Origin of the sequence: Crenothrix polyspora, assembly GCF_900163755.1 — a bacterium.
GTDB lineage: Bacteria > Pseudomonadota > Gammaproteobacteria > Methylococcales > Methylomonadaceae > Crenothrix > Crenothrix polyspora.
Genome location: NZ_FUKI01000156.1, coordinates 1 through 57671 on the forward strand (window position 1 = coordinate 1; position 57671 = coordinate 57671).

General features: G+C 43.2%; 46 protein-coding genes (1 of these 46 running past the window's edge). 24 read left to right on the forward strand and 22 right to left on the reverse strand.

The features are described from left to right. Nucleotides 1–756 precede the first annotated feature (756 nt). Nucleotides 757–3144, reverse strand: coding sequence for a Lon protease family protein (locus CRENPOLYSF2_RS15600; protein WP_087144876.1), 2388 nt, complete (start codon nt 3142–3144; stop codon nt 757–759). 268 nt (nt 3145–3412) lie between these two features. Here CRENPOLYSF2_RS15600 and CRENPOLYSF2_RS15605 point away from each other — a divergent pair, with 268 nt between their 5' ends. The 9 genes from CRENPOLYSF2_RS15605 (at nt 3413) to CRENPOLYSF2_RS18895 (ending at nt 17343) form a co-directional block, all read left to right on the forward strand. Then, nucleotides 3413–4807 (forward strand): L,D-transpeptidase family protein, encoded by a 1395-nt coding sequence (locus tag CRENPOLYSF2_RS15605; RefSeq protein ID WP_245808024.1) that lies wholly within the window; start codon nt 3413–3415, stop codon nt 4805–4807. Between the two features lie 74 nt (nt 4808–4881). Continuing rightward, nucleotides 4882–7122, forward strand: coding sequence for a primosomal protein N' (locus tag CRENPOLYSF2_RS15610; RefSeq protein WP_087144877.1), 2241 nt, complete (start codon nt 4882–4884; stop codon nt 7120–7122). 98 nt (nt 7123–7220) lie between these two features. Further along, nucleotides 7221–8981 (forward strand): arginine--tRNA ligase, encoded by a 1761-nt coding sequence (gene argS / locus CRENPOLYSF2_RS15615; protein WP_087144878.1) that lies wholly within the window; start codon nt 7221–7223, stop codon nt 8979–8981. Between the two features lie 5 nt (nt 8982–8986). Then, complete coding sequence (locus CRENPOLYSF2_RS15620) at nt 8987–9628, forward strand: SPOR domain-containing protein (RefSeq protein ID WP_087144879.1); 642 nt, start codon at nt 8987–8989, stop codon at nt 9626–9628. A gap of 520 nt (nt 9629–10148) precedes the next feature. After that, the gene (locus CRENPOLYSF2_RS15625) at nt 10149–10370 is read left to right on the forward strand and encodes an SdrD B-like domain-containing protein (RefSeq protein ID WP_087144880.1); all 222 of its coding nucleotides are present in this window, start codon (nt 10149–10151) and stop codon (nt 10368–10370) included. 410 nt (nt 10371–10780) lie between these two features. After that, a complete protein-coding gene (gene glnK, locus CRENPOLYSF2_RS15630; RefSeq protein WP_087144881.1) occupies nt 10781–11119 on the forward strand; it encodes a P-II family nitrogen regulator in 339 nt (112 codons plus the stop codon). A 27-nt stretch (nt 11120–11146) separates the two neighbouring features. Then, complete coding sequence (locus CRENPOLYSF2_RS15635; RefSeq protein WP_087144882.1) at nt 11147–12436, forward strand: ammonium transporter; 1290 nt, start codon at nt 11147–11149, stop codon at nt 12434–12436. 92 nt (nt 12437–12528) lie between these two features. Continuing rightward, on the forward strand, nt 12529–16443 hold the full coding sequence (locus CRENPOLYSF2_RS15640) for a DUF748 domain-containing protein (protein ID WP_176371141.1): 3915 nt from the start codon (nt 12529–12531) through the stop codon (nt 16441–16443). 237 nt (nt 16444–16680) lie between these two features. Continuing rightward, complete coding sequence (locus CRENPOLYSF2_RS18895) at nt 16681–17343, forward strand: hypothetical protein (protein WP_176371142.1); 663 nt, start codon at nt 16681–16683, stop codon at nt 17341–17343. A gap of 42 nt (nt 17344–17385) precedes the next feature. On the opposite strand, the gene CRENPOLYSF2_RS15650 is transcribed toward CRENPOLYSF2_RS18895, so the two are convergent. Further along, nucleotides 17386–18723: a sigma-54-dependent transcriptional regulator gene (locus CRENPOLYSF2_RS15650; protein ID WP_087144884.1), complete on the reverse strand. Its 1338-nt coding sequence runs from the start codon at nt 18721–18723 to the stop codon at nt 17386–17388. Next, entirely contained in the window at nt 18720–20348 is a 1629-nt protein-coding gene (locus tag CRENPOLYSF2_RS15655) for a sensor histidine kinase (protein ID WP_087144885.1), read from the reverse strand. The genes CRENPOLYSF2_RS15650 and CRENPOLYSF2_RS15655 overlap by 4 nt, the downstream gene beginning before the upstream one ends. A 114-nt stretch (nt 20349–20462) precedes the next feature. Between CRENPOLYSF2_RS15655 and sucC the strand changes: the two genes are divergently transcribed. The 3 genes from sucC (at nt 20463) to CRENPOLYSF2_RS15670 (ending at nt 23498) form a co-directional block, all read left to right on the forward strand. Beyond that, nucleotides 20463–21629, forward strand: a complete 1167-nt coding sequence (gene sucC, locus CRENPOLYSF2_RS15660; protein ID WP_087144886.1) for an ADP-forming succinate--CoA ligase subunit beta — start codon at nt 20463–20465, stop codon at nt 21627–21629. Continuing rightward, nucleotides 21626–22492 carry a succinate--CoA ligase subunit alpha gene (sucD, locus tag CRENPOLYSF2_RS15665; RefSeq protein WP_087144887.1) on the forward strand — a complete coding sequence of 289 codons (867 nt, stop codon included), beginning with the start codon at nt 21626–21628 and terminating at the stop codon, nt 22490–22492. The genes sucC and sucD overlap by 4 nt, the downstream gene beginning before the upstream one ends. A gap of 223 nt (nt 22493–22715) precedes the next feature. Continuing rightward, nucleotides 22716–23498, forward strand: coding sequence for an enoyl-ACP reductase FabI (locus tag CRENPOLYSF2_RS15670; RefSeq protein WP_087144888.1), 783 nt, complete (start codon nt 22716–22718; stop codon nt 23496–23498). Between the two features lie 338 nt (nt 23499–23836). On the opposite strand, the gene CRENPOLYSF2_RS15675 is transcribed toward CRENPOLYSF2_RS15670, so the two are convergent. The 7 genes from CRENPOLYSF2_RS15675 to CRENPOLYSF2_RS15705 all read right to left on the reverse strand — a co-directional run bounded on the left by CRENPOLYSF2_RS15675 (nt 23837) and on the right by CRENPOLYSF2_RS15705 (nt 32065). After that, nucleotides 23837–25552, reverse strand: a complete 1716-nt coding sequence (locus tag CRENPOLYSF2_RS15675) for a BatD family protein (RefSeq protein ID WP_087144889.1) — start codon at nt 25550–25552, stop codon at nt 23837–23839. Between the two features lie 11 nt (nt 25553–25563). Beyond that, entirely contained in the window at nt 25564–26466 is a 903-nt protein-coding gene (locus tag CRENPOLYSF2_RS15680; RefSeq protein ID WP_087144890.1) for a carbohydrate kinase family protein, read from the reverse strand. A 238-nt stretch (nt 26467–26704) separates the two neighbouring features. Next, entirely contained in the window at nt 26705–28609 is a 1905-nt protein-coding gene (locus CRENPOLYSF2_RS15685; RefSeq protein WP_087144891.1) for a VWA domain-containing protein, read from the reverse strand. Then, nucleotides 28606–29583, reverse strand: coding sequence for a vWA domain-containing protein (locus CRENPOLYSF2_RS15690; protein WP_087144892.1), 978 nt, complete (start codon nt 29581–29583; stop codon nt 28606–28608). The genes CRENPOLYSF2_RS15685 and CRENPOLYSF2_RS15690 overlap by 4 nt, the downstream gene beginning before the upstream one ends. Next, nucleotides 29580–30068, reverse strand: coding sequence for a DUF4381 domain-containing protein (locus CRENPOLYSF2_RS15695; RefSeq protein ID WP_087144893.1), 489 nt, complete (start codon nt 30066–30068; stop codon nt 29580–29582). The genes CRENPOLYSF2_RS15690 and CRENPOLYSF2_RS15695 overlap by 4 nt, the downstream gene beginning before the upstream one ends. 36 nt (nt 30069–30104) lie before the next feature. After that, nucleotides 30105–31073 (reverse strand): DUF58 domain-containing protein, encoded by a 969-nt coding sequence (locus CRENPOLYSF2_RS15700; RefSeq protein ID WP_087144894.1) that lies wholly within the window; start codon nt 31071–31073, stop codon nt 30105–30107. Continuing rightward, the gene (locus CRENPOLYSF2_RS15705; RefSeq protein ID WP_087144895.1) at nt 31073–32065 is read right to left on the reverse strand and encodes an AAA family ATPase; all 993 of its coding nucleotides are present in this window, start codon (nt 32063–32065) and stop codon (nt 31073–31075) included. Before CRENPOLYSF2_RS15705 ends, CRENPOLYSF2_RS15700 begins: the two co-directional genes overlap by 1 nt. 877 nt (nt 32066–32942) lie before the next feature. Between CRENPOLYSF2_RS15705 and CRENPOLYSF2_RS15710 the strand changes: the two genes are divergently transcribed. Both CRENPOLYSF2_RS15710 and CRENPOLYSF2_RS15715 read left to right on the forward strand, forming a co-directional pair. Continuing rightward, a complete protein-coding gene (locus CRENPOLYSF2_RS15710; protein ID WP_087144896.1) occupies nt 32943–33530 on the forward strand; it encodes a DUF4124 domain-containing protein in 588 nt (195 codons plus the stop codon). 4 nt (nt 33531–33534) lie between these two features. Further along, entirely contained in the window at nt 33535–34365 is an 831-nt protein-coding gene (locus tag CRENPOLYSF2_RS15715) for an SDR family NAD(P)-dependent oxidoreductase (protein WP_087144897.1), read from the forward strand. Between the two features lie 59 nt (nt 34366–34424). On the opposite strand, the gene CRENPOLYSF2_RS15720 is transcribed toward CRENPOLYSF2_RS15715, so the two are convergent. The 6 genes from CRENPOLYSF2_RS15720 to nudE all read right to left on the reverse strand — a co-directional run bounded on the left by CRENPOLYSF2_RS15720 (nt 34425) and on the right by nudE (nt 41223). Beyond that, entirely contained in the window at nt 34425–35678 is a 1254-nt protein-coding gene (locus CRENPOLYSF2_RS15720) for a DUF262 domain-containing protein (RefSeq protein WP_087144898.1), read from the reverse strand. Nucleotides 35679–35705: 27 nt separating this feature from the next. Continuing rightward, nucleotides 35706–36224 carry a DUF262 domain-containing protein gene (locus CRENPOLYSF2_RS15725; protein ID WP_087144899.1) on the reverse strand — a complete coding sequence of 173 codons (519 nt, stop codon included), beginning with the start codon at nt 36222–36224 and terminating at the stop codon, nt 35706–35708. Between the two features lie 184 nt (nt 36225–36408). Next, nucleotides 36409–37434, reverse strand: a complete 1026-nt coding sequence (locus CRENPOLYSF2_RS15730; RefSeq protein ID WP_087144900.1) for an agmatine deiminase family protein — start codon at nt 37432–37434, stop codon at nt 36409–36411. Nucleotides 37435–37632: 198 nt separating this feature from the next. After that, nucleotides 37633–39306 (reverse strand): DNA repair protein RecN, encoded by a 1674-nt coding sequence (recN, locus tag CRENPOLYSF2_RS15735; RefSeq protein WP_087144901.1) that lies wholly within the window; start codon nt 39304–39306, stop codon nt 37633–37635. Nucleotides 39307–39310: 4 nt separating this feature from the next. Next, nucleotides 39311–40195: an NAD(+) kinase gene (locus CRENPOLYSF2_RS15740; RefSeq protein WP_087144934.1), complete on the reverse strand. Its 885-nt coding sequence runs from the start codon at nt 40193–40195 to the stop codon at nt 39311–39313. A gap of 473 nt (nt 40196–40668) precedes the next feature. Then, a complete protein-coding gene (gene nudE, locus CRENPOLYSF2_RS15745) occupies nt 40669–41223 on the reverse strand; it encodes an ADP compounds hydrolase NudE (protein WP_087144902.1) in 555 nt (184 codons plus the stop codon). Between the two features lie 45 nt (nt 41224–41268). Here nudE and yrfG point away from each other — a divergent pair, with 45 nt between their 5' ends. Further along, the gene (gene yrfG / locus CRENPOLYSF2_RS15750) at nt 41269–41925 is read left to right on the forward strand and encodes a GMP/IMP nucleotidase (protein ID WP_087144903.1); all 657 of its coding nucleotides are present in this window, start codon (nt 41269–41271) and stop codon (nt 41923–41925) included. Here yrfG and CRENPOLYSF2_RS15755 read toward each other — a convergent pair. Continuing rightward, entirely contained in the window at nt 41900–43258 is a 1359-nt protein-coding gene (locus tag CRENPOLYSF2_RS15755) for a DEAD/DEAH box helicase (RefSeq protein ID WP_087144904.1), read from the reverse strand. The two genes, yrfG and CRENPOLYSF2_RS15755, sit on opposite strands and share 26 nt — an antisense overlap. A 92-nt stretch (nt 43259–43350) precedes the next feature. On the opposite strand from CRENPOLYSF2_RS15755, the gene trxA reads away from it, so the two are divergent. From trxA to CRENPOLYSF2_RS15780, 5 genes are all read left to right on the forward strand, one after another. Further along, entirely contained in the window at nt 43351–43683 is a 333-nt protein-coding gene (trxA, locus tag CRENPOLYSF2_RS15760; protein WP_087144905.1) for a thioredoxin TrxA, read from the forward strand. Between the two features lie 193 nt (nt 43684–43876). Continuing rightward, nucleotides 43877–45133, forward strand: coding sequence for a transcription termination factor Rho (rho, locus tag CRENPOLYSF2_RS15765; RefSeq protein ID WP_087144906.1), 1257 nt, complete (start codon nt 43877–43879; stop codon nt 45131–45133). Between the two features lie 127 nt (nt 45134–45260). Next, the gene (locus CRENPOLYSF2_RS15770) at nt 45261–45701 is read left to right on the forward strand and encodes a hypothetical protein (protein WP_087144907.1); all 441 of its coding nucleotides are present in this window, start codon (nt 45261–45263) and stop codon (nt 45699–45701) included. Nucleotides 45702–45797: 96 nt separating this feature from the next. Continuing rightward, nucleotides 45798–46217 (forward strand): hypothetical protein, encoded by a 420-nt coding sequence (locus CRENPOLYSF2_RS15775; RefSeq protein WP_087144908.1) that lies wholly within the window; start codon nt 45798–45800, stop codon nt 46215–46217. Nucleotides 46218–46309: 92 nt separating this feature from the next. Then, nucleotides 46310–47137: an undecaprenyl-diphosphate phosphatase gene (locus CRENPOLYSF2_RS15780; protein WP_087144909.1), complete on the forward strand. Its 828-nt coding sequence runs from the start codon at nt 46310–46312 to the stop codon at nt 47135–47137. Between the two features lie 172 nt (nt 47138–47309). On the opposite strand, the gene CRENPOLYSF2_RS15785 is transcribed toward CRENPOLYSF2_RS15780, so the two are convergent. Next, complete coding sequence (locus CRENPOLYSF2_RS15785) at nt 47310–48173, reverse strand: OmpA family protein (protein WP_087144910.1); 864 nt, start codon at nt 48171–48173, stop codon at nt 47310–47312. Between the two features lie 82 nt (nt 48174–48255). Then, nucleotides 48256–49743, reverse strand: a complete 1488-nt coding sequence (locus tag CRENPOLYSF2_RS15790; protein ID WP_087144911.1) for a mechanosensitive ion channel — start codon at nt 49741–49743, stop codon at nt 48256–48258. Between the two features lie 1138 nt (nt 49744–50881). Here CRENPOLYSF2_RS15790 and CRENPOLYSF2_RS15795 point away from each other — a divergent pair. Beyond that, nucleotides 50882–51868: a hypothetical protein gene (locus CRENPOLYSF2_RS15795; RefSeq protein ID WP_087144912.1), complete on the forward strand. Its 987-nt coding sequence runs from the start codon at nt 50882–50884 to the stop codon at nt 51866–51868. 233 nt (nt 51869–52101) lie between these two features. Next, complete coding sequence (locus CRENPOLYSF2_RS15800) at nt 52102–52569, forward strand: hypothetical protein (protein WP_087144913.1); 468 nt, start codon at nt 52102–52104, stop codon at nt 52567–52569. 264 nt (nt 52570–52833) lie between these two features. On the opposite strand, the gene CRENPOLYSF2_RS19055 is transcribed toward CRENPOLYSF2_RS15800, so the two are convergent. From CRENPOLYSF2_RS19055 to CRENPOLYSF2_RS15815, 3 genes are all read right to left on the reverse strand, one after another. After that, a complete protein-coding gene (locus CRENPOLYSF2_RS19055; protein ID WP_217884130.1) occupies nt 52834–53046 on the reverse strand; it encodes a HepT-like ribonuclease domain-containing protein in 213 nt (70 codons plus the stop codon). Between the two features lie 148 nt (nt 53047–53194). Next, on the reverse strand, nt 53195–53485 hold the full coding sequence (locus CRENPOLYSF2_RS15810) for a nucleotidyltransferase family protein (protein WP_087144914.1): 291 nt from the start codon (nt 53483–53485) through the stop codon (nt 53195–53197). Nucleotides 53486–53914: 429 nt separating this feature from the next. Next, on the reverse strand, nt 53915–56029 hold the full coding sequence (locus CRENPOLYSF2_RS15815; protein ID WP_087144915.1) for a RelA/SpoT family protein: 2115 nt from the start codon (nt 56027–56029) through the stop codon (nt 53915–53917). A 126-nt stretch (nt 56030–56155) separates the two neighbouring features. Between CRENPOLYSF2_RS15815 and CRENPOLYSF2_RS15820 the strand changes: the two genes are divergently transcribed. Both CRENPOLYSF2_RS15820 and CRENPOLYSF2_RS15825 read left to right on the forward strand, forming a co-directional pair. After that, nucleotides 56156–57229, forward strand: coding sequence for a Wzz/FepE/Etk N-terminal domain-containing protein (locus tag CRENPOLYSF2_RS15820; protein WP_087144916.1), 1074 nt, complete (start codon nt 56156–56158; stop codon nt 57227–57229). 427 nt (nt 57230–57656) lie between these two features. Further along, on the forward strand, nt 57657–57671 hold the start of the coding sequence (locus CRENPOLYSF2_RS15825) for a ComEA family DNA-binding protein (RefSeq protein WP_087144917.1). 234 nt of this gene lie beyond the right edge of the window; 15 of the gene's 249 nt are visible here — the first part of the coding sequence; its start codon is at nt 57657–57659; the stop codon falls past the right edge of the window.

A 57671-nucleotide genomic window follows, 5' to 3' on the forward strand; every position in this document is an offset into this window, starting at 1 on the left:
TTACGTGAAACTTGTTTATGGGGGCTGTTATTCGACATTTAAAGAGTGACTGAGTACTAGTTTGGCAAAAAACTGCGCCTAAAATACCAACTAATAGCGTAGAAAACCAATTTCTGGATAGCTTTAGAAAAGCATTCATGATTGATTCTCATACAACATTCGATTGAATCCTGTCAGTAGTTAGGTCAGTTACTGTGAGTATTGCTAAAAACGATTATTTAAGATGATATAAAATTTTAATACACGATAAGAAAAAACTTACTCAGGTGTTTTTAAAAACAAAATTTTATGCCTGATGCTAGGCCGAGCAAAGCGTAGCCCCGCATCAGGGCTTCGATACACCTGTGAATATTGAACTTTTTATGTTATTCCAATCTGAATTCATCCTATTGATAATAAGTATAAACTCATTAACTTAATGACCAGTGAGGCTTAGGATGGGGGTCTCGCACCTCAACCCTTCTTTATTCAAAGAGAGGAGTGAATATTTTGCTTATAAAGTTAATAGCCCACGATATGACGACTATTGAGGTTTTTATTGGATAGCGGATGCTGCCAGTGTACGCTAATAATTACACGCAAAGAAGTATAGATAAAATAACTTAGATAAATCGTGGTGTTACGGGTTATTAAATTCCATTAAATTAATGGTAGTAAAGAAAAAATGGCGGCCAGATTACATGCAATGCGTGTAAATTTTGGTGTAGGTGCGGATTTATCCGCACCTGGCAAGCAAATTTTTCCCTACATCTGTTGTTAGCCGCCTTCTTCTTTATCGTCATCCGAAACTAATTCCGAAATTTCTTTTAAACGAGCAATGGCTTTAAAGTTAATGCTGTTTTCAGTATAAAAGCCATTATTATCCAGTTCTCCCGCCAAATAGCCGGTTAATAATTCCAAGGTTTCATTGACACGGGTAACCGCATAAACAGCAAATAAGCCTTGGGCAACCGCGTCAATCACTTCCTGTTTTAACATGAGGTTACGTTTATTAGCGGCCGGAATAATTACCGCATGATGCCCAGTAAGCCCTCTCGCCTGGCACAAACGGAAAAAACCTTCTATTTTTTCATTAACGCCGCCAATAGCCTGCACTTCACCGTACTGATTAACCGAGCCTGTTACTGCAAAGCCCTGATCAATAGGCGTACGGGTAAGTGCTGAAATAAGACAGCACAACTCAGCTAATGAGGCGCTATCACCATCAATAAAGCCGTAAGATTGCTCTACGGCAATGCTGGCAGAGATGGCAAGCGGAAATTGCTGTGCATAACAATGGCCTAAGTATCCGGTCAAAATCATTACGCCTTTAGAATGAATAGCCTGACCTAACTCCGCTTCGCGTTCAATATCAACGATACCTCTGGAGCCTGGGTAAACCGTGGTGGTAATACGTGCCGGTGCGCCAAAACTGCTACCACCAATTTCCAGTACGGTTAAGCCATTAATTTTGCCTATTGCCTCGCCATCTGTATCAATTAGAATCGTGCCATCCAGCATGTCTTCGAGTATCGTTTGTGGCAATCGGCCATTACGGTATTCTCTGGCCGCCAGGGCTTGTTCAATATGGCTTCTGTCTATCTCGCTGGCTTTGTCTTTGTTACAAAATACATTGGCTTCGCCAATAATTTGCAAGGTGTCGTTGATACGCGCTGAAAAATGATGTTGATCTTCGGTTAATCGGCAACTGTGCTCAATCAAGCTTTCAATCGCACGGCGGGTTAAGGTTTTGCCGTTAGCATCGTGCGCCTGTTTTATCATGAGGGTGATAAAGCGGTGCATCGATTCATCGTTACGCGGTATGGCATAATCAAAATCAACCAAAATACGGAACATCTCGTTAAATTCGCTGTCCATTTCCTCTAACAGATAATACATGTCCGGCGAGCCTACCAGAATGATTTTTACGTTCAGTGGAATCACTTCTGGTTTGAGGGTCACTGTATTAATACCCAGCTCAGAATACGGGGTATCAATCTCAATGCGCCCCGACTGCAGGGCGCGTTTAAGCCCTTCCCAAACGAACGGATAGGTCAGTAATTTTTCAGCATCCAGAATTAAATAGCCTCCGTTGGCTTTGTGCAAGGAGCCTGCGCAAATTTTACGGTAGCTGGTGAGCAACGAGCCTTGATCATTGACGTATTCAATGCGACCAAATAGATTTTGGTACGTTGGATGTGGTTCGTGGATAATCGGTGCGCCAGTTTCTTGCTTGTTATCAATTAAAATATTGGGCGCATATTGTTCGTTAAGCAGTAGTTTTTTTGATCGAATATCGCTGGCATCTAAGGCTTTGCCGGGCATTAAGTAATCGGCTATCGTGGTTTCTAAATCTTTTTTCAGTTCTGATAAATAGCTAATGACATCTTCAACAGCTTCATATTTATCATGTAACTCTGCTAGCAGTGGCTCTACGGCCAAGCTGATCGTATCATTATCCAGTTGTTTGAGTTTTTCTACCATGCCGCGTCGCCATTGTGGCAGCTCCAGCAATACTTCGCTTAAATAATCTTCCAGCTCTTCAACCTGTTTATGAAACAGCTCGCGTTCGGTTTGTGGTAATTGGGTAAATTGCGCTTCGTCTAAGGTTTTTTTGTTTTTAATGGGTGCAAACGTAATGTTCTCGCTTTCTCGAAACAACGCGATATGAATGGCGTGTGCTTTTTTTTCAACCTTATCAATGGCACCGTTATAATCTTGACTGAACTGGCGCTCTAAGGCATTTTTCTTTTGCTGATAGGCGGGGCTTTCAAATGCCGCAGGGAAAGTGGCCAATAAATCATCTATTAGTTTTTCTATATCTTTGCTAAATTGCTGGCCATGTTCAGCGGGTAATTCAATCGCTAATGGCTCTCTGGCATTAGAAAAGTTATCCACATAGGCATAAGTGGGTGGCGATGGTAACGTTGGTGCGATAACATCCAAATGATCGGTGACCATTGTCAAACGGCCTAAACCTGGATCCCCCATCACAAAAATATTGTAACCAGGGCTGGTCATGGCAATGCCAAACTCAAGCGCCGCCTGTGCTCTGGGTTGTCCTAAAATATTGCTGTGCCGCAGCAGGGCATCAGGGAATTCAAAACTACTTAAATCGATGTGTAGTTTCAGCGCTTCAAGCGGAAGTTTTAAGGTGTTGGACATGTAGACCGTGTGATGTGAAATAACAAACTATCGGTAATTCTATCATTTAAAATTGAATATCTGCTGGGTAGTTAAGTGATTTTTAATAATGAACTTACCAAAAGGATTGTCCACAAAAAACACGAAAGGCGCGAAATATAAAACCATTTTCCGTGTTTTTCGTGCCTTTCGCGGACACACGCGTATATTCTTTCGTGGAATATCCTTATACCGTGTTATGCCGCGTAACCCGAAGAAATTAGCGGTTTTAATGCTGGCTTAATCTTTTATGCGTTCAATATGCGTAAAATTAAGCCATGTAATCCATCCCCCTATTTTTAGTCATACCAAAACCAAGATGCTACAGTGTAATCAACGTCATTTACCCATTTTATTATTGATTTCAGCAGGGCTGCTCAGTGGCTGCCAGACATTCAATGGCCTTTTTCCTGCGCAACAACGTGCCGTAAATACAAACTTACCGATAGAAACGCCGGTTGTCGCTCAACACGAATACCCCTTATCCCCCAAACAGGCTATGGTGGGTAATTTAGCTACCGTTAACAGCCGCGAAGGCGATGCTTTATCCGATATTGCCCGCCATTTTGGCTTAGGCTATACCGACATCAGCATTGCCAACCCCAGCATTGCGCCGTGGACACCCAAAGCTGGCAGTCAGGTAGTGTTGCCCGTACAATTTATTTTGCCGGAAGCCCAGCACAAAGGCATCGTGCTTAACTTGGCTACTATGCGTTTGTTTTATTATCCCAAAAAACAAAACAGTGTCACTACCTATCCGGTGAGCATTGGCCGCGAAGGCTGGGGTACGCCAATGGGTTTAACGCGTGTTGCTGTTAAAACCGCCAATCCAGAATGGCATGTCCCTGACTCTATTTACCGTGAGCATGCACAAAAAGGTGATATTTTGCCGCATGTGGTGCGCTCTGGCCCCAATAATCCCCTTGGTTATTATGCGATGCGCTTGGCACTGCCACGCTATTTAATTCACGGTACTAACAAGCCTTATGGTATTGGTATGCAAGTGAGTCATGGCTGCATTCAAATGTACCCTGAAGATATTGAGGTGTTGTTTGAGGATGTTGCCGTGGGTACACAAGTTCATATCGTGCATCAACCGTATCTGGCAGCCTGGCATGACAACAGTTTGTACATGGAAGCCCACGATCCGGTCGCGCAAGCGGCGGGCAATAAAAACAGGAAGCAGAAGGAATTTTTAGGCACGCTAAAAAAGATGGCTAAACAGCATCACGCCAAAGTTGATTGGGATAAGGTTAAGCAAGCATTAAAGCGTGCCGACGGTATTCCGACACCGGTTTTAGTGGGTAGCCCCGATATAAATACGTTAACACGCAGCGCCACCGCTGTGAACCACCCAGGCACTTTGTATGGGCAACCTGTTGTTGCACCGTTAAAAGCCAATGATTGGTCTATTCTGGTGGATACTTTTAAAGACGAAACCGCCGCCCAGCGTATGGTGGCTATGCTCAATCATCAAGGCCCCAGTATTCCTGCCCGCAAAATACAAAAAGGCGCTGACTATGAAGTGATTGCCGGGCCTTTTAGCGATAAAAAACAAGCCAACGCTTTTGCCAAGCGTATTCGCTATGAATTTGAAATTGACGTTAAGCCGATAGCGCCGGTGTTAATGTCTAGCAATCCTTAATCACACCGCCATTAAGTTAAGAGGGTAACGTCTTACTTAATGGTCGCCTGGCAAGTAATCGACACCCTCTTATCATGACGCAAGCTTGCAACACGCGCTACAACATTCTACGGGTGGCTGTACCGATTCGCCTACACTGTCTGTTTGATTATTTTGCCCCAGAAAACAGTTTTCACACTGATTTTAAGCCAGGAATGCGCGTCTTAGTGCCTTTTGGTCGCGGTCAAAAAGTGGCGTTTCTTATCGAATGCGTTAGCCACAGCAACATTGATAGCCACAAACTCAAGCCAATTATAGCGATTTTAGACGCGCAGCCTTTGCTGTCAGCACACGATGTTCGTTTATTGCAGTGGGTCAGTCGTTACTACCACCATCCTTTAGGTGATGTCTACACTACTGCGCTGCCAGCTTTATTACGACAAGGCAAAGTGGCTGCACTGCCCGTTGAAGAATGTTATGCGTTAACGGCGCTTGGCATGGCCACAGACAGTGAGCAATTAAAACGCGCCCCCAAGCAAAAAGCACTGCTGGAAAAGTTCCAAAAGCATGCTTGTTATTTATCTGCCGCAGCGCTTTCCAACGGGGATGAAAAGTGGCGTAGCGCATTAAAGCCCTTGCTGGAGAAATCTTTGCTGGAAGTTGCCATACCTAGCATTGAGGCGTTACCCGCTGACGCTTTAATGCGTAACGAAGCGTTAATCAGCAACCCTCAGCAACACGCTGCGATTGACAAAGTCTGCGATAGCTTAGGGCAGTTTGGGGTATTTTTACTGGAAGGTGTTACCGGCAGTGGTAAAACCGAAGTGTATTTGCAAATTATTCACACGGTGTTGCAACAGCAGCAACAGGTGTTGGTATTAGTGCCAGAGATCACTCTTACTCCACAGCTGGAAGCCCGTTTTCGACAGCGTTTTTCTGTCGATATTGCTGTGACGCATTCTAAATTAACCGACAAGCAGCGTAATATCGCGTGGTTAAAAATGCAGCAAGGCATGTGTTCTATCATGCTCGGCACTCGTTCGGCGTTGTTTACGCCGCTTAAAAATCCTGGTCTGATTATCCTGGACGAAGAGCATGATGCCTCGTTTAAGCAGCAGGAAGGCTGTCGATTTTCCGCGCGTGATGTCGCTGTGGTGCGCGGCAAAATGCTAGGTATACCTGTGCTATTAGGCTCGGCAACACCGTCGTTAGAAAGTTTTCATAATGTTAATCAAGGCCGCTACCAGTTATTACACCTGCCTTTGCGTGCCGGTAATGCCACGCCGCCAACTTTTCAGTTATTGGATATCCGCAACAAAAAAATGCAAGAAGGCTTGAGTGCCATGCTGATTGCTGAAATCAAAGACACGCTGGCCAAAAATGAACAAGTGTTATTGTTTTTAAATCGGCGTGGCTTTGCGCCAACGTTGATATGTCACGGTTGCGGCTGGGTGATGCGTTGCTCGCAATGCGATGCCAATATGGTTATCCATGCCCATGAGCGGCGATTGCGTTGTCATCATTGTGCTTATGAACATCAGCTACTTGAAAGCTGTCCCGCCTGTATAACTGGTCAGTTAATGCCTTTGGGTTTGGGCACAGAGCGTGTGGAAAACGTTTTAACCAGTTTGTTTGCCGATAAAGTCATTGTGCGCCTTGACCGTGATTCCACCAAGCATAAAGGCAGTTTGGAACGCTATTTGGCACAAATTAATGACGGCCATGCCGATATTATTCTGGGCACACAAATGCTTGCCAAAGGGCATCACTTTAGCCAAGTAACCTTGGTGGTCATGCTGGATGTCGATAGCGGTTTGTTCAGCATCGATTTTCATGCTGCCGAACGTTTGGCACAATTGATTGTACAGGTGTCGGGGCGTGCCGGCCGTGAGCAAAAACCTGGCAAAGTTATTTTGCAAACCCGCCAGCCCGAACACCCGTTGTTGCTGACCTTGATTAAGCGCGGTTACAAAGCTTTTGCCACTATTGCACTTAGCGAACGCCAAGAAGCTTTGTTGCCGCCATTCAGTTATCACATCTTGTTACGTGTACAGGCGAATAATGAGGATCTGGCCAAGCAGTTTTTGCACACGGTACTTAATTTAGCCCATAACAGCCAGCATTCAACCTGTGAGCTGCACACCGATATTTTAGGTCCCGTGCCCGCACCGATGGCAAGGCGTGCCGGACTTTACCGCTACCAATTACTGTTTCAGAACCAAAAAAGACAAGTATTACATCAATTTATTGATCGATTACTGCCAGAAATCTACAAAATTAATCGCAGTTTTAGTGTGTCTTGGTCGCTGGATGTTGATCCCGTTGACTTGTTTTAAACACCCATCGCGCTAATTAGCCATGCCCATAGATATACACCCTATTATATTGGATAATGTGCGACTATCTTTATATATGAGCCACCTACCGTAAATCAATGATGCAAAAAATAGAGGCACTTGTTCACCACGCTTTTGAGTCGCTTAAAAGCAGCGACCTTATCGATCACACGATTACGCCACATATTGTGGTGGAGCGCACCCGTGATAACAGTCATGGCGACTTTACCACCAACGTTGCCATGATGCTGGCCAAGCAGGCAAAAACCAATCCGAGAACCTTAGCTGAACACATTATTGCCGCACTGCCCCAAGATGCCAGCGTTATCAAGGTGGAGATTGCAGGGCCTGGCTTTATCAACTTTTTTGTTGATCGTAATGCCCAGTACGACATTATCAAGCGCATACTCAATGAGGGGGCACAATTTGGTTTAAGCAAGCTTGGTGCCGGTAAAAAAGTGCAGGTCGAATTTGTTTCTGCTAACCCGACAGGGCCTTTGCATGTGGGGCACGGGCGCGGTGCCGCTTACGGTTCTGTAGTCGCTGATTTATTGGCCGCTGTGGGTTTTGATGTGCATCGTGAATATTATGTTAACGATGCCGGACGGCAAATGGATATTTTGGCTACCAGCATTTGGCTACGCTATCTTGAAGTCTGCGGCGAAATATTACCTTTTCCCAGCAATGGCTATCGTGGCGATTATGTGCGCGATATTGCCGCCACGATCCATCAAAGCGCCAGTAATGATTACCGTAGACCCGCTGAGCTGGTATTGGAAAATACACCGCTGGATGAACCGGATGGCGGCGATAAAGAAGTTTATATTGATGCGTTGATTAACAGAACTAAAACCTTGTTGGGCAAAGTTTTGTACCGTGATTTTTTTCAAATCGGCTTAAATACTATTTTGGATGATATACGGGACGATTTACAAGAGTTTGGCGTGGATTATCAGCAATGGTTTTCAGAGCGGCATTTAATGGAAGATGGTTCTGTTGATACGGCGCTAAATCGTTTACGCAGTGGTGGCCATCTTTATGAAAAAGATGGCGCAATTTGGTTTGCATCTGGTGTACTAGGTGATGAAAAAGACCGTGTCGTGGTACGTGAAAATGGCCAATGCACTTATTTTGCTTCGGATATCGCCTATCACATGAATAAGTTGGATCGTGGTTTTGACCGCATTATTAATATTTGGGGTGCGGATCACCACGGTTACATACCGCGTGTGCGTGCCGCGATGACCGCCTTGGGAGCGGATGAGTCAAAATTAAAAGTATTGCTAGTGCAGTTTGCCACACTTTACCGTGGTGATGAAAAAGTGCAGATGTCGACACGTTCTGGTGATTTTGTCACTCTGCGGCAGTTACGCAATGAAGTCGGCAAAGATGCCGCGCGGTTTTTTTATGTGATGCGCCGCTCAGAACAGCACATGGACTTTGATTTAGACTTGGCAACGTCAAAATCTAACGAAAATCCGGTGTTTTATGTGCAATATGCCTATGCGCGAGTGTGTAGCGTGTTACGTCAACTGGATGAAAAAGGCTGGGCAAGAAACTTGCTTTTGGGCATGGATCATCTACACTCATTAACAGAAGAGCATGAAACTAATCTTATCGGCATTTTAGCGCGCTATCCTGAAGTGCTACAACGCGCTGCGCTGCACTATGAACCCCACCAATTAATACAGTATCTGCGTGAGCTAGCAACCGCTTTTCACACTTATTATAATGCCCACCAATTTCTTGTCGATGATGCACAGATTCGTGATGCGCGTTTGAATTTGATTTGCGCGGTCAAGCAAGTATTGTCTAATGGCTTAGGGTTAATTAATATCACCGCACCTGAATCAATGTAAATGTAATGGCCAGAGACTACAAACACCGCGCACAAAACAACAATAAACCGACTGCCAGTCAGTATCGGCAGCGGCCTAAATCCGGCTCTAAAATTGGGCCGCTAAAATGGATGTTGGTTACTGCGTTGGTAATTGCGTTTGCGGTGTTTTTAGTGTATTTACGCAGCATAGGCGATAAGCACCCCGCAGCGTCTTTGGCCACTAAAACAATGACTACTGCCATTAAACCAGAAGCGGTTAAAAAACAAGAAGAGGATGCCAAAGAAACAGCCGAGCTTGAGGCTAAAAAGCAACCACCGCAGCCACAGTTTGATTTTTACACTATTTTGCCGAAAAAAGAAGTGATGATCGCTGATCACGAAATTAAAACCCGCGCCCGTGAAGAGCGAGTCGGCAAAGTAAAAGAAGCACATTACGTGATTCAAGCAGGTTCTTTTAAAGTGCTGAAAGAAGCCGATTTATTACGCACCAAGTTGGCTTCTATGGGCATAGAATCAAAAGTTAATAAAGCCAAAGTCGGCGATGTTAATTGGTATCGCGTTAAAATTGGGCCTTATGCGCGTCTGGTCAGTGTTAATACTGTAATGGCGCGGTTAAAGCAAAATGATATGAAGCCCGTGGTAACTGAAGTAGAGAGCTCGGATTAAAGCGATTGACAGAATTAAACACACCGTATGCCTGATTTGATAGGTACACAAAAATAAGCCTTAGATCTACGAGGTTTTAAAAACCTTGTAGATCTTTGAGTAGCCGACAAAATAAAGCTGACTGAACATAATGGTCACTATTTTCAGTATTCCCATTCAGTCGCGTAAAGTGGACTGCATGCTCCTCTCAATCCGACATTAACATCCAAATCTGTTAGATTAACAGTAAGCGGTTAACTAAATTTACTCGTATTCTGTGTTTTTGGCATATTAACCGTATGATCAACTCCTCGCCGTGGTTTTTAATGTAATGACAATGATGCTCTAGACAGTAGGTATAAATACCTATTGCTTGAAAAAAATCAGCCACTTATACTGAAGGCGTAAGTTACGCATACGATAATATTATTTATGTAATCAATATATTACATAAAATAAATAGCATGTATTCATTTGTATAAAGCAAATTTGGATAGGTAACTTGTCGGTGGATTCTTTCTTGATTTTAAGGAGTGTGACTATGGCTAGTTCAAATAATACAGCGACACTGAGCAATACGGCGTGGAATGATGTTAATCACGATGGCTTCCAGGATACGAATAAGGCTGGTTTGGCGAGTTCGACTGTTAATTTGTACGATATACAATCCGGGGTATTTATAAGCAGTGTACCAACGGGCAGTGATGGTAATTATTCCTGTGATGTTGCTCCGGGTACTTATCAGTTATTAATGGTCGTATAGCTTACCGTTCGCTCATTTTTAAGGCAATTTTAAAAATTGGCCACATAACCGTTAAAAAACGGCTCTCCTTTATTTCTGATTAAAAATAGCTGTTTAGGTTGGGCTGCATGCTTCTTGCAACTCAACATAGCATCCAAACCTGTTGGGTTAACGCTAAAGCTGTTAACTCAACTCCTGCGTATTCTGTGTTTTTGGCATATTATCCGTATGATCCCTTTCAGCTGTGATTTTTAACCTGGCAAACAGGCATCATTCTAAGGCTTAGCACGGTGCGCGAATAGGCAAAAAATCGTCAATTTAATAGCGCATGCCACATTATCGCAGTATAAGCACGAATTTCCTGTTGATTAATACAGTGTATTATTGCAAACTTGCCAACAGGCATTTGTTCACACACTGGGAGATAAATTATGAAGATAATCACGGCAATCATCAAACCATTCAAACTGGATGATGTGCGCGAGGCGTTATCTGAGATTGGCATTGCAGGCATAACCGCAACCGAAGTAAAAGGATTTGGTCGGCAAAAAGGCCACACTGAGCTGTACCGAGGCGCGGAATATGTGGTCGACTTTTTACCCAAAGTTAAGCTAGAAATTGCGCTTGCTGATGACATGCTAGATAAGGCCATTGAAGCCATTGTTAATGCCGCTAGCACAGGTAAAATTGGCGATGGTAAAATCTTTGTAACAAACTTGGAACAAATTGTTCGCATCAGAACCGGTGAAACAGGCGAAGATGCTATTTAGCATTACCACACAATAACTATAATAATTATGTCTAAACGAAATCTTAAGCTGTTTTTCAGCTTGCTACTACTACCACAATTTGTATTTGCCGCTGAATTAAATCAAGCCAATACTGCGTGGATATTAACCTCAACAACACTTGTGTTGTTCATGACTATTCCTGGCTTATCGCTGTTTTATGCCGGCTTGGTACGCAGTAAAAACGTGTTGTCGGTGCTGATGCAATGCTTTGCCATTACTTGTTTGGTATCTATTCTTTGGCTGGCTGGTGGCTATAGCTTTATTTTTGCTAACGGCGGCGATTTACAAAAGTTTATTGGCGGTGCGTCAAAAGTATTTTTGCCAGGGATTACCACGGGCGCATTAACCGGTGATATTCCTGAAAGTGTATTCTTTATGTTTCAGATGACCTTTGCGATTATTACACCCGCGTTAATCGTTGGTGCATTTGCTGAGCGCATGAAATTTTCTGCCATGCTATGGTTTAGTGCGTTGTGGCTAATAATTGTGTATTTGCCGGTGTGCCATTGGGTATGGGGCGGCGGCTGGTTGGCTGATTTAGGCGTAATGGATTTTGCGGGTGGTATTGTTATCCATGTTAATGCCGGTGTTGCGGCTTTAGTGTCGGCGTTGGTTATTGGTAAACGAAAAGGCTTCCCCACTACCGCTATGCCGCCACATAATATGACGATGGTAGTTACCGGTGCGGGTATGCTGTGGGTGGGCTGGTTTGGTTTTAATGCCGGCAGTGCGTTAACATCGGACGGACGTGCGGGTATGGCAATGTTGGCTACGCATATTGGCGCTGCTTCTGGTGCATTAACTTGGATGTTTATTGAATGGTTACGTTACGGTAAGCCCAGCGTATTAGGTATAGTGACTGGCATGGTGGCAGGATTAGGCACAATTACACCGGCATCGGGTTTTGTAGGCCCCGTGGGTGCATTAATTATTGGCGTTACTGCGGGTATCGTGTGTTTTTACGCGACACAGTTTGTTAAACGCAAATTGATCATTGATGATTCGCTAGACGTATTTCCGGTACACGGTGTGGGCGGTATTACAGGCTCATTATTGACTGGTGTATTTGCGGTAGGCAGTTTGGGGGGCATCGGTTTGGCCGACGGCGTGAGCATGGCACACCAAGTGGGCGTGCAAGCCTTGGCTGTTGTTGTTACTATCGTGTGGAGCGCTGTGTTTAGTTATATTATTTTAAAGGCCTTGGATAGATGTATTGGCTTGCGTGTTACGGTGGATGAGGAAGTGCAAGGCCTTGATACGGTATTGCATGAAGAAACCGGCTATCTCGATTTATAATACGAATTACACAGGGACAGTGGGCAAGAAGGCGGCTTTCCTACGGGGGAGCTGCCTTTTTTATTTAAATGACGAAGGTGAGGCGAGACAGTATGAAAATACCAAGCATAGCATCTAAAATCATCAAGATTTTCACGGTTATTATCGCGATAATTGCGCTGTATGGATTATTGGGTTTTGTCGTACTGCCTAACATTCTCATTGCCAAACTGCCGGATATTATTTACCAGCAAACTGGCCGAAAAGCGGCTATTACTAATATTGCTTTTAATCCTTTTAATTTGCGCTGCCGTCTGCAAGATTTCAAAATGCAGGAAAAAAATGGCTCAGCGTTTATGAGTTTTAAGAGTTTTACCACCAAAATTAACGCCTGGCAGTCCATCACGTTAAAATATTTGGCTATTGAGGAGGTCACATTAACTCAGCCGTTTGTCCATGTCGCCAGGTTAAAAAACGACGATTTTAATTTTGCTAACATGTCCAAAGGCAAGCCGGACAAAAAAAAATCTGACGGTAAAATATTTCCGATTAATATCAGCAAAATCGCCATTGTTGATGGCAAGCTATTTTGGGAAGATTATCATCTGGATAAATCTGTTCAAGAAAAGATGACTCCCATCAATCTGAGCATTGATAATTTCACCACTAACGCGGATAAGCAATCTAAGCTTGGTATCACGCTGGCATTAATGTCGGGTGGCAAACTGGACTGGAAAGGCAAGATCGGCGTTAACCCCATTACCTCGCACGGGCATATCAGCCTAGATAACATCAAGCTGCCAACCTTATTGGCGCTGGCTGCTCCGAACAAACCGGCGTTTGATTTGCACGGTACTGAACGCTTTAGCGCGGATTATACGCTGGATTACAGTAAAGACGGCCTGAAGTTATCGTTGAGTAAAGCCAAACTTGCGTTAATTGACGTGGCATTTACTAAGCAACAACCCAGCCCAATCGCGATAGCGATTCCAAGCTTCACTTTGGCGGCGGACATTGTTGTTGACCAAGCGAAAAATCGTTTCAAGCTCACGGCTGATAAATTTAAAGTTGCCATTCAGGATTTTCAGTTTGAGCAAAAAACCAAGCAGCCGGTATTGTTAAAAACACTGGATATTACCCACGAGGCCAATATTGCGCTCAGTTTTGTCGATAAAACACTACAGTTTACAAGCAGTAAAGACAAGCTTGAGGTGCGCGAGCTATATTTTGAGCAGCAGGGCATAGCAGGTAGCGTCATTAAAATACCGCTGCTTGTTCATAAAGCGGATATTAAACTCAATAAAACCGATAAGGCTTTGCAGATCAGCACCGATAAGACCCGCTTGGATGTGCGTGATTTTAGTTTTAAACAAAAAGGTGATAACAGTAAGTTTATTGAGATTCCGAGTCTTAGCCATCAAGCTGATATGCAATTTAATCAAACCGGCCAAGATTTGCAGATTAGCGCCAATAAAACCACGCTAGATATTAGTAATCTTGATTTTAAAGACAATGGCGACAATAAAATGCTGCTGACAATACCCAGTTTGCGTCATGAAACCGATATTAAAGTCAGCCAGAATGATAAAGGTTTACAGGTAAATGCTAATAAAACAAAATTAGATATAAAAAATATTGATTTTAAACGCAGTGGTAACAACAAAATGCTGGTAAAAATACCGCGTTTTAGTCACGAAACTGATATGCAATTTAATCTTGCTGACAAAATTTGGCAAATAACCACTCATAACACCAAGTTATCCAGCGGCAATATTCAGCTATCTGGTATGGATTTAGCGCCGATAATGCTTAAAATTCCAGAGCTGGCCTTGGAAACCGCTTATAAAACCGATAATAAAGATAATACGCTCAGTTTTGTCGCCAGTAAAGGTAAGTTTGACTTGCAGAAGTTGCAGTTAGACGACACTGAGCATAACACCACATTGGCTAAAGTTGATGCATTTGGTTTTAATGGCTTAGACGTTAATCTTAAAAATAAAGAGTTGCTATTAGCATCGGTCAGCGCCAAAAATGCTGACTTTAAAGCCTGGCTTAATGCCGATAAAACTATTAACTACCAGGCCTTGTTTTCAGCCCCCAAACCATCAACATCACACCACCTAACAAAGCCTGTTGTCACACGTAACAAAGCCGCAGACAGTGCTTGGAAAGTTAAAGTCAGCAAGCTGGCGTTAACTAATTTTGGCCTGGATTTTGAAGACAGAACTCTGGCAAAGCCTATTGCCATGACAGCCAGGCCTATTGATTTACAAATGAAAAATTTTACCACCAAAACCGGCGCAGCGCTGCCTGTACAATTAAGTGTGGGTATCAATAAATCGGGTTTATTAAAGATTGCCGGTACTACCACGTTAGATCCGTTTGCTACCCAGCTGGCAGTTACTGTCAATAATCTTGCTTTGGAAAAATACCAGCCTTATCTTGATAAGTTTGCCCGCTTAGATATTATTCAGGGCAATTTGAATATTGATGGCAAGCTTGCGGTGGCTAAAAAAACCAAGGACATGGATGTTAAGTTTAAAGGCAATACCAGTGTCGTCGATTTGGTGACGCGTGACCAGATACTTAATAAAGATTTTGTTAAATGGGATAAGGTCAGCGTTAATGATATTGATGCCGATGTGTTGGCTAATCGCTATACTGCGGCCGCGTTAATTATGAACAAGCCTTATGCCAGGGTAACGATTAGAAAAGACAAAACCATTAATGTTAATGACATTATGGTGCCCAAGGATAAAGCCTTACCAGCCAGTAACAGTAAAGTATCTTCCGCAAAAGCTACAACCACCGCCAGCAAAAAAACCTATTTTAAATTGAACACAGTAAAAATCATTGATGGCGCATCTGATTTCTCAGATCTTTCTTTACTTATACCGTTTTTCGCCCCCATTAAAGAGCTAAATGGCGGAGCTAATGATATTTCATCGGAACAAAACTCGAAAATTACCGTTGTGCTGGTAGGTAATACCTTTGAATTGTCGCCGGTAAAAATCAAAGGTTCGGTCAGCCCGTATTTGGGTAATTTCGATATCGATATGAATTTTGACGGTATGCCGATGCCACTGGTATCACCGTATATGGTGCAATTTGCCGGTTACAAAGTGGAGAAAGGCAAGCTATCGCTGGGGCTAAAATACGCGATTGAAAAAAAGCAACTTACGGCTTCCAATAGCATCTTGATCGATCAGCTGGAATTGGGTGAAAAAGTTGAGAATCCCGATGCAGTGTCTTTGCCACTGGAGCTGGCTGTTACTTTATTAAAAGATTCTGACGGTAAAATAAAAATTGATGTGCCGCTAACCGGTAGCTTGGAAGATCCACAATTCAGCATTGGTAGTATTATCGGCGATGCTTTGTTTAATGTGTTGACTAAAATTATCACTTCGCCTTTTAAATTTATCGCAGGGCTTGCAAACAGTGACGCAGATTTAAGTGTGATTAATTTTACCGCAGGTGCGAGCGTATTAAGCGCTGAACAAATCCAAAAATTAGATGACATCGCTAAAGCCTTGAAAGATCGTCCTGCTTTAAATATTGAAGTTAAAGGTGCAGCTTTCCAGGAACAAGACTGGCCGGTGCTACGTGATGAGGCCTTGCATGAACAGCTACAGCGGCTTAAAGCCGGTGAGATCAACAAAGACAACGATAAAAAAGTTCGTTCGGAATATGTGTATTTGTCCGCCGATGATTATAATCGTTTACTGGTCGATGTGTTTATTATGCAATACCCAAAGCTGGCCAAAAAATCACTTTTTGGTAAACCAATTCTGATTGGTAATGAAGAAGGCGATTTTTATGCGTTTGCTAAAAAGAAAATGTCAGAAACTTTAGTTCCCGATCTTAAGCGCTTAAACGATCTGGCCACTGATCGTGCCGGAGCTATCGCTAAACATTTAGTGCAAAAAGCCGGTATACCCAATGAGCGCATTTTTATTTTGGATACCGTGGTCGATCCTGAGCGTACTGGAAAAGACATTACCAGTCAGTTATCGTTAAAAACCAATTAGTCATTTTATCGAAGCTGATTATGAATTGCTAAGATAGTGGGTGGTCGGTTTAAGCAAGAACTGGCATCATTATTAAGAGATTAGTAAATCCCTGATGTCTTTGGTTATTTAAAGCTTACCTCCATCGTTAGCTTCTGGTATATTCAAGCCGCAGCAATTAGCCTGCGGACTAACTAACGCCAGCTTATTGCAAAGCAAATGAATAATAAAAATTAATTTACGAGGTGGAGAGCCGTTATGATTGAAGGGTTATTTGTAATAACTACTGTATTTGTTTCTTACGTGGTCTATCAGATTGTTAACGAACCAAAAGCGACTAATATTTCCGAAGAACCGCAGTCTGTTAACGAAGAAACTGCTTCGGTAACAGAGCAATCAGCTGTAGCAGTTGAGCCAGCTGTAGAAGCTGAACCGGAAGCCGTTGCTGTTGTAGAAGCGACTGCTGAAGAAGCGCCTGTGGAAGCCGTTGCTGAAGAAACTCCCGTTGCTGAAGAAGCGCCTGTGGAAGCCGTTGTTGAAGAAACTCCTGCTGCTGAAGAAGCGCCTGTGGAAGCCGTTGTTGAAGAAACTCCTGTTGCTGAAGAAGCGCCTGTGGAAGCCGTTGTTGAAGAAACTCCTGTTGCTGAAGAAGCGCCAACTGCTGAAGCATCTGTGGCTGAATCAGTAGAGTCAATCGAGCAAAATACGCCTAAAGTTGCGGGTATAAAAAATCCAAAAACCGGCGAAGTGGTTATTGTGTATAACAATTATCGTTTTGCTAAACGCTGGATAAAAGAAGCGTTAGTGAGTGAAGGTTTGTTGAAAAAAATCTATAAAAATAATGAGCTAAATGCTGATGTTGAAATAAAAATAAAAGCAGCAATAGCCACGCTTGAAACTCTGGATCAATATCGCGTTTAAGATAACTGCCTAACCAGCAGAGCTTTCTGCTGGTTAATCAGGTTAATCATCGTCTAGGCCTAGTTTTTTCAAGCGGTATCGAAACGATCGAAATGACAGTCCTAATTGCTTGGCAGCGGCGGTTTTATTCCATCTATTTTCTTCCAAAGCTTGCATAATGGCATTTTTTTCAATCTCTTCCAGATAATCCTCAATAGAGCCAAGCGATGGATCATATTGCGATGAATCCACTGAGTTTTTAATGCCAATCGGCAAATTTAAATCATCCACCTCAATATACTTGCCATCATAAAGCGCTAAAGCTCTTTCTAAAATGTTTTCTAATTCTCTGACATTACCAGGAAAACTGTAGTTTTCTAATGCGGTTAATGCCGCTTTCGAGACAGAAGCCGTATTATCACCGGTTAATTTAGCCAAAATATGGGTTGTTAACACCGGAATATCAGTCACTCTTTCACGCAGTGCGGGTACATGCAGATCAATGACATTAATACGGTAGTATAAATCTTGTCTGAAAGTCCCTGTTTGCACCATATCAGCTAAGTTTTTGTGGGTTGCACTCAGTAAACGCACATCGACAGGAATTTCTAACTGGTCACCTACGGGGCGTACTTTCTTCTCTTGAATGGCGCGTAATAATTTCACTTGCAGAGACTGTGGTAAATCTGCAATTTCATCCAGAAATAAAGTACCGCCTTCGGCTGCTTGGAACAAGCCTTTTTTATCACTGACCGCACCGGTAAAACTGCCTTTTTTATGGCCAAAAAATTCGCTCTCCATCAGCTCCAAGGGGATAGCCCCGCAATTGATGGCCACAAAGGGCTGGTCGCTACGTGGACTTTGCTGATGAATTAATCGTGCTACCAATTCTTTACCAGAACCGGATTCACCACGAATATAAACCGGCGCTTGGCTACGGGCAAGCTTATCTATCTTGGCACGAATTTCCCGCATCGCCGGCGATTCCCCTAACAGTAAATGCCGGGTGCGCCGATCTTTACCCAGTGATTGTTCAGAAATTTTTAGCGCACCGCTGATAATTTGCCGCAATGCGGGCAAATCCACCGGTTTAGAAATAAAATCAAACGCACCTTTTTTCATAGCTAAAATAGCCATATCAATGCTACCGTGCGCGGTAATCACCGCAACAGGTATTGGTTTTTGCATGATTTGTATGTAATCAACAATTTCAAGCCCACTGCCATCCGGCAAACGCATATCTGTTAAACATAAATCTATTGATTTATTCATCAACAGATCTTTGGCTTTACTGACGTTTTCAGCACAATAGGTTTCAATAGACATCCGGTTTAAGGTGATTTCTAATAACTCACGAATATCCGGTTCATCATCAATAATTAAAACGCGGGGTTTACTCATATTGCAATCCTTATATCATTGGCATCCATTAAAAATAATCTAAAGCAACTGTGGTGATCGCTGGTCAAATAATAGCGCAAGGTGGCCTGATTGAGCTCAGCCAATTCCTTGGAAATATACAAGCCTAAGCCAGTGCCGCTAGACGAGGTGGTAAAAAAAGGTTCAAATAATCGTGCAATATGCGCATCACTTACACCTGGGCCTTGGTCGATAATTTCTAAACACGGTGCTTGCTGGTAAATATAAACCCGTAAGGTCACTACACCGTTTTCTGGCGTGCCGTATTTAAGCGCATTACGGCATAAATTATCCATAATTTGCTTTAAGTGCCCAGGATCCATATAGATAGTCAAGGGCTCTTTGGCCAGTACCAGCTGAAAAGAGCGCATGTCAGCATTATGCTCTTCAATAAAATGTGCCAAATAGTCTTGCAGCCAGGTTTGCAAATTAATCGCGTCGCGCCTAGTAGGGCCTCTGCGTGAAAGTTGCAGTATGTCTTCAATAATGCTGTTGACGCGACCAGAGTGAGTTTGAATAATTTCTAATAAACGCAGATCGGGTTTGGTTAAGTCGGGATTTTCAGACAACAGTTGTCCGGCATGGCTGATAGCGCCTAAGGGGTTACGAATTTCATGGGCAATGCTGGCGGTTAGTTGGCCTAATGACGCTAATTTGCTTTGTTGAACGCGTTGATTGTAAAGTGCCATGTCTTCAAAAGTGACCAAATAATAAATACCACCGGCTGTTGGTAATACGGTAAAGCGCACATGCAGCTCTAATTGACTGGGCAGTTTGAGCAGAATAAAATCCTGCTTGGTATCACGTAACCAGTTTTCAAAAGCCTGTGCCAATACATCGGATATATCGTGTAATTTTTTAGGTTTTATCAGCGTATGGCTTAGCTTTAGTGCTGCGTTATTGGCCATCTCAATGGATTTTTCTTGATTGACAATGACAATGCCCGATTGCAAGTTTTCAATAATATAGCGATTGAGTTCTTCCAAATTAACAATGATTTTTTGCTGCCGGTTGGCAATTTTTAGCATATGCTCGCTGCGATTGGCCAACACAAACGATAATAAGGCAATCGCAAAAAAAGATGCCCCCAACATACCTGCGCTGGTATAAGCCGTATTAAAAAAACTGTGTGTGACAGACGCGTAAACTTGTTCAGCCAAAACCGCAAGGCTAGCCATAGAGGCAAACACTAAAGCACAGCGGCCGCCCACCAGTAAGCCACCGGCAGCAATTGATACGGCTAATAAAATGCCTACACCACTACTAAGACCACCGCACGCGTGCATGACTAAGGTTAAAATACCAATGTCACTAAAAATAACCCATTGCGCTTGTGCGCTATAGCCTATAGGTCGCCAGAAAATAAAAATAATCGATAAAACACTAACGGCAAAATAGCTGTGCATACTGTAGGCATACACGTTTGCATCATAAGATCCTAGAAAAGAAGGCCCTGAATGCGTATAAAACAAGGCAATCAGTGCCGCCGCCAGCATGAGGCGATAGCCTGAATAAACCTTCAACAATGTCCATGCTTGATCCGCAGGAATGCCGTAACCCGTAGAGAAGGGGCAAGGGAAAATAATGTCGGTGTTATTATGATGCATGATTTTTTAAGATAGCGTTTTTCGGCGACTTGGTTAGAATAGTCAGAACCCTGCTGTTAAGCATAGCAGCGATACAAAAACCCGCCGATTTTTAACGACCTATCAGGAGTGTCAATGAATATTCATGAATACCAGGCTAAACAGCTGTTTTTAAATTATGGGATACCGATTCCTGATGGCAAACTGGCTGTTAACGCTGAAAACGTCACGCACATAGCGCAAGCGCTTGGCGGCGACAGTTGGGTGGTAAAGGCGCAGATTCATGCCGGTGGGCGTGGCAAAGCAGGCGGGGTAAAATTGGCTAAAACCCTGGCTGAAGTCGTAAGCGTTACTAACGATATGCTGGGGATTACGCTGGCCACTCATCAAACCGATGCCGCTGGTTTACCGGTCAATTCAGTGTTGATAGAGCAAACTTATCCTATTGAGCGTGAGCTGTATTTAAGCTTATTGATTGACCGCAGCACCCAGCGCATGAGCTTTATCGCTTCGGCAACCGGCGGCATGGACATTGAAGCGGTAGCGGAACACTCACCTGAAAAAATTATCTCTGTGTCACTTCATCCGGCAGCGGGCCTGCAAGATTATCAATGCCGAAAGCTGGCTTACGCACTGGCCTTAAGCGGTGGCCAAATTAAAACCCTGGCTAATATTATGCGCGGCATGGTGCGGTTATTTTTAGATAAAGATGCTAGCCAAATTGAAATCAATCCGTTGATAGTGACAGGCAGCGGTGAGCTCTTAGCACTGGATGCCAAGATCAATTTTGATGACAATGCGCTCAGTGCCCATCCGGATATTGCAGCGCTGAAAGATCCTACACAAGAAGATGACCGAGAAAATCAGGCACAGCAATTTGGCTCGGTGTACATCACGCTGGAAGGTAATATTGGCTGCATGGTTAACGGTGCGGGTTTGGCGATGGCGACTATGGATATTATTAAATTAAAAGGCGGCCAACCGGCCAACTTTCTGGATGTGGGTGGTGGCACCGACCCCGAAAAAGTCGCCAAAGCTTTTAAACTGATTTTATCTGACAGCCATGTTAAAGCCATATTGATCAATATTTTTGGCGGTATCGTTAAGTGCGACACGATCGCCGAAGGCATTTTGGCGGCTGTTAAAGAAACTGCCATTAATCTGCCCATTGTGGTCAGGTTGGAAGGTACTAACGCACAATTGGGCCGTGATTTGTTAAACAACTCAGGACTTAACTTAACCGCAGCCAATGATCTTGATCATGCTGCCGAACAAATCGTCATGCTGGCGGGGGCGCAATGAGTATTTTAATCAACAAGGACACCAAAGTACTTTGCCAGGGCTTTACTGGCAAACAAGGCACGTTCCATTCGCAACAAGCCCTGGATTACGGCACGCAATTGGTCGGCGGTATTACCCCTGAACGCGGCGGCAGTACACATTTGGGTCTACCGGTATTTAACACCGTACAAGACGCTGTCAACATTACTCAGGCGACTGCCAGCGTTATTTATGTACCGCCGTTTTATGCCGCCGATGCCATTTTGGAAGCGATGGATGCGGGCATTAAACTCATTGTTTGCATTACCGAAGGCATCCCCATATTACACATGTTGAAAGTAAAAGCCGCGCTGCAAGAGACTGATGCAATCTTAATCGGCCCCAACTGCCCTGGTATTATTACCCCAGGTGAATGTAAAATCGGCATTATGCCGGCCAATATTCATTTACCTGGCTCGATAGGTATTGTGTCTCGATCTGGTACGTTGACTTATGAAGCAGTACACCAAACTACACAGCAAAACCTCGGCCAAAGCACTTGTGTCGGTATCGGCGGTGATCCGCTGCACGGCATGAATTTTGTGGATGTGCTGCGTCGTTTTCAGGAGGATGAACAAACCCGTGGCATCGTTATGGTGGGCGAAATCGGCGGCTGTGAGGAAGAGGAAGCCGCTGACTATATCAATGCCCATGTTACCAAGCCGGTGGTGGCGTATATTGCCGGACAAACTGCGCCGCCAGGTAAGCGTATGGGTCATGCGGGCGCTATTGTCAGTGGCGGCAAAGGTACGGCCAAATCCAAAATGGCGGCGTTAAAAGCGGCGGGGATTGAAGTGGTTAACTCGCCCACCGAGATTGGGTTAGCGATGAAAGCGTGTTTTTGATATTTTCCGTAGAATAAAGCTTAATCCACAAAAGGCACAAAAATATAAAACTCTTTTTGTATTTTTTGTGGCTTTCGTGGACAGTTAGCAGTAACCAAGCGCGGTATAAAAAGCCACAAAATACTGGACATCACTCAGCACGTCGTAGATACTTGCGAACACGATACACCTCGTGTCCACTACAAATTAAAACAACAACTAAAACAATCACTAGGAGATATTAATGGGTTTTATGCAAGGCAAAAAAGTGTTAATTGTCGGTTTGGCCAGTAACCGTTCCATTGCCTGGGGAATCGCGCAAGCCATGCACCGCGAAGGTGCTGAATTGGCATTTACCTTCCAAAATGAAAAGCTGCAAAGTCGTGTGGTCGATATGGCCGAGCAATGCAATTCTAATATTACTCTGGAATGCGATGTCAGCATTGATGTGCATATCGACAACGTCTTTGCCAAACTTGGCGAACATTGGGATGGCTTGGATTGTATCGTGCATTCGGTGGCATTTGCCCCGCGTGATGCGCTCAATGGTGATTATGTTGATGTCACCACCCGCGAAAACTTTAACATCGCTCACGATGTCAGCTCGTACAGCTTTACCGCATTAGCTAAAGCTGGCCGCGCCATGATGCAAGGCCGCAACGGTTCGCTATTGACTTTAACTTATTTAGGCGCAGAACGGGCGATTCCTAATTACAATGTTATGGGCGTTGCCAAAGCCAGCTTGGAAGCCAACGTGCGCTATATGGCTGTCGCATTAGGTGCTGAAGGTACGCGTGTTAATGCCATCTCCGCAGGGCCGATCAGAACGCTGGCCGCTTCCGGCATTAATGATTTTAAAGCCATGCTCAACAAAGCCGCCGATACCTCACCGTTAAAAAGAAACATAACCATCGAAGAGGTTGGCAATGCCGCGGCGTTTATGTGTTCTGATTTAGCGTCGGGTATTACTGGCGAAATTACTTATGTTGACTGCGGTTATAATATTGCGGGATTAGCTTCCTCATAAGATTAGTTAGCCACTAGTCAGGATAAAGGAGGTGTATCGTTCGTAGTGAACCTGTTGAACCATGAGCGGCACACCGTGTCCATTCCTCGACAAGCTCTGGACAAGGAGAAGGCTGGAATGAGGGGGAAATAAACGTGTTGATTTTATTCTCCTAACCCCAGCCCTTTTCAGCAGGAGAGGGAGTATATAGCTTTGGCAATGCATTGTTTTTATCTTCTGCAAATCTGCTTCTACTTTACTTACAATTTGGGAGCGGACGGTTTTAAAATCAAATAACAGTAATTTACTAAATTTTTTTGCCTTGCGTGCTTGCCGTGACCTGTGCAATCAATCGTCAGTTATAAGCGGTACAAGGGCTCCAGACTACTATCTTTATTGGTGATGGCTGTTCTGGCCTTGTTTTCAATAAAGTATTGAAACAGTTTTTTACCATCCCATTGTTCCGCATCCTTACCGTAAATAATCTGATTTAAATGCAATATTTCGTCGCGCAAGCGTGCTTCACAAAATGTGGCCACAGCACCCAAACTGGTGACACCAAATTGCTTATTACCCCAATCCATTAACACTGCTTTAGTTTTTTCAACATCATTATTCGCACAAGATTTTTTCAAACGCTTAATAACCTCCTTAATAGTAATATCCGCTTCAGTATCAATCACCACCACCGCCTTCTTTTTCGCAGAGCGCTTAGCGAAAAAATAAATGACGGTAATCAACCAGCCCGCTGCAAAAAACACACAGGCAGCCCATAACCAATTAAAAGAATTCTTAACGGCTATGGGATTTACTACCGAGGTTATTTCAGGTTTTGCAGCCACATTACTGGGTTTTGGCGTGGCTGCCGAAGGCGCGGCAATCGGTGCTACTGTTGCCGCTGCACCAAACGCGGTTAATGCAACTTCTGGCAGCTTAGCAATTTCTACTTTTTGGCTTTGCGTGTTAAACCACGGTATTTCTATAGCAGGCAAGGTATAGTTACCGGCTTGTGACGGAATAAAAGCTATTTTTTCTTGTCTTAATGCCAGTAAACCGTCTGATTTTTTTTGCTCTTGCAATACCGGCTGGTCAGGATAAACTTTAAATTGCTCATTGCTCTTGGCGGTATTTAATTCAGGTAATTGGCCGACCGTGGCGCTTTTGGCCTGCAAAGTCAGTGTTCTAGTTAATGGCTCACCAACTTTGGCTTGCTGTGTATCACCAGACCATTCTTGCTTTAGTTCCATTTGTTCGGCAGAAACCCAATGCGTGCCAGGGAAGCTACTGGGCGCAGGGGCAATATTTAAAACAATTTTTTTCGAGACAATACGCTTGGTTTTAGTAGCCTGTGGGTTAAAAAAATCGTTGATGCTCGGCGTATTGTTACTGATCACATCAGCCGTTAGTTCTAAAGGATTAATGGTCAATTGGCCACTTTTTTGCGGGAAGATAGCGTATTTACGCTCAGTAACACGATAATTAATACCGTTGTGCAACGCGTTATAATCCGTATCTTCACCGAGTTTTTCAATCACCGCATCGCTTAATTCCGGCTCAGTTAATTTAGCCTGCGCCATTTCAACATTTCTGTATAACCGCAAGGTATAAATAATCTGCGATTGCACATAGCTGCTTTCGGGAGTTGCTTTAACATCTAAAAACAATTCACTGTCGCTGCTGATGTCTTTTTTACCTGCGGCCTTACCAACCAATACCGATATAGCTTGACTAGTGTCATCACCAAATTTTATAGCCGGAATAATCAAACTACCGGCTCGCTTGGCCATCACATTCAGTGTCCATTGCACGGTTTTGCTTAAATTGCCATTAGAGAATACTGTGTTGCTGCTTTGGCTTTGATTGAGTACGCTAAAGTCTTGGTCTAACACGCTAAAATCCGGTGCTCCATCGGGTGATTCTGTGGCGGTAAAAACAATTTGAAAAGACTCACCAAGATTAACAGGCGTGTGATCAACTGAGACATCAATTGGCACAGCCATAGCCCACTGCGGTGTAGTCAGTATTAATAACACAACGGCAAATCGCATCGATTTTATTAATTTTATAGCGTTCATAGTGTTTATTTTCAATCTTCAACCATATGTGCATGTTGCCAGGCATACGTGTATGCCTGATAGAAACTTAAATTTCGAGCAGTTGCGCCACGTATTCCTACAATTGCCGAAGCAAACGCCTGTGCGCGGTGCAAAATAACCGGCAGCGACCAATTATGCTGCATACCCAATAACGCAACCGCAGAAAAAGCATCGCCTGCGCCAACCGTATCAACAACAGCCACTTGTTCAGGCGGTGTAATTTCAAAAAATTCATCGTCTTGATTAATTGCAACAGCGCCCTGCGCACCACGGGTTACTATCAAAATAGCCACGTTATATTTACGCCGGAAGTGTCGCATAGCCTGTTTTAACGGCAGCTGAACAGATTGTAATTGCATTAACTCCTGTTCGTTAAGTTTAGCCCAATCCGCTCGGTTAAGTAATGTCGCAAGCAACTCCGCTTGCCACCAGGGTGATCTCAAATTAACATCAACAAATATTTTACCTGTATGTTGTCTCAATAATTTATTCAGTGCGGCCGCTGATACCGGTTGTCGCAGCGCTAACGAACCATGATAAAACACATCATTCGGACACAGTTGTGTATTAAGTTGGTCTATGTTAATAAAATCATACGCTTGATTGGCTAAAATATTGTACTGTGGCTCATTGTCAACGACAGTAATTTGTACACTTCCCGTTGGATGACGGGAATCGACTTGCAGATTCTCAATGCTCATGCCCCAGTGCTGCATGGCCTGTTGTATATCTCGTCCTTCAACATCGTTACCAATGCGACTGATAAAGTCAGGGCTCTGACCAAACGCCTGTAAATGCCAAGCCACATTAAACGGCGCACCACCTAATAGCCTTAAGCCATCAGGGAATTGATCAAACAGCACTTCACCAAATACTCTAACGCGCTTATTCATTATGTTGCTTATTCTAGTTGAGTCTACCCGTTAAAAAAAACTGTTAAAACCAAATGTAAGGTGGATTGAGATTTTTTCAAGCTAGGTTAATCACGTCATTGACACTTAGTCACTCTTTACGTGTCGAGTACATTTTTGTCCAGTGCGTGACCTACGAAGTTTTAAAAATTTCGTAGGTCTACCTTGGCTTTAAGGTGATATTATTCTTAAAAACTATCTAGACTGAGTACATCAAAATCTACCACGCATAAGCACCGTCATTAGCGGGGTGTTCACGCTGACCGTATTGGTACTTAAATTTACGTTTTAACAAACCAGCAGGGTCGTCAGGAATACGCTTTAACCACTGCTCGTTAGCTTGCTGTTTTTCATCATAAGGTTTTTCCTCCGCAGGCACCTGCATTTTTTTATCATCTGGCGATTTTTCAGCATCGGCTTTTTGCTGCTCTTTTAGACGCATCGCTTCCATTTTAGCGGCTTGCTCCTGCTCTTGCGCTTTGGCTTTATCATCGCCAGCCGATGATTGAGCTTTTTGCTGATCAGCCGCATTTTTTTGTGCCTGTTCTTGCGTTTGCTCCGGTTTTTGTTCTGGCTTTTGTTCCGATTCTTTGGATTCGCCAGGCTTATTAGGATCTTTTCCGCTCTCGGTGTTTTCTTCGGGCTTACTCGGCGCTTGCTGACTCTGGTCGCCCTGATCGCCGGACTGCTGATCTTGCGGCTTACTTTTTTGTTGATCTTGCTGTTGTTGATCTTGCTGTTTTTGTTGCTCTTGTTTTTGCTGTTTTTGTTTTTCCAGTTCCTTGGCGACCAATTCTTTATTGTATTTGGCATCAGCGTTATTTGGATCAAGCTTAAGCGCTTTTTGGTACGCTTTTAGCGCATCCTCTAACTTACCGTCTTGGGCGAGTACATTGCCTTTATTATAAAAATCATCAGCACTTTTGCTGCCTTTCAGTATCGCCAAGGCTTTATCATACTGTCCTGCTTTATACTGCGCCGCCACTTTCCAATTCTTATTTTCAAAACTATTGGCAGCCTTAGCAAAGTCTCCAGACTGATATGCTTTTGCACCTTGCTGATCTTTAGTTTGCCATAAATCCTGCCATGCCAACGCATAACTGGTTTTAGGGAAAGGCAGTATCAGTAAAAGCGCAAAACACAACACCCCTTTTCTAAAACTCAATGCGGCCAGCGGTAAAACCAACAATAACAACCACGGGCCTCGGTCATGCCAAATATCAATCGCCTGATTACTGGCATTACCGGCTTGTTGTTTAGATGCTTCCATCGCTGATAATAAGCTTTGAATATCCTCATCGCTAGCACTTAACGTTTGATAGTTACCATGCCCTGTACTGGCCAGTTTTTCTAAGGCAGATTGGTCTAGTTTAGGCACGATAATAGCGCCTTGCCGATCTTTTAAAAAGCCACCGCCTGCCAACGCGATAGGCGCACCCTCTGCCGTACCAACGCCTAACACGGATAATTTATAATTATCCAAAGCATTAACCGCCGCTAGGCTGTTATCCACCTCAACGCCGTCAGTTACTAGTAATATATGACCTTTTTGCAAGCCTGATTGCTTGAAAAGTTCGGTGGCTTTTTCCAGTGCAGCACTGGTATTGCTGCCTTCACTGGGCATAATCTCAGTATTTAACGCCGATAACTGGCTTATTATGGTTTCAGTATCGTTGGTTAGCGGCGTTACGGTAAAGGCATCGCCTGCGTAAACCAACAAAGCCGTCTGGCCATCTTTACGTTGCTTTAAAATATCAGCAATTTTAAACCGTGCCATCGTCAAACGGCTGGGCTTGACATCACCTGCATCCATAGATCGCGATAAATCCAATACAATAATCAGTGCCGCATCATTTCTAAAAGCGGGCGAGGGTAAGCGATCCCAGGTAGGGCCTGCCAATGCCAAAATCACTAAAAAGGCGGCAACGATACCTGCCAGTAATGGCCAGCGACTTTGATGAATGGCTTCTTTTTGCAACAAATACGGCAACAACGCTGCATCGCATACCGAAGACCAATTGCCTTGATTGAGCTTATTACGGATCATTAACACCGCCACCAGCGCATAAGGAATTAATATCAGCAAACAATAAGGCCTTAAAAAATGAAATTCCGCCAATATCATAATCTCACTCGCGTTAAACACACACAGGCCGCCAATACCAGCGCCACAGACAGCGGCCAAAAATACAGCTCACTGCGTGGCCTAAAATACTGCTTGTCTTTTTCAACTGGCTCCAACTTATCCAGTAGCATATAGATATTGTTTAATTCGTCGGTATTTCTGGCACGAAAATACTGACCGCCTGTGCTTTCAGCAATTTTTACCAAAGTCTTTTCATCCAGATCAACCGAAGGGTTAATTTTACGCGAGCCAAAAAAACTCCGTACCACCAGCTCGTCTGCCCCGACACCGATGGTATAAATTTTTAAATGATTCTGCGCGGCCAATTCAGCCGCTTTAATAGGTGACACTTCGCCAGCGGTATTAGCGCCATCGGTTAGCAGCAATAATACACGGCTGTCGGCAGGTTGATTTTTTAGACGCTTAACCGCCAAACCAATCGCATCCCCAATAGCCGTTTTATCGCCAGCAAGACCTAACGCAGATTCGTTAAGCAAGGTAACGACGGTTTTTCGGTCAAAGGTTAGTGGGACTTGCAAATACGGCTGCGAGCCAAACAAAATCAAACCTAATCTGTCCCCGACACGCCGGTTAATAAATTCACGGGCAACTGCTTTAATGGCGGTGAGACGATCAACAAATTTTTTGTTGAGCATAAAGTCTTCCATCTCCATACTCGGCGATAAATCCACCGCCAGCATCAGATCACGGCCACTTATCGCCTGTTCTACTGGCTCACCTAACCATTGCGGCCGCGTACAAGCCAGTACCAACAAACACCAGGCCACCATAATAACAACAAGCGGCCATTTTTTACTGGGCACAACCGTGCGTGCATCATCGGCAGAAAAATCATCTAAGAAAGGCACTTTTAGCGCAGCACTTTCCATGGGCACTATAGCGGGCATTATCCAGCGGATAATCAAAGGTAACGGTAAAGTCGCTAATAACCAAGGCCATTCAAAATGAATCATCTTTTTTGTCTTGCACAAGTTTTAAGCCAATTACGACATACATCGAGTAATTGTGTAATTTCAGGATCGGTAGGCGGTGTCTTGCGATACGGCGCATCCACCAGCAAACGCCCAACACCGATACTAAAAGGCGCGTCTTTTAAGCCATTATCTAAAAACTCTAACCAGGCACGGCCTGTTAAGCCAGCCACTTCAGCACGCGGCGCAACGCTAATGGCAACGCGTCGAATTAACACCGACAATTCACACAATTTTTGCATACTGCCCATATCGGCATCTTTTTCAATACTGTCTAAATGCTTTCTAGCAATTTTTAAAGCTTTTTTAACCGCGTTTTTACGTGTAACGCGTTTAAAAGCACGGTAGGCGAATACCAGTAACACCGGTATCAATAGCGCGAGCAACCACCAGCCAAGCGCAAGTGGCCACCAACTTATTGCTTCCGGCAAATGTATGTCTCTTAGAGGTAATGGCGTCGTTGACATTGAGTGAGTGCTGAGTATGTAACCGGTTAAATTCGGTTATCTTAATTGTTGTATTGGATTTTGCACGGTACTGCATTGAATTAATACCAGCCCCATTTTTTTTGCCAAAACTTCAAGTCGTTGTAAACGTTGTACAAAATTCTGTTGATATTGCGTTAAGCGCTGAGAGTCACTGGTATCAATCACTACGTCACGTTTATCGTCAGTAAATCGATAGCGGCCTTTGGTCGGCAAAGTACTTTCCAGTGGGTCGTAAACAAAAATCAACACCACGTCACAATGACGACGCAATTTAGCAAGATGCGCTTCGGCTTTATCATCTACGCCTCTAAAATCACTGATAATATACACCAAGCTGCCCGGTCTAACATGCTGTGTTAAGCGCGCCAAAACCTGTTCAAGTGTCATCACTAAATCCGCTGCGATCTGGGGCTTTTCGGAGACTTTTGGAGTTTTTGACCGTTGCTGTTGTTGCATTTCCGGTTTGGTCACCAGCGTATTCAAAAATCGCAATACCGCATGCTTGCCATTATGCGGCTTTAACTCTTGGCACACATCCAAAGAAAATATCTGCCCACCGATACGATCACCGTGATGCTCTGCTGTCCATGCCAATAATGCCGCCAGTTTAGCAGCCAATACCGATTTAAACACACCACGGGTGGCAAAATGCATGGTCGGTCGGTTATCAACAGAAATAAACACTGGGCGCTCCCGTTCCTCACGAAAAATCTTGGTGTAGGTTTGATCCATTCGCGCGGTTACCCGCCAATCAATGCGTCGAATATCATCGCCTGGTTGGTACGGACGCACTTCGTCAAACTCCATGCCTCGACCTTTAAAGTGCGACACATAACCACCGGCTTGCTGGGCACGAATACCTTTGTAATGCTGTTTTAACCCTGCTGCTGGCCGTGCCAAATCAATCAGTGTTTTTAGTGATACTGAAATCAGCTCACTGGCATCAAGGCTTTGCGTGGGTGCAACTTGCTTACTAAATAACATTAAGGTACAGCAATTCTGGAGATTAGCTCTTTAATAACATGGTCGGTGGTGATACCTTCGGCTTCGGCTTCATACGATAAAATCAAGCGATGCCGCAGCACATCGTAAGCCATCTCCTGAATATCTTCAGGGCCGACAAATTCCCACTGCCCTAACCAAGCCTTAGCCCTAGCACAGCGATCTAAGGCAATACTGGCTCTGGGGCTAGCCCCATACTGTAACCAGCGTGCTAAATCGGCACCATACGCACCTGGATTTCGTGTTGCTAAGATAATTTGTAATAAATAGTCTTCCAAATTATCGGAGAGGTAAATATCTAAGACTTCTTTGCGTGCCTCAAACAAAGTTTCTTGGCTGAGTGGCTCAAATTGATTGTCTTTTTTAGACGTTTCATATCGTGCTTCTGTTCTGGCCAAATGCAAAATACTTTTTTCATGCTCAGGCTTGGGGTAATCTACTTTAATATGCAATAGAAAACGATCCAATTGCGCTTCGGGTAACGGATACGTACCTTCTTGCTCAATGGGATTTTGCGTGGCCATAACCATGAACAATTTTGGCAAGATATACGTCGCCTTACCCACAGTAATTTGCCGCTCAGCCATAGCTTCCAGCAGTGCTGACTGGACTTTGGCAGGTGAACGGTTAATTTCATCCGCCAAAATTAAATTATGAAATAATGGGCCTTTTTGAAACTCGAATGTGCCTTGCTGGGGTCGATAAATTTCGGTACCGGTTAAATCAGCAGGCAATAAATCAGGGGTAAACTGCACGCGATGAAAATCACCTTGAATACCTTTACTTAAGACGTTAATGGCTCTGGTTTTAGCAAGGCCTGGCGCACCTTCTACCAGAATATGCCCATCGGCCAGTAAGCCAATCAACATTCTCTCAACCAAAACGTCTTGCCCTATAATTTCTTCGTTAATATAGTTTTTTAAGCGTATTAAAGAAGTTTGTATCGTATTTTGATAACTGTTTTTTTCTGACATAACCCAGATTATTCGTTATTGAAACCATTAAGGTTTGATAAGTTGACTAGCAACTAAGCTGAAACAAGTAAAAACCAAGCCTTGTTGAGTGTTTCGCCTTAGTTGGCAGCCGATAAATTTAAGTGGTTTTTATTTGCTTGTGTGTCACGCCACAATCACAAACAGTACCAAGACTCAGCACCACTTACCGTGACAAAAAAGCTAATTAGTGTATTTTGATGACATATTCGCGCCTGATAAAAAATATTTAATGCGTTATAGTCACATCAAAACAAATATTCTTAACACAGCACATCAAATATTCAATTTATCTGTAAAGAGTAGCTCATCAACAGATTTTTTTTGAGTTTATGATAACAATAAACTTAATTTTTTCTCATTATATTAGCATTGTTTATCTATCTATTTTCACAAGTTTTGTGTTAATAGACCATGATTTAAACTTAACGTTTTAGTCCGTCAACTCGCGGATATCTTGACACTTAGGTTATTTTTACGGAGTACTGTCATTGGCTACAACAAAAAATATAGTACACCTGTACCCAATCTACACATAAAAATTAAAATCCGTTTATTTACTAATCAGCTAAAATACTACTGAAAGATAGCGCTGTTATTTAACACGAGGGTGTGTTAAATAATCTCATCGCTGTTGCTTAAACACAGAACAGCAACTTATCTTTTTTGGGCTACCCATTTAAGGCGGGACAACGTGTAAGGCTTAACCGTTCGCCCTGAGCGTGTCGAAGGCTGGGCGGTTAAGTCGATCATGATTCGACAAGCTCACCACGAACGGCTTAACCTGAAACTGCCCCGCCTTAAGTGGGTAGCCTCTTTTTTGACGTGATTTTATTTTTTAATTAGCAAAAGGAAAGAAATGAAATTTGCATTGCTCCTCTTGGGAAGCTTTTTATCTTCATACGCTTGCGCAGGTGTTTACAAATGTACTGATGCGAACGGAAAAACCGCCTACCGAGAAACTCCCTGTGCCGCAGGAAATAGCAACATTCAGCTTAATGTAAAAACCGGCAGTGCGGTTGACTTAGATACACTCAAACACCAACAGAACAACCAAGAACAACAGCAACAAGCGGTTATTGATCAACAAAAACTAGCGCAACAACAGCTTACGCAAAAAAAGGAAAAGCTCAAGCAAGAAGCTATTGATGAAAGCGCAAAAAATCAGTTTCTCATTAAAAGTAATCCACAAAAATACTCTGCTTTTGCCATACCGCCCTATAAATATGAACAACTACCGGCTCTGATTAAGCCGTACCAAGACAGATTACCCGATATTGAACGTATGAGACGACTAGCCGCCGAAAAAGCACTGGCTTCTAACGAATGCGTGCGCGTTGAAGCCGCTGAATTAAATATTAAAAGCACTAAAGATGCCTTGGTTTTTCTGGTGGATTGCAGCACTGCCAAACGTTTTTATATGACAGAACAACAACTAACGCAGTAATATTATGATTATCCCTAAAATAATACTGATTACTGGCTGCTCCAGTGGCATAGGCTACCAAACGGCGGTAACGCTAAAAGCCCGTGGCCATCAGGTAATTGCAAGTGCTAGAAACCCTGAAGATGTTGCACGTTTAAAGCACGCTGGATTTTTTGCGCTGCAACTGGATTTGGCGGACAGTAACAGTATTCAGCAAGCTGTTTTAGCGATGATTGAATTTACAGGTGGCAAGATTGATGCGTTATTTAATAACGGCGCTTTTGGCCAACCAGGCGCGGTTGAAGATTTAACGCGTGCCGTGCTACGCCATCAGTTTGAAACCAACCTGTTTGGCACACATGAATTAACCAATCTTATTATTCCACTCATGCGCCAACAAGGTCAGGGACGCATTATTTATAACAGCTCGGTGTTAGGTCTGGTGGCTATGCCGTACCGTGGGGCTTACAATGCCAGCAAATATGCTTTAGAGGGCTTGGTGGATACCTTGCGCCTTGAGCTACACGGCACTAACATACAGCTGTCTCTTATAGAGCCTGGGCCGATATTAAGCGATTTTAGAAAAAACGCATTTTATCTGTACCAAAAAAATATTGACCCTAGCAGCAGTGCCCATCAGCACAGCTATAACGCAATGGCAACACGCTTACAAACCGAAGGTACCGCAGCGCCTTTTACCTTGCCGGCCACAGCTGTTGTCGATAAAGTTATACACGCATTAGAAAACAATCGCCCCAAAATACGCTATTACGTCACCTTCCCTACTTATTTATTTGCGTTTTTAAAACGCATTTTACCCGCTGGCTGTTTAGATTATTTACTTAGAAAAGTTTAGTCTGTTGTGTGGCAGTAGTCCTTTCAGGAAATGCGGGTTGCTGGGGTTTATATGCCGTTTTAATCATACGTAACCTTCCAGGTTTCTACCGCCTGTTTAGCTAACCAGGCTTGATACAAGTTAAGGTTTTGTAAATTCCATTGTTCATAAGTAGCAACCTGCCGCGCTAATGGATAATGTGCTGTTAAATAAGCTCGCTTTTTATTTACAAAATTTGATCTTTTTAGACCATCTTTCTCAAGCAACACCACATTCCCTAAGCGATCCTGGATATCATTCACACCTTCCCCAAAATAACTATCCCATTCCTCATCAGGATTATAAGGGCACACATGCTCTAAGGTCGTTTTGGTATAGTCTGTTTCATGCCCTAAATACGTCTCTATTTCAGCCAATAGAAATCTTATTTTTTTGGCTGAGCGCCTGCTGGGCATTTTATGAAATTCAAAGGCATTAAAAAACACATCGTCGCCAGGGTATAGCTTTCTAAACAACTCACTGTTTTTTACATGGCTGGCACGTTGAAATTCAGTTGCGTTAATTTTGATGGCAAGTTGGTTATAAGCAGAGTCTTGCTCGTTAGGGGAAAGATGGCAAATAACGTTGTATCTAATCGCCAGAATATAAATATACCTGGCAAGACTGACAAACTCCTCAGGTGAAAACTGATGAAACGCAACCATTAAAACAGTAAAAGGTTGTTTTATATTAAACAACTCAAATCCTTCCAAGTACTTTTTAGCGCCACGATAAACAACGTCTTGATTACCCCACCAATCATCGTAAGGATTTAATAAAGACGCATAAACAGGCGCATACTGACTCAAAGAATGAAGATAGTCGTAAGCTTTTTCGGGTGTATTGACTATCTTGCGTACTGAGGCAAATAAATCTTTTTTGGTGACTAAGGTGGCCTGGAAATTATGGTGGTAACGAATAAAATCGGTAAAGTTACTTTCGCCCAGTTGAGAAACAATTTCAGACCAACTTTCATCCAGCTCATTTAATTCGTGATCCGACACATCATTGTTTTTTGTTACCACAGAAAAGATATAGTTTTTTAATAAATCTGGGGTTGATAACTGAACGCCGCGTGCATTTAAGGTTTCGAACACTTTGTAAGCGTTTAAATCATCTTGCACGACGATCTTGGTAAAAATCATCCCTGAGGTAATACGCTCAATGAATTCGGCTATTTGTTGCCCTGTATTACCGAGTCTTTTGCTGACAAAAAACTTAAAACATTCATTTAATTGTTTATTGGTTTTTGTTTGGCCTCTTCTATTGGGCGTATCTAGTACATCAAATCGTATAAAAACAGGATAATAAAAATCTTCAAATCATGAATGAAATGCTGATTGTGTACAGCATAAAGCTAAATTAAAATCCTGTTGACTTCCAATTTGGTGTACTAGTGTGGAGCAAATAGTTTTAAAATTAGCGCCATTATTTCTGTTTAATGACAGTTTGCTATCCACTTTTAGCGAAATAGCATTTTTAGAACCTACATAGCGCTCGGTCAATACTCGCAAGCGTTCGGTATTTTCAGCGGCCTCTGCATTTTTATGGATAAGCAACTGAATATTTTTCATGGCCGCTAAGACCATTAAAGACAGCGTGATTAAGCGTTGTTGGCCATCGATAACTTCAAAATCATGCTGGCTCTTGCGTTGTAAGACGATATAGCCCATGTAATGGTATTGTTCGTTGTTGATCGTCTCAATATCAGACCACAAGTCTTCCCATTGCTCTTTATCCCACGCGTAATCTCGTTGAAATCTGGGCACTTGATATTTAACACCATTACTAAGCAACTCTTGGAAAGTTTGATTAGTGGGCTCCATTAACATAAATGCCATAGATGACTCCTAAAGAATAGCTAAATTCAACAGTATTTTACAGCGTTTTCACAGTTGAATAGTTACAGCGTAACCGTTCGCACTGAGCTTGTCGAAGTGTGCCGTTCATGCTTCGACAAGCTCAGCACGAACGGTGGCTGTAACTGTTCTAAGTTGAAAACGCTGTATGTTGATTTAACACTCATCAGATAACACGTAAAGATCCCGCCGGAAACTGCATGGTCATACAATGCAAGCTACCATATTGATGTACCAAAGGTTTGCACGGTGTCGCAATAATCTCCCGATCAGGAAATACGCCCGCTAAACGCTGTTGAATAATAGCATCCATTGGATCATCATAAGCGGGCACTAACACCGCACCATTAATAACCAAGAAGTTGGCATAATTGGCCGGTAAGCGTTGGCCTTCTTCATTGTAAATAGGTGCGGGCATCGGCAAGGGAATCAACTGATACTGTTTATCACTTTGCGTACGCAGCGCTTGCAATTGTGCCGCCATATTTCTTAGGCTATCAAAATGCGGGTCATTGGGATTAATGCAACTGGTGTAAGCAATAGTATCTTCTGTGCAAAATCGTGCCAAAGTGTCGATATGGGCATCGGTATCATCACCGGATAAATTTTCCTGATCCAGCCATAACACACGCGTAGTGCCGAAATGTCTTTCCAGTTGACGTTCAATATCTTCTTGTTTAGACCAGGTATTGCGGTTAGGGTTTAGCAGGCATTGGCGAGTCGTTAAAATGGTATCGATACCATCGCTTTCCACACTGCCGCCTTCAAGAATAAAATCAATCATTCTGTGCTTGGTGTGCTCAAATAGCGGCGCAGCTAACAAGCGCTGATTCAGGGCATTATCGTATTGATGCGGGTATTTATTACCCCAGCCATTAAAACGAAAATTCAGCAATAGCGGCTCACCGTCGCTTTCCACAGTGAGAAATACGGTATCACGCACCCAGATGTCATTCACTCTGGCCTGAATGAAATTGATGTTTTCAATGCTGGCCAATTGTTCGCTAATGTACTGCTGATGGCTATCATCACGGCAGACAATAATCAACCGTTGAAACCGGCTAATAGTGTCAGCAATAAACCGATAACTGTCTTCAACAGCGGCTAGGCGGTTTTGAAAATCGCCGGTTTCATGTGGCCACGCGATAAGTACAGCAGCTTGTGGCTCCCATTCGGCTGGAAAGCGAATCATGTTAATCCCTCTAAAAATAAAAATTAAAACAGTTTGGCGACAGAAAACACAAGGCACCCAAAAATTTCAAGCGTAAAAACCGATACAACACAGACCTTAAGGAACGCGCACGAAATAACTTGAGCAAGTTCATGCTTCGACAGGCTCAGCACGAACGGTGGTGGCGTTTAAGTTGTTCAAGTTATTTCATGCACGTTCCTAAGTAGCTACCGAGTGCAACATTTCTTTGGCATGTGCCAAAGTATTAGCCGTTAGTTTAACACCGCCCAGCATACGGGCGATTTCTTCAATGCGTTCCGATTCTTCAAGTAAGCGCACAGTGGATGCCGTAACATCTGTGCTATGGCTTTTGGATACATATAAATGCTGATGTGCTTGTGCGGCCACTTGTGGTAAATGCGTTACGCACAACACTTGTCGATTGTGACTTAAACGCCGTAACTTCTGGCCTACAATTTCGGCGATACCGCCACCAATGCCCGCATCCACCTCGTCGAAAATCATGGTAGGCGTAGATTTATCATGGGCGGTGCTGACTTGAATCGCTAGACTGATACGCGACAATTCGCCCCCTGATGCCACTTTTGCTAGCGATTTTGGCGGTAATCCCGGATTGGCACTGACCAGAAACGTTACCGTATCCAATCCATTCAATTTAGGTGTATTGACAGCTTGCGCGGCAATATCAATCAAAAACTCACCTTGCGCCATACCCAGTTCTTTAATAATGTCAGAGATTTGCTGCTGTAATTTTTTAGCACTGTGCTGGCGACTCTCTGATAAGGTCTTGGCCAATTCGGCATAGTGCAGGTGCAATTGCTCGGTGTGCGTGGTTAATTCTGCGATGCGTTCGCCGCTGTGGGTAATGCCATGCAGTTCCAGAGCAATATGTGTCACCGTGGTCGGCAATGCGTCGGGTGATACACGGTGTTTACGGCTCAGTTTTTGGATCATCTCCATTTGGCCTTCCAGCATCGCCATGCGTTGTGGATCAGTGTCTTGCACTTTTAAAAACCGGCGCAATTGCAAGGCGGCCTCTTCGGTTTGAATCTGGGCTTCGGTTAACATGCTGCACAGTTCTTGTAATTCTGGTGCATAACGGCAAAGCTGGGTCAGGCTATTAATACTGTGCTGTAGCATCTGGTTAACTGAGTGCTGATCGTTTTCATACAAACACTCAACCTGCGCCTGACCAATGGTCAAAATCTGTTCCAGATTGGCCAGCTTAGTATGCTCTTCCAGCAAAGCGGCGTAGTTAAAATTAGCCAGATCCAATTGTTGCAGTTCATTAATTTGGTAGCGTAGTAATTGCTCACGTTCAGTCTGATCGGTACTGGCTTTTAGTAAGGCGTGCAATTCCTGGTGCGCGGTATGCCATTGCCGATAACAGCTATTGAGCGAATCGACAAGCGCCTGATTTTTGGCGAATACATCCAGTAAACGCCGCTGTTCATCGCTGTGCAACAGGGTTAAATGCGCGTGCTGACCATGAATTTCCACCAGCTGTTCACTGAGTTCTTGCAAGGATTGCAAGGTGACCGAACGATTGTTGATATAGGCTTTGGAGCGGCCATCCTCGTTAATAACGCGCCGTATCAAACACTGTTGTTCATCATCCAGATCGTTAGCTTGCAGCCATTGCTGGGCGTGCGGCGCATCGCTTAAATCAAATTCCAGATTAATTTCGGCGCGTTTGCACTCAGGGCGTATGTAGCCGGAATCCGCACGATCGCCCAAGGCTAAACCCAAAGCAGTCAATAAAATAGATTTACCCGCGCCGGTTTCGCCAGTTAACACCGACATGCCGGTGTGCAAATCAAGGTTTAAGCCTTTGACGACGGCAAGATCAGTAATGCTGAGATTTAATAGCATAGATTCAGCTGTGGTAGCCGCTGCTCCAGTTGAGTTTAGTGCGAAGTATCTGAAAAAAATCATGGCCTTCGGGGTGTAATATCCGTATCGGCTTAGGGTCTTTTTTAATACAAATTTTATCACTGATCAGCACGTCCGGTATTTCAATATGATCACAAGTGACCTGCGCGTTGATCTGCTTAGTTTGGCAAAAACTGATCTCAATTTCTGCTGAATCATGGACGACTATCGGACGATTGGATAAGGTGTGCGGATTCAGCGGCACTAATACCAAGGCGTTTAAAGACGGGTATAAAATCGGCCCACCCGCCGACAGCGAATACGCAGTGGATCCGGTCGGTGTTGACACGATCAAGCCATCAGAACGTTGCGAGTTTAAAAATACCCCGTCAATTTTGGTGGTAATTTCAATCATGCTCGGCGTTACCCAACGATGCACCACCACTTCATTAACGGCGGTTTCCTCGTGGATAACACGCGCATCACGGATAATTTTAGTACGCAGTAAATAGCGGTGTTCTTCGGTGTAATGACCATTTAAGATGGCTTGTAATTTCTCGGTTAAATCATTTGGAGATATATCCACCAAAAATCCCAAACGCCCAAGATTAATGCCGATAAGCGGGATGTTATAATCCACAATAGCGCGTGCTGCCGAAAGAAACGTACCGTCACCGCCAACCGCAATCATTAAGTCACAACGTTTACCTATGTCGCTGATGGCACAGGTTTCTACCGACAAATTATCGACATAGCGGGCATTATCTTTGGCGATGACCACGGCATAATCGCGCTGTTTAAGAAAATCACATAAAGTGGTTAATGTGGTGGTGATACTCGGATCTTTGAGTCTGCCAATAATACCTACGGTTTTAAAAGTAGTGTGCATCATGCAATACAAATTAAAGGACAAGGCATTTGATTATACAAAAAATTGGCACTAAGGCTACGGGTTTTACTGACTAAAAACTGGCTACTCACTTAAGGCGGGACAGTTTTAGGTTAAGCCGTTCGTGGTGAGCTTGTCGAACCATGAATAACAGCCTTCGACAAGCTCAGGCCGAACGGTAGTTGTAGTTTATTGTCCCGTCTTAAGTGGATAGCCTAAAAACTGGCCAGCAACTTAAAACGGGACAGCAATAAAACCGTTCGTGGCGAGCTTGTTGAGCCATGAACCACACGTTCTTCGACAAACTCAGGGGAACCCAGGACGACCAGATACCCCGTCATAAATATAAGTATCTACACAGTTTTTCCTGAATTCTGGGATGATGCAGGAAAAGTTGTGTAGATACTTATGCCTTAAAACAGACAAACACCCATCCATGATTTTTGTGTTTTCTGTGGACAATATCGGCGGGTTCACCCCCGATTTTTGAAGTACTCCAGTGTCATAAACAAGGCGGCGATTGATCTTGCTTCAGTACACTCGCCGGTCGCCAATAAGGCGTTAATTTGGTTGAGTTTCCAGGGGATAACTTCCAGTTCTTCGGGTTCATCGCCGATCAGTCGTTCTTCGTACAAATCCTGGGCGATAACAATTTCGGTCATGTGTTCAAGATAGGATGGCGCAATCGAAAATGAACTCAAATGGTGCAGACTTCTTGCGCCATAACCGACTTCTTCTTTGAGCTCACGATTGGCTGCTTCTAAAAAAGATTCACCGCAATCGGTTTTGCCTTTGGGCAAGCCTAATTCATAGCGGTGTACGCCGGCTGAATATTCCCTGATCAGTAATACTGTTTCTGCATCTAGCATGGGTACAATGAGTACGGCGCTGGTGTCGCTATTGCTGCGTGCCAGACGTTCGTAATTGCGCCGTTCGCCATTACTGAATTCAATTTCCAGTGCTTCAATGCGAAATAAGCGACTTTTTGAGACGGTGGTTTTAGTGAGAATGGTCGGTTTTTCAGCCATTGTGGTATTTTATACGGTGAATTTTGTTAAATATAACGTACTCTGATGATAGATTGGAAGCAAATTGATACCGTGTTGTTGGATATGGACGGCACATTACTGGATTTAAATTTTGATAATTATTTCTGGAAAGAATTTGTGCCGCTTAAGTTTGCCGCGCAGCACGGCTTATCGGTTGAAATAGCCAAACAACAGTTAGAGCCGCGCTTTAAAAGTAAAGAAGGGCAACTGGAGTGGTATTGTCTGGATTACTGGAGTAACGCTTTACAGTTAGATATTGCTGGCTTAAAAGCCGAAATTTCCGAGTTGATTGCGGTGTTGCCGCATGTGCTTGAATTTTTAGAGAAGTTGCAACATAGCCCGCGCAAAGTGATATTAGTCACCAATGCACACCGTGATAGCTTGTCACTTAAAATGCACAAAACTGCCTTACAGTCTTATTTTGATGACATTATCAGCTCGCACGATGTGGGATTGCCTAAAGAGCATCAAGGCTTTTGGCAGAGCCTGCAAAACACGCAGGTGTTTGAAAATCACAATACGGTGTTAATTGATGATAGTCTGGCTGTGTTACATTCAGCCAGACAATTTGGTATTGCGCACCTGGTGTCTATTAGCAAGCCGGACAGCCAGTTACCTAATCGACAGATTACCGATTATCCCGCCATTGAAGATTTTAGGGCGTTGATGGTCGGGCTTTAGGCGCTCGTGATGTGCTAGAAGCTGAGCTTGGGCGCGGTTTTTGTGGTCTGGGCTTGGCAGGTCTTTTTTCAGGAATAATGAGTTCTGCTAACAGGTCAGCAGTAATTGGCTTAACGGGAATTTTTTGGCCAATATAGTCTTCAATATCGGGCATGGAGTAGGCATATTCTTCACAGATAAAACTGATTGCCTCGCCGCTGGCACCAAAGCGTGCGGTTCTGCCAATTCTATGCACGTAGTCTTCAACATCTTGTGGCAAATCGTAGTTAAACACATGCGAAACATCGGCAATGTGTAAGCCTCGTGCCGCCACATCGGTTGCAATTAATAAGGTAATTTTATTATCCTGAAAATCAGTCAGTAGCCGCTGACGTTTATCTTGCGGCACATCGCCACTCAGTGCGGCTGTTTTATAGCCGTTGGCGTTTAAATAATCATCCAACTGTTCGGCACAGCGCTTAGTATTGACAAAAATAATACTGCGTAGCGGTTGATACTGCCGCAATATACCGACCAATAACGGTAGTTTTTGCTGATTAGACGGGCAAAACGCGCTTTGCTCAATGGCTTTAGAGGTCACATCTTCGCTTTCAATGCGTACCAGCACCGGATTGTTCATGTGCTCATAAGCCAATTCCGTCACTTTGTAAGACAGGGTGGCGGAGAACAGCATGTTTAAACGTTGATCTGGCGCAGGCATGCGGCGTAGCAAAAAGCGGATATCTTTAATAAAACCTAAATCGAACATGCGATCCGCTTCATCCAATACCGTCACTTGTACATTATTGAGCGTGAAAGCATTTTGCTTGTAAAAATCAATAATACGCCCCGGTGTGCCAATAATAATATCCACATTGGCTTTGACGGCATCTAATTGTTTTTGGTAATCAGTGCCACCGTAAATCAGGGCAAATTTTAAATCAAGGTGTTTGCTGAGCAACAGTGCATCTTTGTGGATTTGTATGGCTAGCTCGCGTGTTGGCGCAAGAATAATGGCTCTAGGGTATTTAACAGGATTAGTTTGGGGTAATCTGGTGGCGGCAACAGATTTTTCTGCAAGGTCGTCATCGTCATCATCGTAATGAAGATGATCGTCTTCCTCATACTCAATTTCATTAATGAGATGCTGAAACGTGGCCAGTAAAAAGGTTGCGGTTTTACCGGTACCGGTTTGCGCTTGTCCGGCAATATCTTTGCCGCGCAGCAGTAATGGCAACGCTTTGTCTTGTATGGGCGTGCAGTGATTAAAATGGGCCTCATTAAGACTGCGGAGGATGGGATCAGATAATTCGAGATTACTGAAGCGGGTGTGTGTTAAATGTTTATCGTTCATGTGCTATAGCATAACGTAAAAATGCATTGGTTTAAAATTCATTGACTCATTAAGTGATCCCTCCTATAGTCTAAGTTTTTGGGAGACAAACCGTGAGCGATGCCGTTCTTCATGTAACAGACAGTGAATTTAACGAAAAAGTAATTTTAGCCAGTAAAAATCAGCCAGTTTTGGTCGATTATTGGGCGGAATGGTGTGGTCCTTGTAAGCAAATAGCGCCGCTGCTCGATAAAATGGCGATTAAATATGCGGGTAAATTGACTGTTGTTAAAATCAATATTGATGAAAATTCTGCCACGCCACAACATTACGGTGTGCGTGGTATTCCAACCTTAATGATATTCAAAGATGGCGAAGTAGAAGGTACTAAAGTAGGGGCATTGGCAGAATCTGCACTGAGCAGTTTTATTGATAGCAATATGTAAATTTATATCCTCGCTCAAACTCGTTACAAATGGTTGGACGAGTTTGAGACCTTAAGCTATACTTAGTCTGTGTGTTAATCTAACACACTTAGTATATCGTCCGACAAAAACCACATCCCAATATTGTCAATCCTGTCCTGGTCGTTACTGCTGGTTATTCACAGTAGCGCTATTCTTCGAGTTATCCTTTTATATGAACCTTACCGAATTAAAACTAAAACAAATAAGTGAAGTTATTGATATAGCCGAATCTTTAGGGCTGGAAAACGTAGCCCGCGCTCGCAAGCAAGATTTAATTTTCGCTATTCTCAAAAAACAAGCTAAAGCGGGTGATGACATTTCCGGCGACGGCGTTCTGGAAATATTACAAGATGGGTTTGGATTTTTGCGAACGCCAGGCTGCTCTTATCTCGCAGGCCCCGATGACATCTATGTTTCTCCCAGTCAAATCAGGCGCTTTTCTTTAAAAACCGGCGATACCATCACCGGAAAAATAAGACCGCCCAAAGACAACGAGCGCTATTTTGCCATGCTCAAAGTTGATCAGATCAATTTTGAACCCCCCGAAAACACCAAGAACAAAATCATTTTCTCCAACTTAACGCCGCTGTTTGCCAAAGAACGCTTTGTGCTTGAACAAGGCAACGGCACCACAGAAGATTTAACCGGTCGTATTATTGACTTAATTGCCCCGATTGGCAAAGGCCAGCGTGGTTTGATAGTCTCCCCGCCCAAAGCCGGTAAAACCATGATTTTGCAAAGTTTGGCGCAAGCCATTGCTGAACAAAATCCTGAATGTTATCTGATTGTGTTATTAATCGACGAGCGTCCTGAAGAAGTGACCGAAATGGAACGCTGTGTACGCGGCGAGGTAATTTCCAGTACCTTTGATGAGCCCGCCACCCGCCATGTGCAAGTGGCAGAAATGGTGATCGAAAAAGCCCGTCGTTTGGTAGAACACAAACACGATGTAGTTATCTTGTTAGACTCGATCACGCGATTGGCCAGAGCCTATAACACGGTCGTACCGTCTTCTGGCAAGATATTGACCGGTGGTGTCGATGCCAATGCCTTAGAAAAACCCAAGCGCTTTTTTGGTGCCGCCCGTAATATTGAAGAAGGTGGCAGCTTAACCATTATTGCAACGGCCTTGGTGGATACTGGTTCCAGAATGGACGAAGTCATCTACGAAGAATTTAAAGGCACTGGCAATATGGAATTACACCTGGATCGTAAGATTGCCGAAAAACGCATTTACCCTGCTATTAACATTAATCGTTCTGGTACACGGCGCGAAGAATATCTGGTTGATCCTGACACGCTGCAAAAAACCTGGATTTTACGTAAAATTCTACAACCTATGGACGAAACCGCCGCTTCTGAATTTTTGCTGGGCAAACTGAAAGATTTTAAAACCAACGCGGAATTTTTTGATTCTATGAAGCGTTAGATTTACGATGGCCGCATCAGTTGTTAAACTCTACACCGTAGACGCAACTGATGGTTTACACTGCTGATCAACCGTTATTAAAGCGGTTGATTGTAACTGTCATTTAATCATCATGGAGATTTCGCTTATGAATCGTTTGTTACCTTCATTTATCACCAGCGCTGTTTTTGTTTTATCTTTTGCCGGGGTAGGCACTGCGTTAGCAGATCCATTTGGTTTAACGGCGAATTGTGCATTACCCAATTATGTTCCTAATAAATGCGGTTTAACTATTCGACTGAATGATATTGCCACGACTGTAAAAACAATAAAGCAAGTGGTGTTTTCTGTTCAAGTGACGGACAAAAATGGTAAATTTGTGCCTAATTCTAAATGGTATCCTGTTTACAATGCCTATAATGACACAGTAAATAATGTGACTTCTTTTGCCGCGTTTTCTACTGCCAACAATATCGCTGTTTCGTGTGGTAAATCTTACAATATAAAAGCTCACATAACCGGAAGTGCTACACCGGAAGTGTTTAATAAACAAGTGATCGCATGCCCTTCTATTAATAAAGCTCTGTAATCTGCTCGTATTTATTCGTAAAATTTTTGTTAAACTCTGAGAAAGTCGTCACTGATTGGTGTGATGATTTTTTCATCGAAATTTTGGAGTTAGCTCATGAATCGTTTATTAAACTCAAGCCTTACTGTCTCTGCTTTTGTTGCAGTGTTTGCTTTTGCAGGTACAGCGTCCGCTGCGGATACTTACGATGTGATGGCGGAATGCTCAGTATCGCATTATACCGTGCAAGGTAAATGCGGCCTGTCGATGCATCTTAGTGAAGATTATCTCAGCAAAACATCACTTAAAAAGGTGGTTTTTAAAATAAATGGCAAACCTGTACACATAGGGTACAACGACAAAACACCGTTAGCTCAAGGTAATACCTTTTCAGTGTTTTCTTTAGCAAATTCTATTCCGGTAACGTGTGGAAAAACATATACCGTTACTGCGTATGTGGTTAAAGCGACAGCAGCGGCAGAAACAAAAGTAGGTGATCCCCAGCTGGTAGTTTGCCCCGTTAAAGCTGATTTTTAAAAAACACATCAATTTTAGGGAAGGTTACCGCAGATGTGCGTAGCAAGCCTTCCCCCTGCTTTTCTTTTTTGTTAAAGGGACTAACACAAATCATGACCGATTTTACCCTGCTGTTACATGGCCTTATTCTGGGCGTTGTCGAAGGCTTAACCGAATTTCTCCCCGTATCTTCCACCGGACATCTCATCTTAGCAGGGCAACTGCTGGGTTTTAATGATGATAAAGGTAAGATATTTGAAATTGCTATTCAGTTTGCGGCGATTTTAGCTGTGGTGTGGGAGTATCGTGTGCGCTTATGGCATACGGTACTGGGCTTAAAATCCGAAGCGACATCACAGCGATTAGCGTTTAATTTGATTATTGCGTTTTTACCGTCTGCAATTTTAGGTTTTTTGTTTTTAAAGCAAATTAAATTTTATTTGTTTAATCCGACCGTGGTCGCGTCTGCGTTAATTATTGGCGGGGTGATTATTTTGTGGGCGGAGCGTCGCCAGCATACACTTCATGCGGAAACAGTGGATGAAATGACCTGGAAGGATGCGTTAAAAGTCGGCTTTGCACAGGCGTTAGCCATGATTCCCGGCACGTCTCGCTCTGGAGCAACTATTATTGGTGGGTTGTTTTTTGGTTTGTCGCGTAAAACGGCAGCGGAGTTCTCATTTTTCCTCGCTATTCCTACTATGTTTGCCGCCACATTTTACGATGTCTACAAAAACCGCGACTTGTTCAGTGTTGACGATATCGGTTTGTTTGCAGTAGGCGGCATTGTGTCTTTTATCAGTGCATTTTTTGCCGTGCGTGGTTTAATCCATTTTATCAGCAAGCATGATTTTACCGTGTTTGCCTGGTACCGGATTGTGTTTGGTATTTTGGTGTTGGTGTCAGCGCACATGGGCTGGGTGGATTGGGGGCAGCATTAATTACCTGCGTCTTTTCAGCGCTACCCACATAAGACGGGACACAGTACAAGGATTAACCGTTCGCTTTGAGCTTGTCGAAGGGTGGGTGGTTAAACCGATCATGGTTCGACAAGCTCACCACGAACAGCCTAACCTGAAACTGTCCCACCTTAAGTGCTAGCTCTATTTTCTATTATTCGCTGATTTCAATACGACGATTACGCTTACGACCCTCTTCGGTAGCGTTGTCATCTAGGGGCGTATCTGCCCCCGCACCTTCTACTGTCAAATGCTCGGCAGGCACACCCGAATTGACCAAAAAGCGCATCACGGCTTTAGCGCGTTTAAGAGACAGGATGTGATTGTCCTTTGGATAACCGATATTATCAGTATGGCCGACAATTTTTAAATGACGGGTATCATTCTTCAGTAGCTCAACAATTTCTAATAAGCGTGGCGCAGATGCAGGCGGTAAGCGTGCGCTGCCATTGCCAAACTCAATAGATTCGCGCACGATAATTTTAGTATCCACGGGTTCAATTACCGGTGGCGCAGGAGTTGGGGCTACCGGTTCAACCACGGCTCGTTTGGCCGCTATGACAGGCGGTGGCGGAGCTATTGGGGCTATTGGTTTAACCACAACCGCTTTGGGTATTGCAATCGGTGGTGGATTTATAATAACCGGTTTGGGCTTAACCGGTTTAATTACCGGTGTGGGTGTTTGCAAAACAACATGCGTGGCTTTAATAGCCGGTACTGTTTGAGGCAAAGTAGTTAAAACCACGGGTGCTGGGGCTTCTATTGCGGCTATCACCGGTTTATTAATTACTACTGCCGGCGTTTTTACCGTAGCTGTTGTGGCATAGGCTTGTGGTGTGGTTACTGCGGCTGTATTTAAATGCAGTGATTTTGCAATAGGTTGCGTAGGCTTAGGTTTAACGGCGTAATGCCAAACACCGGCTAGCATGGCAAAAGACAGTAGAATACCTATTAGGGTATCGTAACAGTCGTCATCGGATTTTTTTTGCAGTAAGACAGGTTGATCTTGGGGCAGCATAATAGCTCTCCTTGAAACAGGTGAAGGATGTAAACAACTGAGCGCTTTAGCGCCCAGTTGTTGTATTGAACGCGCGGCGTAATTACTTACGCAGATTGCTCAACCAATACTCCATCTGTTTACCCGCTGCTTCGCGGCCACCTAAGCCAAATGATAAAGCAAAGGCAACGGCGACAGCGCCCAGTGTTAAGCCAAATGCCAGATTGACAATGTCATCAGCAAGCCCCATTGCACGCAGACCCATTGCGGTAACCAAACCGATAATGGTGAAGCGTACTAAGCTAGCCGCGCCCGCATTGTCTGAGCCACCTGCTAACATGGCTTTTTTTGCCAAATTCGCTATCCAGAAGCCTACCGCAAAAATAACCGCGCCCAGTAATACTTGCCCGCCAAATTGTATAAACAAGGTTACAACATCACTAATTTGGTGAAAGCCCAGCATATTGGCTGCTTCAACCGTTGCAAACAGCATCATGAAGAATAAAATGCCTTTAGAAACCAAGCTTGATGGCGGTGTGGCTTGATTGGCAAATGTAAAACCTAATTTGGCAGGCAAACCATCAAAACCCATGCCTTTAAGCAATAAACTGACACTGGTGGCGGCAAATTTACCCACATAATAAGTAATGCCTAGCAAAGCCGCAGCGGCGAATAAATTAGGGATAATTGTGAGGATTTTTTGTAACATTTCTGTTGCAGGCCGCGAAATAGCGTCAATACCTAAGGTATTTAAAGCGGCAATCAAAGCAGGGATAAAAACCATTAAAAACACAACTAATCCGCCCATAGCAGACAGCGAAGTACCTGATTGAAGACCTAATCGTGTACCCCATTTATTAGCGCCCGCTGTTTCAAGCAGGGTTGTGGAAATATTACGCAAGATTTTAGCAATAAACCAACCCACAGCACCGATAATGCCTGCGCCAAAAATATTGGGCAATGCGCTGAGCATTTTTTGCACCATATCCTGGATAGGCAACAGCAGACCATCCATTTGCAATGCACCCAAGATACCTGGAATAAAAAGCAATAACACAAACGAGAACAATAAATTACCAATACTTTTGCTTAAAGGTGATGAGTTGGCAACTGTCTTTCCCAAGCTTGGCTTGGTAGTAGAGGCATCAAAAAATTTTGAATCCAACGATGTTGAAGACAACGCTTTGGTTACTACAACACGGGTAATTGTTGCAATCAGCCAAGCAACCAAGGCTAAAACGCCCGCCGAAATCAATTTCGGCAAATAGTTGCCTGTTTGTGTCAGTATGGCATTCAGTGGGCCCGAGGATTGTCCTGTGTTGAGGTTGTTAAGAGCAATGATGACGGTAAAAAACAGAATAATCCAAAAAACCCCTTTAGCGATAATGTTTTCAAGCCCCGACGATGAATCACCGGTTGGGTTAGTGCCCTTATTTAAAGCCCCCAGTGCTTTACGCGCCAAAGAGCTTGCTATACAGGCAATAATCCAGCCAATAATAAATATGCCAATAGACAATAAAATCGAAGGTAGTAATTCGCTTACCCCCTTGGGTAAGCCCCCTGCTATATTTGATAACATTGTTTCATTCATTGTTATTCCCCGTTTGGTAAAATCAGTAAAGAATATTTCCGGAATTGTTGTTTTTATAAAACATTCTGAAAAAATTATTACATGCAGCCGACCGGCGCTGCCCCGTTACAGCCACTGATTGTGGAAAACCACTTACAAAATTCAATGCTGGAACGTCCTTGTCGTGTTTCATCTCGTTGTACTTAATAATTCGTGTCAATCTGAACTAGCACACCTTTCCTGCGCGTTGGTTCAGTGGTCTAGTAAGTTATACATAATAGATTCCATAAAAATTAGCGTTCAGCGTCAATACGTTTAACTACAACGTATAGGTTCTGCGTCCATAGACTAATATGCTGTTTATTCAAGTAATTTCTGAAGTATCCCTTAAGTAATATTGCAGTGTCAAGAAAAATTACAAAATTTTAGTGGTTTTTATGAGTGATTGCTTACAATTATCATAGTTTTTCATGTGTTGATTTTTATCAACAAGTTGTCGTAATTGGCTTGCTATTTGTCATTATTCAGTTCCTCTCTTTGAAAAGGAGGGGTTAGGGAAGATTTTTAAATAAATCCCCCTTCACCCCTCGCTTTGCTCTCCCCCTTTTTCAAAGGGGGAGGTGAGTGCTTACTGCTATTTAACGGCATAACCATCAACGCAAATGCACAGCCTTTTTTAAAGAAAAAGCTTTAATCGGGATGTGATCTAACTAAAAATATTCAAGATAGCGGATCTTGATACCGTTAATCTCATCACTATCAAACTCTTTTTTTGATCTTACTAGTACGTCTGTAAAATTAATTAAACTATGTTATTTAACGCATTAAAAATAAGGCATTTAACCTTATTTTTATAATGCAATGATTTGTAGTCATTTCTATTTTTTAAAATATAAAAAAATACGGCATATGACCTATTTTTAAAATACGTGCAAAAATTTTTGCCTGTTTTCTAAGATACCTGAAAAAACATTTACACAGGGCTTGTATTTTTTTATTTTAAATTCAATGTGTTGTGATTTTAGCGTGTATTTTTTTACGCTAAGAGACGCGTATTTTTGTGGCATGGTTTGTGCTTTGTAGAATACTGGTAAGTGAGGCTGCGCTTAAATGAAGTTCGTTAAAAAAACCTTAAATAAAAACGTCCTCAGGAGGACACATGAAGCACACAGTAAAAAAATTAGCCCTTTGTTCATTGGTCGGTTTGTTTGCAAGCCAAGCTTACGCACATACTTCTATTAGAGACCAAGTTGATGAAGGCAAACCCAGCTATAACGCGTTTAATATTGGCCACGGCTGTGGTGGCGATGCCGGTACTGACACATACCCCGTAATTGGGCAAACCGGATTATTCCCGTTCGGTCAGAATGTTGTCTGGCGCAGGCTGTCACTTGCCGGCGTTGAGTTATCAAAAACAATTGGTGGTAATGGCGGTATTTTGCCCGATACCGCCACCGGCGGCCCAGGGTCTGGTTTTTTGAGTTTAGGTGTGGCAGGTTATGACGGGTTTACGTCACCGTATAGCAAAATGCACGAAATTGTCGATGCGTTAGGTAACGTTCATGCGTTGCATTGGTATCAAGGTGCTATGAACCCTAAATCAAATGCCTTAACTACTTTTAAAGTTACCGCACCTATGATTACCGATAACTGCGTTAGAAAGCTGTCCATTCGTATGGCGGCGCTTAATTGGTGTGATGTGCAAAAAAATGCCGTTAATGATATAAAAGGTCCTTATCTGGCACCCAGAGATGCATACAATCGTTTGGTGCCCAAGGTTATTCAGATTGGTGTTAATAATGGTATACAAACTAATGTAACTCCCGGTAAATATTACACCACAATGCCAAAAGGTAATGGCGACAATAACCGTTATGATGCGTGGTTTAAAGATATTGAAGGCGGTAGTGCTAATTTTTCTGATACAGACCTACAGTCTTCTTGGCCCGCTATGGTGGTTAATAACGTAGGGGTAACACCAGAGCAAATTAAGGCCTGCCCGGGTGGTGTTCAGGTTGATATGATTGTTGAGCCGCTCGGCGTAGATTTTGACACCTATTTAACCGCCGCCAATATGCCTGGCCCGTCTTCAAGCATGACAGTCGACAATGGCAAACCATTCCCATTGGGTAAATCAAATTTTTAAGCTTTAAATTGTAAAGATTAGGACAGTGATATAGACAAGGAGGTCTTTTTAACGCGATAGACTTTGGGTGTAACTGCTATTCCAGAAAGTCTGTGAGTAGGCTTTCTGGATTTTTTTTAACACACACTGAAGAATGGATTTACGACGTAATAACTAGCGTAAATGGGCTGGGGAATAATATCCCCGTATTGTTACATAGTGTCCGTTATGACTAACGGCGGAAGGATAAAATAATGAAAAATAAATTTAAACTGTTGTTGGCGGTGTCTTTAATGGCGGTAACAGGCTTGGCTTCGGCACACAGTATGTCGGGCGGGTTAGTAGCAAAACAACTAAAAAAAGGTTCAAAGAAGGTTTTTGTTGCCGCACCGGCTGTAGATATTTATCAGGTTGATTGTGGTGCTGGTACTACTAAGCTGTATTATCGCGTTAAGACAAGCGCAGTAGCCGTAGCATCAAAAATCAGTATTCAAGGCTTTAAGGGCGGTGCGAGTACATTAAGTACAGACCCTGTTAATACCGATGCTAAGTTCAGCCCAGCCATTAATTTTGCTAACGGTGAAGGTTCTTATTCGGTGTCAGTGAGCAGACCGGCATCAGCCACTTGGGGATTTTCAGAAAACTATGTTGCCGAAATGCACTGCCAAGATAAGGGCGGCGCTCATACTGAGACGACTATTACCATGACACAAAACCAGTAGGGTTTGTGTTGTAACGCTTCGTTTTTAGAGAGGCAATTCTTGCCTCTCTTCCCGTTTAATGTATTTTCCTAACACCAATACCTTCGCTAAGTGGGGCTAGTAATCAGTCAATTTTATTTTGGCGAGTGTGAATTTTAAAAAACCGTTCGTGGTGAGCTTGTCGAACCATGAACCACAAGTCCTTCGACAAGCTCAGGACGAACGGAGTATTTTATAGTACTCGACAAAGTAAAATTGACTGAGTACTAGCGTAAAGCTCACGAATCATGCTTTATATTGCGTTAGCAGCTGACTGATTAGCTGATGCAGCTCAGGTAAGTCTTCATGGATAGTTTTCCAAACCAGTTCAAAATCCACTTTAAAATAGCCATGTGCAATACGATTACGCATGGCATACATGAACTCCCAAGGCACTTCGGCGTTAGTTTCCGCAAATATTGAGTGAAAAGTTTCTATATTATGCGCTGCTTCACCGATGACTTCGAAGTTTCTGACAACTGCATCTTGAGTCTTTTATCATCAAGAAAATCAATTTCCAAGCTATCTTCAAGGTAATGATAAATTCGCTCAATAGCTTCAACGATGTGTTCGAGATAATTGGGGATTCGTAAAAGGTCTTTTTTACTCATATTGACTGGGCTTCTTCTAGCACTTGGTTACGAAATTTTTCGGGTAAAGCTCTAGGGGTCAACACATCCACCGTCACATTGAGCAAGAGTGCCACCTTAACCTGAATTTTGGCAATATCCATCAACGTGGTTTCCGGCGTGGGATCAACCAGCAAATCCAGATCGCTGTCATCGGTGTCATTGCCGTGTAACACAGAACCGAACACCCGCACGTTGTTGACGCGATGGCTCAGGGCGATTGCACGGATGGCATCGCGGTGGATTTGCAAGGCTAAAGAGGGGCGCATAGTGGTCTACCTGTAACGTGGATTTTGTAAATAATAGCATGACAAGCATCACTGGGTTATATCGACGCGGTTGGGCTGCTGCTTTTTGTAATCCAATACAGCGTTTTCACAGTTCAATAGTTACAGCGTAACCGTTCGCACTGAGCTTGTCGAAGTGTGCCGTTCGTGCTTCGACAAGCTCAGCACGAACGGTGGCTGTAACTGTCCTAAGTTGAAAACGCTGTATGTGACTAACCTGTGGTAATTAACAACACCCGCCAAACAAACGACCGCTTAGGCGCGTGCATGAAATAAGTTGAACAACTTAAATTTTACTCCCGTTCGTGCTGTGCCTGTCGAAGCATGAACTGCAAGTTGAGAGCGAGCGATGCGCTTTGTTGCACGTCAGATTTGTGTCTAGCCGTAATGACAGCGATTTAAGATGCCACGCTATATTTTACGTTTTACATCAATAATATGAGGTAGCTGCGCTATTTTACTCAACACTTGGCTTAATTGATTAATATTTCCCACTTGTATAGTCAGTTCCAAGGTAGCGGAAAAATCGGCATGGGTATTGAGCGTAGCACTACCGATATGGATTTTAGCGTGTGATAAAACCTGTGTAACATGGTTTAACAGGTTTTGGCCATTAAACGCATTGATGCTAATAGGCACGGTAAAATTAGATTTTTGCAGCGTCCAATCAACTCGAATCAGTTGCGCTTGCTTTTCTGGCGCAAGATGCACAATATTGTCACAGTCTTGCCGGTGTATGGTAATGCCTTTGTGATGCGAGATATAACCAATGATGGCATTGCCCTGTACAGGCTTGCAGCACAGTGCAAAAGAACTTAATACATTGTCGATACCATCAACAGCAACCAGCGACTTTGCGGAGGTGCTGGCAGCCTTATTTTTTGTTAAAGACAGTGGCGCGGCTTGCAGCTCAGGGATTTTAAAAAAAGCAGCCAGTTGACGATGATTGATGTCACTGCGGCCAATGGCTTCTAATAGTTTATCCGTGTCGGGTTGATGAAAATGTTTCGCCAGCTCGTTTAGATTGGCCGATTTTAATCCTAAACGTTGCAGTTCTTTATCTAAAATGCTTTTGCCGGTAGCCATATTATCGCTTTGCTGCTGATTTTTAAACCAGCTTTTTACCTTGCTAATAGCGCGTGACGACTTTAAGTAACCCAGATGCGGATCGATCCAGTTATGATTTGGCTCGCCACTTTTAGCGGTCAGCACCTCAACACGCTCACCTGATTTTAATTTATAGGTAAGCGGCACGATACGCCCGTTAACTTTAGCACCACGGCAGCGATGACCAATATCGCTGTGGATGGCGTAGGCAAAATCTAAGGGTGTTGCGCCTTTTACCAAATCCACCAATTTGCCTTTGGGCGACAGAACATAGACACGGTCATTAAATAACTCGTTGTTAAAACTATCGGCTAAAGTTTCGTTATTATTTTCTTCCAACAATTTACGTAACTGGGTAATATTTTTGTCCAGCGCAGGATTTTGCTTGCCACCTTCTTTATACGACCAATGCGCGGCTACACCTAATTCGGCAAAGTCGTGCATAGCCTGGGTGCGTATTTGTACTTCGATGCGATTACCTTCCATATCTAAAATCACGGTATGCAGCGATTGATAACCGTTGTTTTTGGGATTGGCAATATAGTCGTCAAATTCTTTAGGGATGTACTGCCACAGGCTGTGAACAACGCCCAATACTGTATAGCACTCGGTTAGATTACTGACAATAATGCGTACCGCCAATAAGTCGAATAGCTCATCAATGGACAGCTTTTTAAGCTGCATTTTTCGCCAGATACTGTAAATATGTTTGGGGCGGCCACTGATGTGACACGGAATGGATTCTAGTGCTAATGTGCTGTGCAATAGATCAATAAAGTGATTAATACACAATTCACGGTGTACACGGTTATTGGCCAGTGATTTAGCGATACTGCGATAACTTTGAGGATTTAAATACCGAAACGCTAAATCTTCCAGCTCCCATTTAAGCTGATGTATACCAAGACGATTGGTAATTGGTGCGTAAATATCCAGGGTTTCCTGGGCGATAAACAGTTGAGTTTCGGTAGGCTCTTTCGATAAATTACGCAACCGTAGCGTTCGGTACGCCAACTTAATAAGCACCGCCCGAATATCCTGAGTCATTGACAACAGCATTCGCCTTAGAATTTCCGTTTGATTCGGTTGTTCGGCCATATCGGTAGAATAAATAGTCGACCGATTAAGTGAGTGTACATTTTCAACCAGTGTTGCTACTTTATTACCAAAGTGTTTGGCAATATTAATGGGCGGATTCATATTGACAATACGAGGATCGCTTAATAGTGTAGCCAGTATCGTGGTTAAATCGACTTTGAAATCCAGTAAAAAAAGCGCAACTTGTATACTTTGTGGCCGATCATAGTGTAAATCTTCGGGAATTAAATCGATAATTTTTACAGCTTGATCTATGATTTGTGCATCAGCCGTAGAGAATTGACTGGTAAGTACGGTTTTTGGGGCTAGGCTTTTTTTCATTAAACAAGTGTGTGAATGATTCGAAAAGATAGAATAATCATGATAGTCTAGTCTTACAATAACATAAGAAAAGAGGGCTTTTTCGTAGCTCCCTTTTCATAGCCATGGCAAATAAATTAAATAATAATGAATAACGATAATAAACAGGAGGCTAATCCCAATGCCTCGTTACACTATATTTACCCCTCCAGAGCGCAACAAAAAACGGTAAACTTTGATGATGTTGTACGTATTTTATGGGCGCGTAAAAAAATAATTTTTATAACGGCGCTGATAGTTGCAATGGTAGGTTTTCTGTTTGCATTAACCCGCTCAGCAACGTATTCATTTTCCACCACGGTACAAATTGGTACTGTGTCTAGTGGTGGTAAAAATGAGCTGATTGAATCTACCGATACCGCGCTGAATAAAATTTTATCCGCGTATATACCTTTTGTTTTAGCACATTTTTATGAAAAGCAACCAGAGGATGGTGGGCGTTATAAATTGAATGTATCAGTGCCTAAAAAAAGTGATATTCTTATTGTGGATGCCAACGGCTCGATAGATCAAGAAAAAATATATAAAGAGCTAATTGATAATGTTGTAAAAAAATTAATCTCGGATCATTCTCGTATTATTAATTTAAAAATTAAAAATTTTCAGGTTACTATTGCTCATGCAGAGAATGTATTTGCCAGTAGCAAAGATAATGCCACGTTAATTGCGGCCAATATAGCGCGTTTAGAAAAAACAGCAGAATTGTTACGCAGTCAAATAGCAGAAAAAAAACGCATTTTGGCAGATGCTGTTAAAAACAGGGATCATGTTAATAGCAATAGTGCGACAGGTGCTATGAGTGTATTGTTGATTGACAGTGAAATTCAGCGTTACCAGCAATTGATTGATACCCTAGAAAGAAATTTATTGATTGATTTAAATCAGCAGCGCAATGAGCTTGAAAAAAGCGCGTCAGACAATTTGCGCGATCAACGTGATTTGCAAAATAATATAGATCAGTTTAAAAATGAATTAGCGAATATGAGTAATACCAAGGCTATTGTGCCGGTAATGAGGTCGTCTGATCCCGTGGGTATCAGTAAAAAAATGATTTTGCTGATTACCGTTGTGTTAGCAGGCCTTGCTGGTGTTTTTGCGGCGCTGGTGGCGGAGTTTTTACACAATATTATTTTAAATCAAAAAGACGTGTCAGTGAAGTAGGCTTATTTTTAAATGCTGGATATCAACTGATATTGAAATACAGCGTTTTCAACTTAGGAACGCGCACGAAATAACTTGAGCAAGTTCATGCTTCGACAGGCTCAGCACGAACGGTGGTGGCGTTCAAGTTATTTCATGCACGTTCCTTAGGATAATTACAGCCACCGTTCGTGCTGAGCTTGTCGAAGCATGAGCGGCACACTTCGACAAGCTCAGTGCGAACGGTTACGCTGTAACTATTGAACTGTGAAAACGCTGTAGGTAGTACTGCTGGTTTTTTAGCTAACGGCTAAAGTTTATCGTTTTTTTTATGGTTAAGTTTGTATTTTGGCTATCAAATACTACACTTTTTTTGAAAACCTCAGTGGGTAAGGGCTGGCCAACGTGAAGTATTCATAATACACTTAACTTATGAAGGAAATGCGCGATGAAAAAATTACTT

Excerpts from the sequence above, each read along its gene's own strand:
- CRENPOLYSF2_RS15775 (WP_087144908.1), top strand. The coding sequence starts at position 45,798 with ATGAATCGTTTATTAAACTCAAGCCTTACTGTCTCTGCTTTTGTTGCA.
- CRENPOLYSF2_RS18895 (WP_176371142.1), top strand. The coding sequence starts at position 16,681 with ATGATTGAAGGGTTATTTGTAATAACTACTGTATTTGTTTCTTACGTG.
- CRENPOLYSF2_RS15600 (WP_087144876.1), bottom strand. The coding sequence starts at position 3,144 with ATGTCCAACACCTTAAAACTTCCGCTTGAAGCGCTGAAACTACACATC.
- CRENPOLYSF2_RS15670 (WP_087144888.1), top strand. The coding sequence starts at position 22,716 with ATGGGTTTTATGCAAGGCAAAAAAGTGTTAATTGTCGGTTTGGCCAGT.
- CRENPOLYSF2_RS15700 (WP_087144894.1), bottom strand. The coding sequence starts at position 31,073 with ATGTTATTTAGTAAGCAAGTTGCACCCACGCAAAGCCTTGATGCCAGT.
- CRENPOLYSF2_RS15655 (WP_087144885.1), bottom strand. The coding sequence starts at position 20,348 with ATGCATCATAATAACACCGACATTATTTTCCCTTGCCCCTTCTCTACG.
- CRENPOLYSF2_RS15785 (WP_087144910.1), bottom strand. The coding sequence starts at position 48,173 with ATGCTGCCCCAAGATCAACCTGTCTTACTGCAAAAAAAATCCGATGAC.
- CRENPOLYSF2_RS15710 (WP_087144896.1), top strand. The coding sequence starts at position 32,943 with ATGAAATTTGCATTGCTCCTCTTGGGAAGCTTTTTATCTTCATACGCT.
- CRENPOLYSF2_RS15815 (WP_087144915.1), bottom strand. The coding sequence starts at position 56,029 with ATGAAAAAAAGCCTAGCCCCAAAAACCGTACTTACCAGTCAATTCTCT.
- CRENPOLYSF2_RS15715 (WP_087144897.1), top strand. The coding sequence starts at position 33,535 with ATGATTATCCCTAAAATAATACTGATTACTGGCTGCTCCAGTGGCATA.
- CRENPOLYSF2_RS15625 (WP_087144880.1), top strand. The coding sequence starts at position 10,149 with ATGGCTAGTTCAAATAATACAGCGACACTGAGCAATACGGCGTGGAAT.
- CRENPOLYSF2_RS15680 (WP_087144890.1), bottom strand. The coding sequence starts at position 26,466 with ATGAATAAGCGCGTTAGAGTATTTGGTGAAGTGCTGTTTGATCAATTC.
- sucC (WP_087144886.1), top strand. The coding sequence starts at position 20,463 with ATGAATATTCATGAATACCAGGCTAAACAGCTGTTTTTAAATTATGGG.
- CRENPOLYSF2_RS15695 (WP_087144893.1), bottom strand. The coding sequence starts at position 30,068 with ATGTCAACGACGCCATTACCTCTAAGAGACATACATTTGCCGGAAGCA.
- CRENPOLYSF2_RS15685 (WP_087144891.1), bottom strand. The coding sequence starts at position 28,609 with ATGATATTGGCGGAATTTCATTTTTTAAGGCCTTATTGTTTGCTGATA.
- argS (WP_087144878.1), top strand. The coding sequence starts at position 7,221 with ATGATGCAAAAAATAGAGGCACTTGTTCACCACGCTTTTGAGTCGCTT.
- rho (WP_087144906.1), top strand. The coding sequence starts at position 43,877 with ATGAACCTTACCGAATTAAAACTAAAACAAATAAGTGAAGTTATTGAT.
- CRENPOLYSF2_RS15810 (WP_087144914.1), bottom strand. The coding sequence starts at position 53,485 with ATGCGCCCCTCTTTAGCCTTGCAAATCCACCGCGATGCCATCCGTGCA.
- CRENPOLYSF2_RS15780 (WP_087144909.1), top strand. The coding sequence starts at position 46,310 with ATGACCGATTTTACCCTGCTGTTACATGGCCTTATTCTGGGCGTTGTC.
- CRENPOLYSF2_RS15610 (WP_087144877.1), top strand. The coding sequence starts at position 4,882 with ATGACGCAAGCTTGCAACACGCGCTACAACATTCTACGGGTGGCTGTA.
- CRENPOLYSF2_RS15770 (WP_087144907.1), top strand. The coding sequence starts at position 45,261 with ATGAATCGTTTGTTACCTTCATTTATCACCAGCGCTGTTTTTGTTTTA.
- CRENPOLYSF2_RS15620 (WP_087144879.1), top strand. The coding sequence starts at position 8,987 with ATGGCCAGAGACTACAAACACCGCGCACAAAACAACAATAAACCGACT.
- CRENPOLYSF2_RS15800 (WP_087144913.1), top strand. The coding sequence starts at position 52,102 with ATGAAAAATAAATTTAAACTGTTGTTGGCGGTGTCTTTAATGGCGGTA.
- CRENPOLYSF2_RS15650 (WP_087144884.1), bottom strand. The coding sequence starts at position 18,723 with ATGAGTAAACCCCGCGTTTTAATTATTGATGATGAACCGGATATTCGT.
- CRENPOLYSF2_RS15675 (WP_087144889.1), bottom strand. The coding sequence starts at position 25,552 with ATGAACGCTATAAAATTAATAAAATCGATGCGATTTGCCGTTGTGTTA.
- CRENPOLYSF2_RS15705 (WP_087144895.1), bottom strand. The coding sequence starts at position 32,065 with ATGTCAGAAAAAAACAGTTATCAAAATACGATACAAACTTCTTTAATA.
- CRENPOLYSF2_RS15635 (WP_087144882.1), top strand. The coding sequence starts at position 11,147 with ATGTCTAAACGAAATCTTAAGCTGTTTTTCAGCTTGCTACTACTACCA.
- recN (WP_087144901.1), bottom strand. The coding sequence starts at position 39,306 with ATGCTATTAAATCTCAGCATTACTGATCTTGCCGTCGTCAAAGGCTTA.
- CRENPOLYSF2_RS15795 (WP_087144912.1), top strand. The coding sequence starts at position 50,882 with ATGAAGCACACAGTAAAAAAATTAGCCCTTTGTTCATTGGTCGGTTTG.
- CRENPOLYSF2_RS15605 (WP_245808024.1), top strand. The coding sequence starts at position 3,413 with ATGCGTTCAATATGCGTAAAATTAAGCCATGTAATCCATCCCCCTATT.
- CRENPOLYSF2_RS15820 (WP_087144916.1), top strand. The coding sequence starts at position 56,156 with ATGAATAACGATAATAAACAGGAGGCTAATCCCAATGCCTCGTTACAC.
- CRENPOLYSF2_RS15730 (WP_087144900.1), bottom strand. The coding sequence starts at position 37,434 with ATGATTCGCTTTCCAGCCGAATGGGAGCCACAAGCTGCTGTACTTATC.
- CRENPOLYSF2_RS15640 (WP_176371141.1), top strand. The coding sequence starts at position 12,529 with ATGAAAATACCAAGCATAGCATCTAAAATCATCAAGATTTTCACGGTT.
- sucD (WP_087144887.1), top strand. The coding sequence starts at position 21,626 with ATGAGTATTTTAATCAACAAGGACACCAAAGTACTTTGCCAGGGCTTT.
- yrfG (WP_087144903.1), top strand. The coding sequence starts at position 41,269 with ATGATAGATTGGAAGCAAATTGATACCGTGTTGTTGGATATGGACGGC.
- CRENPOLYSF2_RS15690 (WP_087144892.1), bottom strand. The coding sequence starts at position 29,583 with ATGATTCATTTTGAATGGCCTTGGTTATTAGCGACTTTACCGTTACCT.
- glnK (WP_087144881.1), top strand. The coding sequence starts at position 10,781 with ATGAAGATAATCACGGCAATCATCAAACCATTCAAACTGGATGATGTG.
- nudE (WP_087144902.1), bottom strand. The coding sequence starts at position 41,223 with ATGGCTGAAAAACCGACCATTCTCACTAAAACCACCGTCTCAAAAAGT.
- CRENPOLYSF2_RS15755 (WP_087144904.1), bottom strand. The coding sequence starts at position 43,258 with ATGAACGATAAACATTTAACACACACCCGCTTCAGTAATCTCGAATTA.
- CRENPOLYSF2_RS15740 (WP_087144934.1), bottom strand. The coding sequence starts at position 40,195 with ATGCACACTACTTTTAAAACCGTAGGTATTATTGGCAGACTCAAAGAT.
- CRENPOLYSF2_RS15790 (WP_087144911.1), bottom strand. The coding sequence starts at position 49,743 with ATGAATGAAACAATGTTATCAAATATAGCAGGGGGCTTACCCAAGGGG.
- CRENPOLYSF2_RS15725 (WP_087144899.1), bottom strand. The coding sequence starts at position 36,224 with ATGGCATTTATGTTAATGGAGCCCACTAATCAAACTTTCCAAGAGTTG.